Annotated in this window: 62 protein-coding genes (2 of these 62 running past the window's edge); 59 read left to right on the forward strand and 3 right to left on the reverse strand. The window is 53.8% G+C overall.

Annotated features, from left to right (window positions below; genetic code table 11):
- The 36 genes from spoIVA to MHH78_RS14285 form a co-directional block, all read left to right on the forward strand.
- On the forward strand, positions 1–1,306 hold the 3' portion of the coding sequence (gene spoIVA, locus MHH78_RS14110) for a stage IV sporulation protein A (protein WP_036727319.1). 173 nt of this gene lie to the left of the window's left edge; the window shows 1,306 of its 1,479 coding nt (coding positions 174–1,479); its start codon lies off the left edge, out of view; its stop codon occupies positions 1,304–1,306.
- Positions 1,307–1,660: 354 nt separating this feature from the next.
- A complete protein-coding gene (locus MHH78_RS14115; protein ID WP_019909963.1) occupies positions 1,661–1,933 on the forward strand; it encodes an HU family DNA-binding protein in 273 nt (90 codons plus the stop codon).
- 104 nt (positions 1,934–2,037) lie between these two features.
- The gene (gene mtrB, locus MHH78_RS14120; protein ID WP_051478165.1) at positions 2,038–2,286 is read left to right on the forward strand and encodes a trp RNA-binding attenuation protein MtrB; all 249 of its coding nucleotides are present in this window, start codon (positions 2,038–2,040) and stop codon (positions 2,284–2,286) included.
- Positions 2,287–2,393: 107 nt separating this feature from the next.
- The gene (locus MHH78_RS14125; RefSeq protein WP_341167761.1) at positions 2,394–2,933 is read left to right on the forward strand and encodes a hypothetical protein; all 540 of its coding nucleotides are present in this window, start codon (positions 2,394–2,396) and stop codon (positions 2,931–2,933) included.
- 114 nt (positions 2,934–3,047) lie between these two features.
- Positions 3,048–3,917: a heptaprenyl diphosphate synthase component 1 gene (locus MHH78_RS14130; RefSeq protein ID WP_341167762.1), complete on the forward strand. Its 870-nt coding sequence runs from the start codon at positions 3,048–3,050 to the stop codon at positions 3,915–3,917.
- 3 nt (positions 3,918–3,920) lie between these two features.
- Complete coding sequence (locus MHH78_RS14135) at positions 3,921–4,673, forward strand: demethylmenaquinone methyltransferase (protein WP_339310383.1); 753 nt, start codon at positions 3,921–3,923, stop codon at positions 4,671–4,673.
- Positions 4,666–5,541: a UbiA-like polyprenyltransferase gene (locus MHH78_RS14140; RefSeq protein WP_036727311.1), complete on the forward strand. Its 876-nt coding sequence runs from the start codon at positions 4,666–4,668 to the stop codon at positions 5,539–5,541. The genes MHH78_RS14135 and MHH78_RS14140 overlap by 8 nt, the downstream gene beginning before the upstream one ends.
- 62 nt (positions 5,542–5,603) lie before the next feature.
- Positions 5,604–6,146 (forward strand): UbiX family flavin prenyltransferase, encoded by a 543-nt coding sequence (locus MHH78_RS14145; protein WP_445668095.1) that lies wholly within the window; start codon positions 5,604–5,606, stop codon positions 6,144–6,146.
- The gene (locus MHH78_RS14150; RefSeq protein ID WP_036727307.1) at positions 6,143–7,003 is read left to right on the forward strand and encodes a menaquinone biosynthetic enzyme MqnA/MqnD family protein; all 861 of its coding nucleotides are present in this window, start codon (positions 6,143–6,145) and stop codon (positions 7,001–7,003) included. The genes MHH78_RS14145 and MHH78_RS14150 overlap by 4 nt, the downstream gene beginning before the upstream one ends.
- Entirely contained in the window at positions 7,000–7,968 is a 969-nt protein-coding gene (locus tag MHH78_RS14155) for a polyprenyl synthetase family protein (protein WP_076079176.1), read from the forward strand. Before MHH78_RS14150 ends, MHH78_RS14155 begins: the two co-directional genes overlap by 4 nt.
- A gap of 111 nt (positions 7,969–8,079) precedes the next feature.
- A complete protein-coding gene (ndk, locus tag MHH78_RS14160; RefSeq protein WP_036727303.1) occupies positions 8,080–8,523 on the forward strand; it encodes a nucleoside-diphosphate kinase in 444 nt (147 codons plus the stop codon).
- A gap of 28 nt (positions 8,524–8,551) precedes the next feature.
- Positions 8,552–9,355, forward strand: coding sequence for a CheR family methyltransferase (locus MHH78_RS14165; protein WP_340752881.1), 804 nt, complete (start codon positions 8,552–8,554; stop codon positions 9,353–9,355).
- 108 nt (positions 9,356–9,463) lie between these two features.
- Entirely contained in the window at positions 9,464–9,640 is a 177-nt protein-coding gene (locus tag MHH78_RS14170; RefSeq protein WP_179090429.1) for a hypothetical protein, read from the forward strand.
- A 183-nt stretch (positions 9,641–9,823) separates the two neighbouring features.
- The gene (aroC, locus tag MHH78_RS14175) at positions 9,824–10,993 is read left to right on the forward strand and encodes a chorismate synthase (RefSeq protein WP_341167763.1); all 1,170 of its coding nucleotides are present in this window, start codon (positions 9,824–9,826) and stop codon (positions 10,991–10,993) included.
- Position 10,994: 1 nt separating this feature from the next.
- On the forward strand, positions 10,995–12,098 hold the full coding sequence (aroB, locus tag MHH78_RS14180) for a 3-dehydroquinate synthase (RefSeq protein WP_340979732.1): 1,104 nt from the start codon (positions 10,995–10,997) through the stop codon (positions 12,096–12,098).
- Complete coding sequence (aroH, locus tag MHH78_RS14185) at positions 12,092–12,463, forward strand: chorismate mutase (protein WP_076079179.1); 372 nt, start codon at positions 12,092–12,094, stop codon at positions 12,461–12,463. Before aroB ends, aroH begins: the two co-directional genes overlap by 7 nt.
- A gap of 354 nt (positions 12,464–12,817) precedes the next feature.
- The gene (gene trpE, locus MHH78_RS14190) at positions 12,818–14,371 is read left to right on the forward strand and encodes an anthranilate synthase component I (RefSeq protein WP_341167764.1); all 1,554 of its coding nucleotides are present in this window, start codon (positions 12,818–12,820) and stop codon (positions 14,369–14,371) included.
- 78 nt (positions 14,372–14,449) lie between these two features.
- Positions 14,450–15,490 carry an anthranilate phosphoribosyltransferase gene (trpD, locus tag MHH78_RS14195; RefSeq protein WP_341167765.1) on the forward strand — a complete coding sequence of 347 codons (1,041 nt, stop codon included), beginning with the start codon at positions 14,450–14,452 and terminating at the stop codon, positions 15,488–15,490.
- Positions 15,480–16,310, forward strand: a complete 831-nt coding sequence (trpC, locus tag MHH78_RS14200) for an indole-3-glycerol phosphate synthase TrpC (RefSeq protein WP_076079181.1) — start codon at positions 15,480–15,482, stop codon at positions 16,308–16,310. Before trpD ends, trpC begins: the two co-directional genes overlap by 11 nt.
- Positions 16,303–16,983 (forward strand): phosphoribosylanthranilate isomerase, encoded by a 681-nt coding sequence (locus MHH78_RS14205; RefSeq protein ID WP_339310374.1) that lies wholly within the window; start codon positions 16,303–16,305, stop codon positions 16,981–16,983. Before trpC ends, MHH78_RS14205 begins: the two co-directional genes overlap by 8 nt.
- Positions 16,980–18,179, forward strand: a complete 1,200-nt coding sequence (gene trpB / locus MHH78_RS14210; RefSeq protein ID WP_341167766.1) for a tryptophan synthase subunit beta — start codon at positions 16,980–16,982, stop codon at positions 18,177–18,179. Before MHH78_RS14205 ends, trpB begins: the two co-directional genes overlap by 4 nt.
- Complete coding sequence (gene trpA / locus MHH78_RS14215) at positions 18,176–19,000, forward strand: tryptophan synthase subunit alpha (protein ID WP_341167767.1); 825 nt, start codon at positions 18,176–18,178, stop codon at positions 18,998–19,000. The genes trpB and trpA overlap by 4 nt, the downstream gene beginning before the upstream one ends.
- Positions 19,001–19,023: 23 nt before the next feature.
- Complete coding sequence (hisC, locus tag MHH78_RS14220) at positions 19,024–20,121, forward strand: histidinol-phosphate transaminase (protein WP_341167768.1); 1,098 nt, start codon at positions 19,024–19,026, stop codon at positions 20,119–20,121.
- 58 nt (positions 20,122–20,179) lie between these two features.
- The gene (locus MHH78_RS14225; protein ID WP_341167769.1) at positions 20,180–21,274 is read left to right on the forward strand and encodes a prephenate dehydrogenase; all 1,095 of its coding nucleotides are present in this window, start codon (positions 20,180–20,182) and stop codon (positions 21,272–21,274) included.
- 640 nt (positions 21,275–21,914) lie between these two features.
- Entirely contained in the window at positions 21,915–22,502 is a 588-nt protein-coding gene (locus MHH78_RS14230) for an RNA polymerase sigma factor (protein ID WP_036727278.1), read from the forward strand.
- Positions 22,503–22,654: 152 nt separating this feature from the next.
- Positions 22,655–23,098, forward strand: a complete 444-nt coding sequence (locus MHH78_RS14235; protein ID WP_051478164.1) for a hypothetical protein — start codon at positions 22,655–22,657, stop codon at positions 23,096–23,098.
- A gap of 149 nt (positions 23,099–23,247) precedes the next feature.
- On the forward strand, positions 23,248–23,835 hold the full coding sequence (locus MHH78_RS14240) for a histidine phosphatase family protein (protein ID WP_339310367.1): 588 nt from the start codon (positions 23,248–23,250) through the stop codon (positions 23,833–23,835).
- A gap of 90 nt (positions 23,836–23,925) precedes the next feature.
- The gene (locus MHH78_RS14245; RefSeq protein ID WP_341167770.1) at positions 23,926–25,014 is read left to right on the forward strand and encodes a hypothetical protein; all 1,089 of its coding nucleotides are present in this window, start codon (positions 23,926–23,928) and stop codon (positions 25,012–25,014) included.
- 11 nt (positions 25,015–25,025) lie between these two features.
- Positions 25,026–25,532 carry a gamma carbonic anhydrase family protein gene (locus MHH78_RS14250; protein WP_341167771.1) on the forward strand — a complete coding sequence of 169 codons (507 nt, stop codon included), beginning with the start codon at positions 25,026–25,028 and terminating at the stop codon, positions 25,530–25,532.
- An 18-nt stretch (positions 25,533–25,550) separates the two neighbouring features.
- Positions 25,551–25,730: an IDEAL domain-containing protein gene (locus tag MHH78_RS14255; protein WP_036698090.1), complete on the forward strand. Its 180-nt coding sequence runs from the start codon at positions 25,551–25,553 to the stop codon at positions 25,728–25,730.
- Between the two features lie 123 nt (positions 25,731–25,853).
- Complete coding sequence (locus MHH78_RS14260) at positions 25,854–26,279, forward strand: DUF2487 family protein (protein WP_341167772.1); 426 nt, start codon at positions 25,854–25,856, stop codon at positions 26,277–26,279.
- Positions 26,280–26,500: 221 nt separating this feature from the next.
- Positions 26,501–27,055 carry a ubiquinol-cytochrome c reductase iron-sulfur subunit gene (locus MHH78_RS14265; protein WP_036727269.1) on the forward strand — a complete coding sequence of 185 codons (555 nt, stop codon included), beginning with the start codon at positions 26,501–26,503 and terminating at the stop codon, positions 27,053–27,055.
- A gap of 5 nt (positions 27,056–27,060) precedes the next feature.
- Positions 27,061–27,732 (forward strand): menaquinol-cytochrome c reductase cytochrome b subunit, encoded by a 672-nt coding sequence (gene qcrB, locus MHH78_RS14270; protein ID WP_036727267.1) that lies wholly within the window; start codon positions 27,061–27,063, stop codon positions 27,730–27,732.
- 23 nt (positions 27,733–27,755) lie between these two features.
- A complete protein-coding gene (locus MHH78_RS14275; RefSeq protein ID WP_036727265.1) occupies positions 27,756–28,631 on the forward strand; it encodes a menaquinol-cytochrome c reductase cytochrome b/c subunit in 876 nt (291 codons plus the stop codon).
- Positions 28,632–28,752: 121 nt separating this feature from the next.
- Entirely contained in the window at positions 28,753–29,400 is a 648-nt protein-coding gene (locus MHH78_RS14280) for a DUF1405 domain-containing protein (RefSeq protein ID WP_076079192.1), read from the forward strand.
- Between the two features lie 55 nt (positions 29,401–29,455).
- The gene (locus MHH78_RS14285; protein WP_051478163.1) at positions 29,456–30,355 is read left to right on the forward strand and encodes a sporulation protein YpjB; all 900 of its coding nucleotides are present in this window, start codon (positions 29,456–29,458) and stop codon (positions 30,353–30,355) included.
- Between the two features lie 91 nt (positions 30,356–30,446).
- Here the strand turns inward: MHH78_RS14285 and MHH78_RS14290 are convergent, their stop codons facing one another.
- Positions 30,447–31,319, reverse strand: a complete 873-nt coding sequence (locus tag MHH78_RS14290) for a YitT family protein (RefSeq protein WP_200869567.1) — start codon at positions 31,317–31,319, stop codon at positions 30,447–30,449.
- Between the two features lie 167 nt (positions 31,320–31,486).
- On the opposite strand from MHH78_RS14290, the gene MHH78_RS14295 reads away from it, so the two are divergent.
- The 23 genes from MHH78_RS14295 (at position 31,487) to MHH78_RS14405 (ending at position 54,464) form a co-directional block, all read left to right on the forward strand.
- Positions 31,487–31,816, forward strand: a complete 330-nt coding sequence (locus MHH78_RS14295) for a nucleotide pyrophosphohydrolase (protein ID WP_036698080.1) — start codon at positions 31,487–31,489, stop codon at positions 31,814–31,816.
- Positions 31,817–31,875: 59 nt separating this feature from the next.
- Positions 31,876–32,397, forward strand: coding sequence for a tetratricopeptide repeat protein (locus MHH78_RS14300; protein ID WP_076079193.1), 522 nt, complete (start codon positions 31,876–31,878; stop codon positions 32,395–32,397).
- 32 nt (positions 32,398–32,429) lie between these two features.
- Entirely contained in the window at positions 32,430–33,233 is an 804-nt protein-coding gene (dapB, locus tag MHH78_RS14305; RefSeq protein WP_076079194.1) for a 4-hydroxy-tetrahydrodipicolinate reductase, read from the forward strand.
- Positions 33,234–33,250: 17 nt separating this feature from the next.
- Positions 33,251–33,676: a methylglyoxal synthase gene (gene mgsA, locus MHH78_RS14310; protein WP_076079195.1), complete on the forward strand. Its 426-nt coding sequence runs from the start codon at positions 33,251–33,253 to the stop codon at positions 33,674–33,676.
- Positions 33,673–34,377: a bacillithiol biosynthesis deacetylase BshB1 gene (bshB1, locus tag MHH78_RS14315; protein WP_076079196.1), complete on the forward strand. Its 705-nt coding sequence runs from the start codon at positions 33,673–33,675 to the stop codon at positions 34,375–34,377. The genes mgsA and bshB1 overlap by 4 nt, the downstream gene beginning before the upstream one ends.
- 91 nt (positions 34,378–34,468) lie before the next feature.
- Complete coding sequence (bshA, locus tag MHH78_RS14320) at positions 34,469–35,626, forward strand: N-acetyl-alpha-D-glucosaminyl L-malate synthase BshA (protein ID WP_036727254.1); 1,158 nt, start codon at positions 34,469–34,471, stop codon at positions 35,624–35,626.
- Between the two features lie 10 nt (positions 35,627–35,636).
- A complete protein-coding gene (locus MHH78_RS14325; RefSeq protein WP_341167773.1) occupies positions 35,637–36,920 on the forward strand; it encodes a CCA tRNA nucleotidyltransferase in 1,284 nt (427 codons plus the stop codon).
- A complete protein-coding gene (locus MHH78_RS14330) occupies positions 36,913–37,713 on the forward strand; it encodes a biotin--[acetyl-CoA-carboxylase] ligase (protein WP_341167774.1) in 801 nt (266 codons plus the stop codon). The genes MHH78_RS14325 and MHH78_RS14330 overlap by 8 nt, the downstream gene beginning before the upstream one ends.
- 712 nt (positions 37,714–38,425) lie before the next feature.
- Complete coding sequence (gene panB, locus MHH78_RS14335; protein WP_341167775.1) at positions 38,426–39,292, forward strand: 3-methyl-2-oxobutanoate hydroxymethyltransferase; 867 nt, start codon at positions 38,426–38,428, stop codon at positions 39,290–39,292.
- A 1-nt stretch (position 39,293) separates the two neighbouring features.
- Entirely contained in the window at positions 39,294–40,184 is an 891-nt protein-coding gene (panC, locus tag MHH78_RS14340; protein WP_341167776.1) for a pantoate--beta-alanine ligase, read from the forward strand.
- Entirely contained in the window at positions 40,177–40,560 is a 384-nt protein-coding gene (panD, locus tag MHH78_RS14345) for an aspartate 1-decarboxylase (protein ID WP_036727238.1), read from the forward strand. The genes panC and panD overlap by 8 nt, the downstream gene beginning before the upstream one ends.
- A gap of 114 nt (positions 40,561–40,674) precedes the next feature.
- Positions 40,675–41,313, forward strand: a complete 639-nt coding sequence (locus tag MHH78_RS14350) for a tetratricopeptide repeat protein (protein ID WP_076079201.1) — start codon at positions 40,675–40,677, stop codon at positions 41,311–41,313.
- A gap of 115 nt (positions 41,314–41,428) precedes the next feature.
- Entirely contained in the window at positions 41,429–44,290 is a 2,862-nt protein-coding gene (gene dinG, locus MHH78_RS14355; protein ID WP_341167777.1) for an ATP-dependent DNA helicase DinG, read from the forward strand.
- A 138-nt stretch (positions 44,291–44,428) separates the two neighbouring features.
- Entirely contained in the window at positions 44,429–45,079 is a 651-nt protein-coding gene (locus MHH78_RS14360; protein WP_036698060.1) for a redox-sensing transcriptional repressor Rex, read from the forward strand.
- Positions 45,069–46,370 carry an amidohydrolase gene (locus tag MHH78_RS14365; protein WP_076079202.1) on the forward strand — a complete coding sequence of 434 codons (1,302 nt, stop codon included), beginning with the start codon at positions 45,069–45,071 and terminating at the stop codon, positions 46,368–46,370. The genes MHH78_RS14360 and MHH78_RS14365 overlap by 11 nt, the downstream gene beginning before the upstream one ends.
- 29 nt (positions 46,371–46,399) lie before the next feature.
- Positions 46,400–46,921: a cell wall elongation regulator TseB-like domain-containing protein gene (locus MHH78_RS14370; RefSeq protein ID WP_341167778.1), complete on the forward strand. Its 522-nt coding sequence runs from the start codon at positions 46,400–46,402 to the stop codon at positions 46,919–46,921.
- Between the two features lie 198 nt (positions 46,922–47,119).
- On the forward strand, positions 47,120–47,881 hold the full coding sequence (locus MHH78_RS14375; protein WP_341167779.1) for an aminoglycoside adenylyltransferase domain-containing protein: 762 nt from the start codon (positions 47,120–47,122) through the stop codon (positions 47,879–47,881).
- 225 nt (positions 47,882–48,106) lie between these two features.
- Entirely contained in the window at positions 48,107–48,649 is a 543-nt protein-coding gene (locus MHH78_RS14380; protein WP_245367976.1) for a hypothetical protein, read from the forward strand.
- Positions 48,642–50,144 (forward strand): AAA family ATPase, encoded by a 1,503-nt coding sequence (locus tag MHH78_RS14385; protein ID WP_340939736.1) that lies wholly within the window; start codon positions 48,642–48,644, stop codon positions 50,142–50,144. The genes MHH78_RS14380 and MHH78_RS14385 overlap by 8 nt, the downstream gene beginning before the upstream one ends.
- A gap of 132 nt (positions 50,145–50,276) precedes the next feature.
- A complete protein-coding gene (locus tag MHH78_RS14390; RefSeq protein WP_076079207.1) occupies positions 50,277–51,149 on the forward strand; it encodes a 3-hydroxyacyl-CoA dehydrogenase family protein in 873 nt (290 codons plus the stop codon).
- A complete protein-coding gene (locus MHH78_RS14395; protein WP_076079208.1) occupies positions 51,146–52,354 on the forward strand; it encodes an acetate/propionate family kinase in 1,209 nt (402 codons plus the stop codon). Before MHH78_RS14390 ends, MHH78_RS14395 begins: the two co-directional genes overlap by 4 nt.
- Positions 52,355–52,375: 21 nt before the next feature.
- Positions 52,376–53,671, forward strand: coding sequence for an asparagine--tRNA ligase (gene asnS / locus MHH78_RS14400; RefSeq protein ID WP_341167780.1), 1,296 nt, complete (start codon positions 52,376–52,378; stop codon positions 53,669–53,671).
- 25 nt (positions 53,672–53,696) lie between these two features.
- Entirely contained in the window at positions 53,697–54,464 is a 768-nt protein-coding gene (locus MHH78_RS14405) for a DnaD domain protein (RefSeq protein WP_341167781.1), read from the forward strand.
- Between the two features lie 337 nt (positions 54,465–54,801).
- Here MHH78_RS14405 and proC read toward each other — a convergent pair whose 3' ends face one another.
- Both proC and MHH78_RS14415 read right to left on the reverse strand, forming a co-directional pair.
- The gene (gene proC, locus MHH78_RS14410) at positions 54,802–55,668 is read right to left on the reverse strand and encodes a pyrroline-5-carboxylate reductase (RefSeq protein ID WP_036727214.1); all 867 of its coding nucleotides are present in this window, start codon (positions 55,666–55,668) and stop codon (positions 54,802–54,804) included.
- Positions 55,669–55,698: 30 nt separating this feature from the next.
- Positions 55,699–56,840 carry the 3' portion of a glutamate-5-semialdehyde dehydrogenase gene (locus tag MHH78_RS14415; protein ID WP_341167782.1) on the reverse strand. The gene runs 106 nt beyond the window's last position, so only the last 1,142 of its 1,248 coding nucleotides appear in the window; its start codon lies beyond the right edge, outside the window — the gene reads right to left on this strand; it ends in the stop codon at positions 55,699–55,701.

The following is a 56,840-nucleotide window of genomic DNA, read 5'->3' on the forward strand; positions in this document are numbered from 1 at the left end:
GCTGCCGCAAAGTGCGGCAGGCAAAACTATTATGACTACCGAGCCTAAATTCGTACCCAACAATGCGGTGCAGATTAAGGTGGCCGAAGGCCTGGAGGTTAACGTCCGGCTGGTCGATTGTGTAGGCTATGCAGTGGAAGGCGCAAAAGGGTATGAGGATGAGAATGGTCCGCGGATGATCTCGACCCCATGGTTCGAGGAACCGATTCCTTTCCAGGAAGCGGCTGAAATCGGGACACGCAAGGTCATTCAGGAGCACTCGACCCTGGGTGTGGTAGTGACTACCGACGGTACGATTGCCGAGATTCCACGGAGCTCGTATGTCGATTCCGAAGAGCGCGTGATCGCAGAGCTGAAGGAGGTCGGCAAGCCGTTCGTGCTGGTCATCAACTCCACCCGGCCGCGCAGTGAGGAAGTCCAGCAGCTCCGCAGTGAGCTTGCCCTCAAATATGATATTCCGGTGATGACGCTCAGCGCTGCGAATATGACCGAGGACGATGTGACTGGTGTCCTGCGTGAAGTACTGTATGAATTCCCTGTGCATGAAGTTAATGTTAACCTGCCGAGCTGGGTGATGGTGCTGGGCGAGAATCACTGGCTGCGCAGCAGCTATGAGAATTCTGTCCGTGATACCGTGAAGGATATCCGTCGTCTGCGCGATGTGGACCGCCTGGTCTCCCAGTTTACCGAATATGATTTCATCGACCGGGCAGGCCTCAGCGGCATGAACATGGGCCAGGGGGTAGCCGAGATTGACCTCTACGCTCCCGAAGAGCTGTATGATCAGGTGCTGATGGAGGTAGTCGGGGTCGAGATTCGCGGCAAGGATCACCTGCTCCAGCTGATGCAGGACTTCTCCCACGCCAAGCGCGAATATGACCGCTTCTCGGAAGCGCTGGAAATGGTTAAGACAACGGGGTACGGCATCGCCGCACCTTCTCTGGCCGAGATGGCGCTGGATGAGCCTGAGCTGATCCGCCAAGGCTCCCGCTTCGGAGTCCGGCTGAAGGCTACGGCGCCGTCGATCCATATGATCCGGGTGGATGTCGAGTCGGAGTTCTCGCCGATTATCGGTACAGAGAAGCAGAGTGAAGAGCTGGTGCGCTACCTGATGCAGGACTTTGAGAATGACCCGATCAAAATCTGGGAATCCGATATCTTCGGCCGGTCCCTGCATTCCATAGTCCGTGAGGGCATTCAGGGCAAGATCGCGATGATGCCGGACAATGCCCGCTACAAGCTGCAGGAAACGCTGGGCCGGATTATCAACGAAGGTTCAGGCGGCCTGATCGCCATCATCCTCTAAATGAAATAGGCTTGTCCTTTGGAGCGGGAGCTTTTCCCGCTCTTTTGCTATTTCCTGGCCCATTCGCTGCTAGAGCGGAAAAGGGGAATTCTCCCTGGAAAGCTTCCGCTTTTACGGCATAACTGGTAGTAATAGACTGCGCAATTGCAGCGGAATGAAGGGAAACCTGCTACTTTCTGCTCCTTTTTTGAGGAACGCCTTGATATTATGGTTGGGCTGTATTACTATAAGTTTGTTGCGCTTCTAGAAGAGAGGTGCCAGTTTCTAGCATTAAACGGGATTATCACGTATATTTTACGTTGAAACGGAAAGAGTGTATGATACCGGAACTTTTAACCAGGGAGGTGAGAAGACATGAATAAATCAGATTTGATCAACGTAGTTACAGAAGCAACTGAACTTCCCAAAAAAGACGCTACGAAAGCGGTAGATGCTGTTTTTGAAGCGATCACAGGTGCACTGCAAAGCGGCGATAAGGTTCAGCTGGTTGGCTTCGGAAACTTTGAAGTGCGCGAACGTTCCGCACGTAAAGGCCGCAACCCGCAGACTGGTGAAGAAATCGAAATTCCTTCAAGCAAAGTACCGGCTTTCAAACCCGGTAAAGCGCTGAAAGACGGAATCAAATAAAGATTTCTACATATCTGCCCCATAGTCCTTGAATACCAACGATGCCGCCTTCCAGGGCGGCATTTGTTTTTGAGAGAGGCTCATAAACTTTGAGGAGGATTACAATGACTGAGAAGAAGAATGAAGTGAATCCTGCACCGTCCGGCAGCGACTATATCGTAGTCAAGGCCAAGGAGAACGGTGTTCAGGTCATCGGGCTGACCAGAGGGCTGGACACACGGTTTCACCATACGGAGAAGCTGGACAAAGGCGAGGTGCTCATTGCCCAATTCACCGATCACACCTCAGCAATGAAAATCCGCGGCAAGGCTGAAATCTGGAGCAAACACGGACAATTAGAGAGTGAAAGCTGAAAAGCAGGCATAGCCTGCTTTTTTTCAAAATATAACTAGATATGGGCCGCTCTGCGGTGCCGTATAATCCTGCATAGCAGCGGAAACTATGAGTAGGGAGGCATGTTATGAACCGGAGCTGGCTGATCGGAACGGCGTTGCTGCTTAGTGCAGCTACTACCCTGCTGCTGCCGCAACTGGCCGGCAACGTTATAACTGCCCAGAGTAACTATAGCGCAGTACAGACGATAGGCCAGGATGGCCTGGTACTGGAGAATGACAATCTGGTAGATGCGCTCAGTGAGATTCCCTTCAGTCTGATGATTGACAAGGCAGGCTGGGAGAACGGGGTATTGTCTATGGATCTCAAGGTGAACGGTGATGCCCACGAACCGCAGGAGCTGTACCGTAACATGGCTCTGGCTATCGGGTTCGCGATTCAGGAGACTTCGAACGTAGACCAGCTGCTGCTGCGTGTGGTGGCAGAGGATAGGTGGCTGGATACCCGCCGCCTGCTCCTTGCCGGTGATATCCGCCGCAGCGAGTGGAGCCCCCTGCTGCAGGAGGCGCTGGAGAACGCAGGCAATTCGCCTCTTCCCGATTCGCTGAAGAACGGCTTCCGCATTAGCGAAAGCGAGCTGTGGAAAAAGCAGTTCATTTATCCCTGAACCGGGTAATTGAAACTAGAAGGCTTCACCCGTGCGTGACAAAAAAACATGTGATATAATAGACAAGATTGTGAACAATGAGTTTGACAAACGTCAATGGCTTCGGAGGCTAAAATGAAACCGTACCGCATACCGCAACTGGCTAAACCCTACACCGACTACGATATGATTCAGCGGCATACGGAACTGCCGCCGTTCTCAGACGGGCGGGGTCATTTGTTATATATTTTTCTCGGCAGGGGCCGGGGGGCAGACTTCCAGCAGGCAGAGCTGTTCACCCTGGTGACCGGACTCGTCCAGCTTGGACTGGATACCCATGAGAGCATTGACCGGAATCATGAAGAGCCCGGCGGCGATATGATGCGCACCCGCCAGCTGAAGGTTCTGGCCGGTGATTATTTCAGCAGCTGGTTCTACCATCTGCTCGCGAGACACGGTCAGATTGAAATGGTTGGCACATTGAGCGCGGCTATCGCTGATTTCAATGTGATGAAGGCCAATCTTTACGGCAAGATGAGCGGAACGCTTGTCCCGGCCGAACAATACTTGAAGCACACGGTACAGCTCAATATGCGGCTGTTTCTTTCTTTTACACCGATGATTGAAGAGTCCCTTAGAGATATCTGGCAGAAGCTGCTCGCCGAATTCAGCCAGTGTGAGACAGCAGCCCTGGAATTGCGCCGGGGGGCAGCTCCGGCAAGTGCGCTGGAAGGCTATGCTTACTGGAAGGTGATGGAGTCGGCGACTGAAGAGGAACGCCAGCAGCTTAAGGGGCAGACTCTGGACCCCAAGGATTGGCAGAAGCTGAAGCTGAGATGCAAATGCGATACGCTGCTGACGGACAAGCTGCATAGCTCGCTCGCGTCCATTCAGTCGTTATTGCAGGGGATCAGGGACGAGGATCTGGCGGGTCAGCTTAGAGCTGCACTGGACCGCCTGCTTCTGCAAATGAAAATTTCCGGACAAGCTGCCGTGGAGGGTTAGAGAATGACAGTAGATAAAGTTACCGTAACAGGGGGGCAAGGCGACAAGCCGAAGGAGCAATTTGTCCATTCGGTATTTGAGAGCATTGCCGGCAAGTATGATCTGATGAATGATATTCTGAGCTTCCGGCGTCATAAGGCCTGGCGGAAGTTCACCATGCGCAAGATGGGCATGAAGCGCGGGGACTCGGCAGTAGACCTGTGCTGCGGTACCTGTGATTGGAGCATTGCCCTCGCTGATGCGAGCGAGACCGGAAATGTCATGGGACTGGACTTCAGCGCAGGCATGCTGGAGGTGGGACGGCGTAAGGTGGAAGCGCGCGGATTGCAGGACCGCATCTCCCTGATTCAGGGGAATGCGATGGAGCTGCCGTTCGGTGATAATTCCTTCGATTACGCCACTATTGGCTTTGGACTTCGTAATGTGCCTGATCCCGTACAGGTGCTGAGTGAGATGAAGCGCGTGGTGAAGCCCGGCGGTATGGTGGTCTGCCTGGAGCTGTCGAAGCCGATGAAGCAGCCGTTCAAAGGTATTTATTATTTTTATTTCCAGCGTGTGCTTCCGCTGCTCGGCAGGCTGTTCGCCAAGCGGTATGAGCAATATAAATGGCTTCCTGAATCACTGGCACTCTTCCCGGACAGGAAGCAATTAGAGGAGATCTTCCGGGATACCGGACTTACAAAAGTGGAATCGTTCCCCTTGAACGGTGGCATCGCGGCGTTACATCTTGGACTCAAGGAGAACTGTAATGTTTAAGAAAATCGGTATTTTTCTACAAATGATTAAATTCGAACACACGGTTTTTGCTTTACCTTTTGCCTTTATGGGGGCCTTGCTGGGTTCAGTAGTTATGTTTGGGGAACTGCCCTCCTGGAGCCAGATCGGATGGGTGGTTGTTGCTATGTTCGGCGCACGCAGCGCGGCTATGGGGCTTAACCGGCTGATCGACCGGATCAGTGATGCGAAGAATCCGCGGACAGCGGGCAGAGCCATTCCGGCAGGATTACTGAAGGTTGGAGAGGTGACGCTGTTCATCGCGTTCTCGTTCTTTTTGCTGTTCTGGGCAGCCTTCAAGCTCAATCCGCTGTCAGCGAAGCTGCTGCCGATTGCTGTTTTTCTACTGGTCCTCTATTCCTTCACCAAACGCTTCACCTGGGCCTGTCACCTGATTCTCGGGCTCACAATTGCCCTTGCGCCTCTCGGCGGCTGGGTTGCGGTTACAGGAACGGTGGACTTGACTGCTATGATCTTCTATTTCACGATCGTATTCTGGACAGCAGGCTTTGATATTATCTACTCCTGCCAGGATGTGGACTTCGACCGCAAGGAAGGACTGTATTCGATTCCGGTGCGCTTCGGGGTGGCCCGTGCGCTGGGGATTGCCAAGGTCTTTCATCTGCTGACAGCCCTGGGCTTCATCTCTCTCTTGTTCATCACGGAACTGAGCTGGTGGTATGTGGCCGGCATGGTGATTGCTTATATTATTCTGTTCTATGAGCACTACATTGTATCTCCGGGTGATCTAAGCAAGCTGCAGACCGCCTTCTTCACCATGAACGGTGTACTTAGCATTGTGGTCTTTTCCTTTACTCTGATTGACCTGGTGGTGCAGTTCTACAAATGACCGAACTTAAGCCTAAGAACTTCGTGGTTGGCATTACCGGTGCGAGCGGGGCGATCTACGGCATCCGGCTGACAGAGACCCTGCTGTCCCTCGGTTATACAGTACATCTGGTTGTCAGTAATGCAGGCTGGCGTGTCTTCAAGGAGGAGCTGGGTTATGCCGTAACTGACCGGGAAGGACTGCTGAATGAGCAGTTCGGCAGCTATCCCGGTTCTCTTCTGTATCACCCGGTACAGGATATAGGCGCTTCGATTGCCAGCGGCTCCTTCCGGACAGAGGGGATGATTATTATGCCCTGCTCGATGGGAACACTGTCTGCTGTAGCACATGGCAGCTCGGACAATCTGATGACACGGGCAGCGGATGTCATGCTGAAGGAGGGCCGTCCGCTCGTTCTGGTACCCCGGGAGACACCGCTGCATGCGATTCACCTGGAGAATATGCTGAAGCTGTCGCGGATGGGCGTCAAGCTGATTCCGGCAATGCCGGCGTTCTATTACGGTCCTGCCACCATGGATGATCTGGTCAATTTCATGGTGGGCAAGGTGCTCGACAGCTTCGGGATTGAGCATACTTTATTTCGCAGATGGGGGGATGAAGGGTGACAGACCTGGAACACACCGTCATCGGCAAAATCAGCTATACCAATTCATGGCCGGTCTATCATTATTTCGATCCCTCTTCTTTAAGCTTTCCTGCTGAAATGGTGAGTGAGGTGCCTGCTGTGCTTAACCGGGGCATGGCAGCAGGAGATATTCATGTTGGGGCTTTATCCTCCTTTGCTTATGCAGCGGCCAGCGACCGGCTGCTGCTGCTGCCCGGTCTGTCCGTCAGCGCGGACGGTCCGGTGAGGTCAATATTTCTTTTCTCCAAAAAGCCGTTACAGCAGCTTGGCAGCGGAACGATAGCCGTGACGAATACTTCGGCTACCTCGGTCAATCTACTGAAGATCCTGATGCACAAGGCCTTAGGCACTAGTCCGGAGTACATTAGCAGCGATCCCGATCTGAACACTATGATGCAGCAGGCGGATGCCGGCCTCCTGATCGGAGACCATGCCATCCGCGCCTCCTGGCAGGATCAGGGCTATGAAGTGACGGATCTGGGCGGGCTGTGGAAGGAATGGACGGGCCACAGTATGACCTTTGCTGTGTGGGCGGTCAACCGCAGGGCTGCAGCCCGGAATCCTGAGGCCATTGCCGAGATTGCTGAAGCCTTCGAGCGGAGCAAGAGACGCGGCCTGAATGAGCTGGGACCGGTAATTCACGAAGCCTGCTGCACAATCGGGGGCACGGCCTCCTATTGGAGAGATTACTTCCGTAATTTATGTTATGACTTTGGGGAAAGGCAGCAGGAAGGTCTGAACCTCTATTTCCGCTATGCCTATGAAATGGGCCTGCTGCCGCAGGAAGTGAAGATGGAGCTTTGGAGCCACAATCTGCTGACACGGGTGAAAGAATGAAGCGACTGCAAATATTCGGCTTGCTGAACAAAGATATGGATCAGATTGAGAAAGAGCTGTACCGCAGTGTCCAGGGGGATGATGACCTGCTGAGCGAGACCTCGCTGCATCTGCTGAGAGCTGGGGGCAAGCGGCTCCGGCCGGTATTCGTTCTGATGGGCGGCAAATTCGGGACCTATGATCTCGATAAGCTGAAGCGCGTCGCGATTCCGCTGGAGCTGATTCACAGCGCCTCACTGGTCCACGATGATGTCATTGACGATGCGGAGCTCCGGCGGGGAGAGCCTACCGTCAAGGCGAAATGGGGCGACAAGATCGCCATGTACACCGGCGACTATATTTATGCCAAGGCACTCGTGATGACTTCAGGGCTGAAAAATCCCCTGATTCATCAGATTCTCTCCAAAGCCATGGTAGAGATGTCCATCGGAGAGATGGAGCAGATCCGCGACTTCTTCAACAGCGGACAGAGCGTGCGCCATTATCTGCGGAGAATCCGCCGTAAGACAGCGCTGCTGATTGCCGTCAGCTGTCAGCTTGGCGCTCTGGCTGCAGATGCGGAGCCGGGAACTGCCAGGCTCCTCTATAATTACGGATATAACGTTGGGATGGCGTTTCAAATCCGTGATGATCTGCTCGATCTCTCCGGAACGGAGAAGCAAATTGGCAAGCCGCCCGGAAGCGATATGCGGCAGGGGAATATCACTCTGCCTGTCATCTACAGTCTGCAGGATGAGCGGCTCCGCGGCCGCCTGCTGGAAGAGCTTGAAGCGATTCGTGAAGGGAACAGAGGGGTCGGACGCGCTATTGATCTGATTCTCTCCGGCGACGGGATTTCCCGTGCGGAGGAGCTGGCTTCCCGCTATATCGCCAAGGCGCTGGATGCGCTGGAGCAGCTGCCAAGCAACCGGACCAAGCGCAATTTGCGCGATATCGCCTTTTTCGTAACAGGCCGGGCTTATTGAAAATATAAGAAATTATCTGCAAATTTACGTTCACAGATGCCGGGGTTTCTGATAATATCAGACCATAAACAGCCCATTCATTTAGAATAAGGGAAATTGGAGAGTGACTCTATGGAACAAACGTATCTGATGATCAAACCGGATGGTGTACAGCGCGGACTAATCGGACGCATCGTCGCCCGCCTGGAAGACAAGGGATTCAAGCTGGTCGCTGCCAAGCTGATTACCGTTACTGAGGAGCAGGCCAAGAAGCATTATGCGGAGCATGACGGCAAGGATTTTTTCCCGGAGCTGGTAAGCTTCATTACCTCCGGCCCTGTGTTCGCCATGGTGTGGGAAGGCGATGATGTCATCGCATTATCCCGTCTCCTGATCGGCAAAACCAAAGTCGGTGAGGCCCTGCCAGGCACCATCCGCGGGGATTATGCCAGCCATACGCCGCTTAATCTGATCCACGGATCGGACTCACCGGACAGTGCAGCACGTGAGATCGCCAATTTCTTCGCTCCGGATGAGCTGGCACAGTATCATAAAGACATCGCGGCCTGGATGTAAGCATCCGGGCAGGAGACAGGAGATTATTATGGCTGAACGTGAAGAATCCTCATTAACCCCGGACCCTGATTATACCGGATTTATTCATAATATCAAACAAAGCACAGGCATTGACCTTGCGCAGTATAAGGAAGCACAGATGAAGCGGCGGCTGACGACGCTCCGTATGAAGAACGGCTACAATACCTTTAACGAGTTCTATGCGGCAATGATGAAGGACAAGGCTCTGTTCTATGAGTTCCTGGACCGCATGACCATCAATGTCTCCGAATTCTGGCGGAATCCGAACCGCTGGGAAGTGCTGAGGGATGTGATTCTGCCGGATCTTCAGCGCTCCGGCCGCAGACTGAAGCTATGGAGTGCCGCCTGTTCAACGGGAGAAGAGCCTTATACGCTGGCGATGATTCTCTCGGACAAGAATATTCTGGCCCAGACCGGCATTCTGGCTACAGATATTGATGACGGGGCGCTGGCCAAAGCGAAGCAGGGGATCTATCTGGAGCGCTCCTTGAAGGATGTGCCCAAAGATGTGTCAGACCGGTATTTTACACCGGAAGGCCCGGTTTTCAAGGTCAGTGAAGGACTGAAGAAGAATATCGATTTCCGCAAGCAGAATCTGCTGCTGGATAAATTCGACGAAGGCTTCGATCTGATTATCTGCCGCAATGTCATGATCTACTTCACCGAAGAAGCCAAGAATAAGCTGTATCACAAATTCTCGGCCAGTCTGCGGCCCGGGGGTTATCTGTTCGTGGGCAGCACGGAGCAGATCTTCACACCGGCGCAGTATGGCTTCGAGTCGACCGAAACCTTCTTTTACCGCAAGAAATAGCCGTAGTCTGCTGGAGTCTCCCTTGGTGCAGGGTATACTTTAGGCGCTTTTCAGTGATACTGGGAAGTAGGAAGAAACCTAACGCCAAGTGAAAGGTCGTTAACCCAGATGGACAAAAGCAAGGTCATCACCGCCTACCGGCGGGGGTTCCTCACCGTCCGCGAATGCGGGCAGATTCTCGGCATCGAGGAGCTGCAGCTCCAGAGCCTGCTTACTGCGGAAGAGGGCAGAACCGGCGGCCGCCTTCCGGCACCAGGCAGCGACAGTCTGGAGACAGGCTCCTGAACGGGGGAGCACAGCAGCGCCGCTTCTACTCGAAAGAGCAGGAGCGGCGCTTGTTTTGTTCAAATATAAGCGGAGGGCCGGGCTATTGCTTTCTTGTCAAAGCGGAGAGCCTATACTATAATAAGCAAAGACATTTAACATTTTAGCGGTTTACAGTCCAAAAGTGTGAAGGGGGAACGCAGCATGAGTTTACGCTATTTAACAGCGGGGGAGACGCACGGCCCCCAGCTTACAGCCATTATTGAGGGATTGCCCAGTAATTTGACACTTGACTTTGAAGAGCTTAATTTCCAGCTGCACCGGAGACAGAAGGGCTACGGCCGCGGACGCCGGATGCAGATTGAGAAGGATACTGCCCAGATTGCCGGCGGTGTACGCCACGGCTATACTACCGGAGCTCCTGTAGCGCTCATTGTGGAGAACAAGGACTGGACACACTGGAAGAACATTATGAATATTGAGCCGATTCCGGGCAGTGACGAAGAGAAGCGCCGGGTGAACCGTCCGCGTCCCGGTCATGCGGACCTGAACGGCGGACTTAAGTATAACCATACCGATCTGCGTAACGTGCTCGAGCGCTCCAGCGCCCGTGAGACAGCAGCAAGAGTAGCTGTAGGCGCGGTTGCCCGTCAGCTGCTTGCAGCCTTCGGAGTGAAGATTGCCGGACAAGTTATCCGGATCGGAGAGATTGAAGCACCGGCTAACGATCTGCCTATCGATGAGCTGATTACCCGGACTGAAGAATCCTCTGTGCGGGTAGTGGACAAGGAGACGGAGCAGAAGATGGAGGCTTACATAGACAAGATCAAGGAAGAAGGCGACTCCATCGGCGGGATTGTGGAATGTATTGTCGAAGGTCTGCCTATTGGCCTTGGCAGTTATGTACAGTCCGACCGCAAGCTGGATGGTGCCATCGCCGGAGCCGTGATGTCGATCAATGCCTTCAAGGGCGTGGAGATCGGGATCGGCTTCGAAGCCGGGAAGCTGCGCGGCTCACAGGTCCATGACGAGATTATGTATGAAGCCTCGAAAGGGTACTTCCGGGCGAGCAACCGGCTGGGCGGGTTCGAAGGCGGAATGACCAATGGAATGCCGGTGGTCGTCAGAGGGGTAATGAAGCCGATCCCGACGCTGTACAAACCGCTGCAGAGTGTGGATATCGACACGAAGGAGCCGTTCACAGCCCAGGTGGAGCGCTCAGACGCCTGTGCCGTTCCGGCAGCTTGTGTCGTACTGGAGAGTGTAGTAGCCTGGGAGATTGCCAAGGCGTTCCTGGATAAATTCGGCGGTGACTCTCTGGAAGAGATCCGCGCGAACTACAATAATTACCTGGCTCAGCTGGAGAGCTACTAAGATGCGCAGCATTACTGTTGACTTAGGGGAACGTTCTTATCCGATTTATATCGGCAGCGGTCTGCTGCAGAGTATCGGCGAACGCTGCACCGAAGCCGGATTCGCGCAGCGCAGCCCGCTGCTGGTGGTCAGTGATACCGAAGTAGCGCCGCGTTATCTGGAGCAGGTGGAGACTTCCCTCCGCAGCAGCGGATATACGGTGGTCAGCCATGTCATTCAGGCGGGTGAAGCTTCGAAGTCACTAGCCGTCTATGAAGAAGTCATTACCACAGCGATTCAAGGCGGTCTGGACCGCAGCTCAGCCGTGCTGGCGCTTGGCGGGGGAGTCGTTGGCGATCTGGCCGGCTTCGTTGCTGCATCTTATATGCGGGGAATCGGGTTCATGCAGATTCCAACGACCATACTCGCCCATGACAGCAGTGTAGGCGGCAAGGTGGCCGTTAACCATCCGCTGGCCAAGAATATGCTGGGCGCCTTTTATCAGCCATCTATGGTGTTATATGATCTGGACACCTTAGCTACACTTCCACCCCGGCAGGTCGCTTCAGGCCTGGCTGAGGTGGTCAAGCACGGGCTGATTCTGGACCGTGAGTTCGCTTACTGGTGCCAGGGGCATGCGGACAAGCTGCTGGCACTGGACCCCGAGGCGCTGGGATATGCGCTGGAACGCGGCTGTGCCATCAAGGCGGAGGTAATCGGCGGTGATGAACGGGAGCATGGACAGCGTGCGATTCTGAATCTGGGGCATACCATCGGACATGCCATTGAAGCTGTCGGCGGCTATGGCACCTTCCTGCATGGAGAGGCGATTGCGATCGGGATGGCCGGATCTGCTCTGCTCGCAGCGAAGCTGGGCCGGGACAGACAGATCTACGAGGACACAGTGTCCATGCTCACCGCCTTGTCGCTGCCCACCCGGCTTCCTTCGCAGTACAGCGGGGAAGAGCTGATGGAAGCGATGATGCATGACAAGAAATTCAAGGAAGGCCGAATGACTTTTATCGTGCCGGAGGCCATTGGTGAAGTAAGTATCATCAGTGATGTACAGGCAAGCGATGTCTCAGAAGTCATAGCCCAGCTTAAGAAGGAGGGGAGCCCATGGTGAACCGGGGCATACGCGGTGCAACGACCGTAACCCAGAATGAAGAGACGGAAATTTTACGTGAAACGGTGATCCTGCTGAGGGAAATTGTGGAGCGCAATGATGTGATCGCAGAGGATATCTGCAGTGTGTGGATTACGATGACTGCTGATCTGGATGCAACCTTCCCGGCACGGGCGATCCGTGAGATCGAAGGCTGGGAGATGGTTCCGCTGATGTGTTCCGTGGAGATCCCTGTGAAGGGCAGCCTGCCGAATTGTATCCGCCTGATGGTGCAGGTGAACACCGACAAATCCCAGCGCGATATCCGTCATGTGTATCTGAATGAAGCCCAGCGGCTTCGCCCGGATCTCTCACAGAGCAAGTAATAAATTATAGCCCGCGGGGTTGTCAATGACTACCGTCATCATGTATAGTGAAGTTAGCCGAGTAAAGCAGAGTTTAGAATGAGTTGAGTAGAGTATAGTTGAGCTGAGTGTAGGACCTATTGCAGAGCAGACCCTTGATTGTCAGTGTTCTTTTTTGGTATACCTGTATAGCCGTAACTTATAATGAGTTGCATCTGCGCTATCCCTGTATCCATGGAGGAATCTCTAGCATTCGATTGGGTTCATGCCGGTCCGAGGCGCTAATTCACATACTGACTATCAACAAACCTCTACTCCGGTAGAGGTTTTTCTGTATTTCGGACAATATCCGTTATCCCCTAGGAGGTTACCCAAGTGACGAATCCGAGCATTGAAGAAGTGGTGTCGCTGTCGCGCGAATACAATCTGATCCCGGTCGTAACAAGATTGCTGGCTGATATGGAAACGCCGATCCGGCTGTTCCAGCGGTTTGCAGAGCAGGATCGCGCATTTTTGCTGGAGAGTGTAGAGGGCGGCATTCAATGGGCGCGTTATTCTTTTATCGGCAGTGATCCGTTCCTGATGATCTCCGGCAAAAAGGGGAAGATCCAGGTGGAGGTCGGCGGCGAGAAAAAACAGCTGTCCGGCAAACCTGTCGAGGAGCTGAAAGCGCTGCTCCGTTCCTACCGCAGTCCCAAACTGGAAGGTATGCCGCCGTTTACGGGCGGAGCCATCGGATTCTTCGGCTATGATCTGCTGCAGTATTATGAGAAGCTGTCCGCACATGCGGTAGATGACCTGAATATGGATGACATCCGCTTTATGTTCTGTGACCGCATTATCGTCTTCGATCATGTGAAGCAGCAGATCCTGCTGGTGGGTAATCTTCATATCAAGGATGGAGATACGGATTCGGATATCCGGGCGGGCTACGAGGAACTGAGCAATCGCTTAGTGAGTCTGGCAGAGGAGCTGCAAAAGGAAGGCCCGAAGGAGAACGTCAACCGCCGCAGCATTCCGCAGGATATCGAGCTTGGTGAGATTCACTCGAATCTCACCAAGGAGCAGTATATAAGTAACGTAGAGCAGGCCAAAGAATACATCCGTGCCGGAGATATCTTCCAGGTGGTGCTGTCACAGCGGATGCATATCGAGACCGAGGTCTCTCCGCTGCATGTGTACCGGATGCTGCGCATTCTGAACCCATCCCCTTATATGTATTATCTGAAAATGGATGAGGAGATCATCGTCGGCACCTCGCCGGAAGCGCTGGTCAAGGTGGACGGCGGACGGGTGGAGACCCGGCCGATTGCCGGAACCCGGCCGCGCGGAGCGAGCGCGGCAGAGGATCATCAGCTCGCCGCAGAGCTGATGGAGGACGAGAAGGAACGTGCGGAGCATCTGATGCTGGTCGACCTGGGCCGCAATGATCTCGGCCGGGTCTCGAAATTCGGCAGCGTGAAATGCAATACATTTATGGAGATCGAGAAGTACTCGCATGTCATGCATCTGGTCTCGAATGTGACCGGAACGCTGGCCGAGGATAAGGATTTCTTCGATGCCTTCCTTTCCTGCCTTCCGGCAGGTACGGTATCAGGAGCGCCGAAGCTGCGGGCGATGGAGATTATTGCCGAGCTGGAGCGGGAAGCCCGCGGCGCTTATGCCGGAGCGATCGGCTATCTCGGCTTCTCCGGGAATATGGATTCCTGCATCACGATCCGTACGATTATCTTCCGCAAAGGCCGCGCTTATGTGCAGGCCGGAGCAGGAATCGTCTGGGATTCTGTGCCGGAGAAGGAATATGAGGAGACAGTGAACAAGGCCAAGGGAATGCTGAAAGCAATCCGAATGGCGGAAGCGATGTTCCCTGCTGAAATGAAGGAGAAGCAGGTCATTAACCAGGATTATATGTATGAATATACCCCGTGAACCGGGAATTAGCAGAGACGAGATCAGAAGAGCAGAGAATGCTCCATAAAACTTAAAAATTTTAGGAGGACATGAACTATGGACGCAAGCCAGTTACTACAATCAGGAATTGCCGGTTTAATCGAGGGAAAGGATCTTACCCGTACGCAGGCCCGCGAGATTATGGGCACGATTATGGAAGGTGCAGCTTCACCCGCACAGATCGGATCGCTGTTGACCGCGCTGCGGATCAAAGGCGAGACCGTTGAAGAAATCACCGGCTTCGCAGAGGCGATGCGCGGTTTCGGAACACAGGTGCTTACCGAGCGGAGCCAGCTGCTGGATACCTGCGGCACGGGCGGCTCCGGTATTCATAAATTCAATATCTCCACAGCTTCAGCGATTATCTCTTCCGCTGCTTCTGTAAGAGTTGCGAAGCATGGCAACCGTTCGGCGTCCGGGAGAGCGGGCAGTGCAGATGTGCTGGAAGCGCTCGGCGTCAATATTCATCTGAATGCAGAGCAGGCGCGGCAATGTCTGGACAGTATCGGCATCTGCTTCCTGTTCGCTCAAATCTATCATCCGTCCATGAAGCATGCCGCTGCTCCCCGCCGTGAGCTGGGTGTACGGACGGTCTTCAATATGCTGGGCCCGCTGACCAATCCGGCCGGAGCAGACCGGCAGCTGATGGGCATTTATGACCGCAATAAGACAGAGACGGTTGCCAAGGTCCTGGGTGAGCTCGGCTCCAAGCGGGCGATGATTGTGAGCAGTCTGGACGGTCTGGATGAGATCAGCATCTCGGCACCGACGCAGGTCTCCGAGCTGAAGCAGGGCGTAGTCACCACCTACGAAATTTCACCGCAGGAGCTTGGCCTCAGCCAGCATCCGCTGGAGGATGTCATGGGCGGCGATGCTGCAGAGAATGCGGCGATTATCACTACAGTGCTGGAGGGGAATATCAATCCGTACCGTGATATCGTACTGGCGAATGCCGGGGCCTGCATCTATGTCGCCGGTCTTGCCGATACACTGAAGGAAGGCGTGGACCGTGCCAGAGAGGTTGTTGATTCAGGGGCGGCCCTGCGCAAGCTGGAACAGTTAAAAGCGATGACAAAGGAGCTTGATTATGTATCTTGACCGGATTGTTGCCACGAAAGTGAAAGAGGTAGAAGCGTTAAGCCAGCAATTCTCGCTCGCCGCGGCGGAGCGCTCCATTGCCGCATTGCCTGCTACCAGAGGCTTCCGCAGCGCTCTGACTGAACGCCGGAACCGGGAGATGGGGCTGATCGCCGAGGTGAAGAAGGCCTCGCCGTCCAAGGGGCTGATCCGGGCCGATTTTGATCCGGTGACGATTGCCCGGGGCTATGAAGCGGCAGGAGCCGATTGCCTGTCCGTGCTGACGGACAAGGATTATTTTCAGGGCAGCGGCGTGTATCTGCAGCAGGTAAGAGAGGCGGTGAAGCTTCCGCTGTTGCGCAAGGACTTCATTATCGATGAGAAGCAGATCTACGAGGCCCGCCTGCTTGGCGCGGATGCGATTCTGCTGATTGCGGCCATTCTGACCCCGCAGCAGCTCGCAGGGTTCACCGACTCCGCTGCCGCGCTTGGACTCGATATCCTGATTGAGGTCCATGACCGCACTGAACTGGAGACGGTATTGTCTACGGGTAAGGCTGAACATCCCGGCGTTCTGCTGGGCATCAATAACCGGAATCTCAAGACGTTCGAAACCTCACTCTCCGCTACGGAGGAGCTGGCAGCTTTGCTGCCAGCCGGTCTTCCGGTAATCAGCGAGAGCGGGATTACAGGGCCGGAGGATATTGCGTATCTCCGCAAGACACGGGCAACCGGTGTGCTGGTCGGAGAATACCTGATGCGCCAGCCGGATGTAGAGCAGGCGGTCCATCAGCTGCTCGGTCCGCTTCCTGCCGGGAAGGATCGCGTGCATCGTGACTGAACCCCTCGTAAAAATCTGTGGACTTCAGGGCGTTGAAGTGCTAAAATCTATGAATAGTTTGCCGCTCGATTATGTGGGTCTGGTGTTTGCGCCCAGCCGCCGGAGGGTTACTACTGATGTGGCTGCGGAGCTGATTGCAGAGCTGGGCAACTGGAAGTCTGAGCCTGCGCCCCGACCGGTGGGCGTATTCGTTAACCCCGGCCTTTCCGAGCTGGCAGAGCTGCTGAGAACTGTACCGCTGGATGTTGTGCAGCTTCATGGACAAGAGAGTCCGCAGTTCTGTGCGGAGGTCAAGGCGGCTTTTCCCCAGGTTAAGGTCTGGAAGGCCCTTTCGGTAGCCGGACGTAATCCTGAAGCAGGGGATGAGGTTCAGCCTCTGCTGGACAGCTATGCGGGCACCATTGATGCTCTGCTGCTGGACACCTATGATCCGCAGGAGCGCGGCGGTACGGGCCGTACATTTGATTGGGAGCAGATTCCCTTATACCAGCAAGCGGCGGCGAAGCATGCGCTGCCTTTATTTATAGCCGGAGGCTTGCATCCGGACAATGTGAACGAGCTGCTGGACGGCTACGCTCCTTATGGCGTGGATGTCTCCAGCGGAGTTGAGAGTAACGGCAGTAAGGACATTGCCAAAATGACAGCTTTCGTAGAAAGGGTGAAGCAATCATGATACAAGTACCGGACAAAAATGGACGTTTTGGTTCTTTTGGAGGCCGCTTCGTTCCTGAGACCTTGATGACTGCACTGATCGAGCTGGAAGAGGCTTACAATAAATTCTCGGCAGACCCGGCCTTTCAGGAGGAAATCGATTATCTGCTCAAGCAGTATTCGGGCCGCGAGACCCCGCTGTATTATGCAGAGCGGCTAAGCAAGGAGCTTGGCGAGGCCAAGATCTATCTGAAGCGGGAGGACCTCAATCATACAGGCGCCCACAAGATCAACAACGCTATCGGACAAGGCATCCTGGCCAAAATGATGGGTAAAACCAAGGTGATTGCCGAAACCGGCGCAGGCCAGCACGGAGTAGCGACAGCTACGGTAGCCGCCTTGCTCGGTATGGAATGCAAGGTGTTCATGGGTGAAGAGGATACCCGCCGCCAGGCGCTGAATGTCTTCCGCATGAAGCTGCTCGGGGCAGAGGTTATTCCGGTGACATCCGGCTCCAGAACGCTGAAGGATGCCGGGAATGAGGCGCTCCGCTACTGGGTGAGCAATGTGGAAGATACGTTCTACGTACTTGGCTCTGCGGTAGGTCCCCATCCGTATCCGATGATGGTCCGCAACTTCCAGCGGATTATCGGGGATGAGACCCGCCGCCAGATTCTGGAGGCGGAAGGGCGCCTGCCGGATTTGCTGGTTGCCGCAGTAGGCGGAGGCAGCAATGCTATCGGCATGTTCTATCCGTTCATGGAGGATGAGCAGGTGGCGATGATTGGTGTTGAAGCCGCCGGTAAAGGCGTAGACACTCCGTTCCATGCAGCAACCATGAGCAAGGGAAGCCATGGCGTGTTCCAGGGCTCGCTGAGCTATCTGCTGCAGGATGAGCATGGACAGGTCATCGAGGCCCATTCCATCTCGGCCGGACTCGATTATCCGGGCGTGGGGCCTGAGCATTCCTATCTCAAGGACATTCACCGTGCCCAGTATGTGCCGGTGACCGATGCGGAAGCGCTGGAGGCGCTGAAGCTGCTCTGCGTGACGGAAGGGATTATTCCCGCTCTGGAATCAGCTCATGCCATTGCCCATGTGGTCAAGCTTGGCAAGACGCTGACCAAGGATGATATTGTGGTGATCTGCCTGTCAGGACGCGGCGACAAAGATGTGGAATCCATTATGGCTTATACGGAAGGGGCGGAGCAGCAATGACAACCGAAACGACGAACCGGATGGACCTGACGTTTAACCGGCTGAAGGCGGAAGGCCGTACTGCCCTTATTCCGTTCTTAACCGTAGGCGATCCTGATCTTGAGACGACGCTGGATATTATTGCCGAGCTGGAGGCAGCGGGAGCGGATATTCTGGAGCTGGGCGTTCCTTACTCCGATCCGCTGGCCGACGGTCCGGTCATCCAGCGGGCGTCTGCAAGAGCGCTGCGCAGCAAGGTTCATCTGCGCACCTGCATGGAGACGGCGCTGAAGGCCCGGCAGGCAGGCAGTGAACTGCCGTTCATCCTGTTCACGTATTACAATCCGGTGATGCAGATGGGGCTGGATACGTTTTTTGCGCAGCTGAATGCCCATGAGATCAGCGGGCTGATCATCCCTGACGTGCCGGTGGAGGAATCAGAGGACCTGCGTGCACGCAGCCGTGCCGCCGGAGTGAATCTCATTCCGCTCGTGGCCCCGACCTCCAGCGAACGGATTGCCCGGATCGTATCCGGCGCCAGCGGCTTTGTCTATTGCGTATCCTCGCTCGGTGTAACCGGGGAACGCTCAAGCTTCCACAGCGGAGTAGATGAGTTCATTGCATCCGTCCGCCGGTCTACGGACCTGCCTGTTGCTGTAGGATTCGGGATCTCCACTGGAGAACAGGTATCCCGTTTTGCGAAGATCTGTGATGGTGTAGTAGTCGGTAGCGCGATTGTCCGTAAGGTGGAGGAGGTTATTCCCCTGCTGTCCCAGCCGCAGACGAGAAGCGCCGGACTGTTGCAAATTCGTGAATTTGTGGCACAATTAAGACCTAATTAATATTTGGAGAGCGAGGATCACCCATGAATCCAAAACCGAATATCGTTGACCTTCCTGTCTACAAGCCGGGGAAGCCGATTGAAGAAGTCAAGAAGGAGCTGGGCTTAAGCGAAGTCATTAAGCTGGCATCCAACGAGAACCCTTACGGGGCTGCACCAAGTGCGAAGGCCGCTATTGTAGCGGAGCTGGATAATCTCTTTTTATACCCGGACGGCTCTGCCGCAGAGCTGACAGCGACGCTGGCTAAGCATCTGGGCGTTACGGGTGAGCGTATTATTTTCGGATGCGGATCTGATGAGATTATTGCTCTGATTGCCCGTGCCTTCTTCCTGCCCGGTGACGAGACGATTATGGCCGATCAGACCTTCTCCGTATATAAGAGTAATGCGGATATCGAAGGGGCTATAACTATAGAAGTCCCGCTTAAAGACGGAACGCATGATCTGGATGCAATGCTGGCGAAGATTACAGACCGGACCAAGATCGTCTGGATCTGTAATCCCAACAATCCAACCGGTACCATTGTGCCCGAGGACGCCCTGATTTCGTTCCTGGATGCAGTACCTGCCAGCGTGATGGTAGTCCTGGATGAAGCCTATTACGAATATGTAACGGATCTCAGCTACACCGACGGCATTAAGCTGATCGACAAATACCCTAATCTGGTAGTCCTTCGTACCTTCTCCAAGATCTATGGTCTTGCGGCGCTCCGTATCGGCTATGGTGTGGCCAGCAGCCAGGTAATCTCCCTGATTAATCAGGTGCGCGAGCCGTTCAATACGACCCGCCTGGCTCAGGTGGCGGCGGTGGCAGCACTCTCCGATCAGGAATATGTGCAGCAGTGCCGTGCGCTTAACAGTGCAGGGATTGTGCAGCTTGAGGCGGAATTCGCGCGTCTAGGGCTTACGTCGTTCCCGGCTCACGGGAACTTCATTTTGGTGGATGTACGCAAGCCGGCTGCTGAAGTCTTCAATACGCTGCTGCGTCAAGGAATCATCGTCAGAACAGGCTTCCACCGGTATCCGACCTACCTGCGGGTGACCATCGGCTCCGCCGAGCAGAACACAGCCTTCGTAGCTGCCCTGGAGCAGGTGCTGAAGGAGCAGGAAGTTCGCGCATAACCGTGAGGGCTCAGCAGCTGGATTGACGATACCACAGAAGGCAGGTAGTACTAAGAAGATGACGACAAAAATAGCAATTTTCGGTGTCGGCCTGATCGGCGGCTCACTGGCCCTTTGCTTCAAAGGCAAGGAGGGTCTGACCGTTGTAGGCCATGCCCACCGCCCTGAATCTGCTGCTAAATATGTGAGCAGAGGTGTGGTTGATCAGGCTACATTATCACTTGAGGAAGCTGCACTGGATGCGGATTATATTTTTCTGTGTGTGCCGGTAGGCATGCTTGAGGACTATCTTCAGCGGTTAAGCAAGCTGCCGCTGAAGCCGGGCTGTATTATTACGGATGTCGGCAGCACCAAGGCCAGCATTGCGGAGTGTGCCCTTACACTGGATATTCCCGGTGTACATTTCATAGGAGGCCATCCTATGGCCGGATCGGAGCGTTCAGGCGTAGAGGCAGCCTCCTCCTTACTGTTTGAGAATGCGTATTACGTGCTTACACCTCCGCCTGGCGTGCCGGAAGCTGCCTACCAGGCTCTGGAGTCGCTCCTGCTGCATACGAGAGCGCAGATAGTCCGGCTTGATCCGGAGCGCCACGATGAGATTGTTGGAGCGATCAGCCATCTGCCGCATATTATTGCGGTAGCCCTGGTGAATCAGATTCATGCATACGACCATTCGGACTCGTTGTACAGCACGCTGGCTGCGGGGGGCTTCCGTGATATTACCCGCATTGCTTCGAGCGATCCGATCATCTGGCGCGATATTCTGCTGAATAACCGCTCTGTGATGCTGCAGCTGCTGAAGGATTGGAACGATGAGGTGTCCTCATTCATCCATCTGCTGGAGAGCGGGGATGGCGCAGGGATCGAGTCGGCCTTCCAGGAGGCGAATCAATTCCGCAGCCAGCTTCCTGAGCGGCGCAAGGGAATGATCACTCCGCTGTTCGATCTGCATATTGATGTTCCCGATCACCCCGGCATTATCGGCCGGATTGCTACGGAGCTGGGTGACCAGGGCATCAACCTTAGCAACGTGCAGATTATTGAGAGCCGCGAGGATGTTCCCGGGATCATGCGCTTGTCCTTCCGCCAGGAGAACGATATGGAGCGGGCCAGAATTCTGCTGCAGGAGAATGATTATACCGTATATATGTAAAAGCAGAGCCGGGGCCGGATGCCCCGGCTCTTATTTATTAATTAGAGGAAATTAAACTGCTGTCAGATGGTGCCCAGGCTGCGGCAGTAAACAAGCGGCCAGTAAATACCCAAATGTTCGTAAAAATGGACAAAAAAAAGACCGCTTACATAATAAGCGGTTACAGTTCACAATTTCTTGGAACCGTGTAGTGTTTGGATAGGAGTGGAGAGAAACCATACTGTACTTTTATTATATGTATCCGTTTACATTTTGTCAACACTTTATTTAAAGAAAATAAGACCGCTTTCATCGGACTGTCAGCGCATCTCTCAAAGTCTATTAATTTCCTCCCGTTAGAAACTATGCTATACTGGGTTAAGTATGTTTATAGATTCCTTCCAAGTATAGGTAACCGCTTGCTGAACAAGTGGAGACGGGCTGTGTTGTCCTGTAAGGAGAATGCTGCCATTCTTCTGTCTTACAAAAGGAATTGAAGGTTGGAAGCCTTAAATAACGGTAAGTTGAATATACATAGGAAGATTGGATTTTTGTGCTGCAAAAAATGAAGGTATGCCGCAACTTTTTGTTACCTGCCCGGTATAAGTAGATACGGACCGGACGGGATTACACGTGCAAGGGCGAGGAGGGCCGACTCACCATGACGGATTCCCAGTTGATCCAGCTAATCAAGCAAGGCGATACAGAATTATATTCGGAACTCATGCGACGATATCAACGCAAGATATTGGCTTTTGTGTACCACATGCTGAAGAACTCCCATATGGAGCTGATTGCCGAAGACCTCTGTTCAGAGACCTTCTACAAAGCCTTCCGGAGTCTTCATTCCTTCCGGGAAGTGGATGCTTCTTTCTCCACATGGCTGTACACTATTGCCCGCAATACAGTGCTCAGTGAGCTTCGCAAGAACCGTGCCGGGAATGTGTCGCTTGAAGAGAGCGGCTATACACCTGTGGCACCGCTTGATGTTGCCCCGGAACAGGCAGCACTGCGCAAGGAACGGATGGAGCTCGTTCGCGAAGCGATTAACAATCTCCCGGAGAAGCAGCGCTCCGCGCTGATTCTGCGTGAATATGATCAGATGGATTATCAGGAAATTGCCGTGATTCTGGATCAGAGCGTCAGCTCAGTGAAGTCACTGCTGTTCCGGGCAAGGAGCAGTGTGAAGCTCCAGCTCGAATCCTATTTCTATGAGCCTGAATTTGAAGAGCAGGCTGAGAGGGTGTAAGGCCTATGAATTGCAGGGAAGCGCAGGATTCCATTCCACACTTGTGGGACGCTCCCCCCACAGATCCCAGGCGGATTAGACTTGAGAGACATATCGCAACCTGCTCCTACTGCAGTGCCGAATGGGCGCTGTGGCAGGAGACCAGTGAGCTTATGCAGGATACAAGATTCGATGTCAGCGATGAGCGGGCAGAAGCGATTAACAGTAAGGTTATGGAGCGAATCTATCTGGAGAGCCCCTGGCTTATGCCCGGTGACGGGAAGTCTGCGGGGAGTTCTACAGTATTCCGGCATCGCTTAAGCCTCTGGATTGCCTGTTTTTTAGCGGTGTTTATCTCAAGCTTCTTATATTTCACCGTGTTCAAGACCCCCTCGAATACGACGGCGGCACAGAGCGGGATCGTCGAGACAGGTGTGGCAGGCTTAACCCTGGACTGGTCTTCTTCATATCCGGTGGAGTCTGAGGGCGGGATTATTGAGCCGCTGGTGGCCAATATGGGCCCTGCACATCCGCAGTACTGGATGGTATTGTCGACGCTGGGCGTCGGATTATCCATATTCCTGCTGGTCCGTCTGAACCGGTACCGCAGACAATGAGAACCCCCTTCCCGAGCATGGAGAAGAGGGTTTTTGATTTGAATACAAGAATGTATCTGTTTCTACTTGTTCTAAAAAAGAAGACATTTGTTTTCATTCGTGTTACATTATTAAGCAAACATAAATAGGGAAGGGAACGGTGATAGGCGATGCTGATCGGCTTAATACGCCATGGGCTGACGGATTGGAATGCAGTAGGTAAAATTCAGGGACAAAGTGATATTCCGCTGAATGATGAAGGCAGGCGGCAGGCTGAGATGCTGGGTGACCGGCTGCTGCAGGAGCCTTATCACTGGGACTATTGTATTACCAGCAGTCTGTCCCGTGCAGCAGAGACCGGCAAGATCGTAGCGGCCAAGCTGGGCATTCCTTTACTTGAGCCGGATGACCGTATCCGTGAGCGTGCCTACGGCCAGGTGGAGGGCATGACAGCCGAAGCCCGTGAAGCCAAGTGGGGCAAGGATTGGAAGCTGCTGTCTCTGGGACAGGAGAGCGATGAGGCACTTCAGGTCCGGGGGCTTGCGTTCCTGGAGGATATTACGGCCCGGTTCCCGGGTAAGAATGTCCTGGTCATCTCCCATGGAGGATTCCTTGCACAGCTCTACACCGCACTCTACAAAGACAAATATTCGGAACGGCTCGGCAATCTCTCACTCACGATTCTGGAGAAGAACGAGCAGGAATGGAATCCTTTATTGTACAACTGTACCCGTCATATTTTACAAAAACAGCATTAACCCGACCCTTCGGGTTATTTTTTTTGCGGCAAAAGGAATAAAAAGGGCTGTATTTCCCATAATGGTAGTAAAACAGTGAGGCGATGAGAGATGAATCTGGCGGATATGCTCACTTATGCAGACATTGGTCAGCTGACCGCCATTGCGGGACGCTATCAGTGTGAATGCAAACGGAATTCCAAACATGATTTGATTCAGAGTATATTGATCACCTTGGGCAGCCGGGAGTTCATGGATTCCCATATTAAGGGGAGTTCCCCGGGAGAGCTGCGGTTGCTGAATAGCCTGCTCTTCGATGAACGCAGCCACTTCAGCCTGGAGGATCTGCTGGCTGCAGCCAGGCAGGCTTCCTTCGATGCTCCGCCCGGCAAAAGCGGTGACTACCGCGAGCTGGTCAGCCGGCTTAAGAACAGCGGCTGGCTGTTCAGCGGAGCTTCCCAGCAGAGCCGGTATCTGTTCCAGGTGCCGCTGGATCTGAAGAAGCGCTTCCGTGAGCAGATGGGCCGGTATTTGCAGGAACGGATTGTTCCGGGCCCGGAGCCGGCGGTGTACAGGGGGGAGGGGGATTTGCTGGCTGGAGATCTGCTGCTGTTCCTGCGGTATGTGAAGGAGAATGAGCCTGAGCTGAACCAGGAAGGCGCGCTCTATAAGCGCAATCAGCAGGGAGTGATGAATGCGCTGCAGATTGCAGAGCCTTTACTCGGCAAGGGCGGCTGGAGGTTCGGCTACGGCAGGGCTTGTGAGCATTATCCGCCGAGATTTGCCCTGCTGTACGATTATGCCCGCCACCGCCGCTGGATCTCCGAGGAGGGCTACAGGCTGCAGCTTACAGCGGCAGGCGGGCATTTTCTGGCGGAGGGGAAATCGGAAAAGCTGATGCAGTTATTCTCCTTTTGGTTAAGACTGTATAAAGGGGCTATTCCCAATTTGCCTTCGCTGGTCTACTGGATTAGTCTAAGTGCCGGCAGATGGGTGACCACAGCCTCGCTGTCAGAAGGAATCGGCTGGCTGATCAAGCCCTTTTATTACGATGATGCCGCTTCCATTTTCGAACAGCGAATCTTGCGGATGATGCTGCATCTGGGCATGCTTAAGCTTGGTGAGGAACCCGCAGGAACAGTGGTCATGATGACACCCTGGGGATGTGAGGCGGCTGTGCCGAAGCATCTGCTCAGGTAAGGAGGAGAGAGATGCGGATTGCCTATGGGAGTTACATACCGCAGCTTGACGAGACAGTCTATGTGGCGGAAGGCGCTAAGCTAGTTGGCGATGTAAGAATAAGCAAACAATCCAGTGTCTGGTTCAACGTCGTACTTCGCGGTGACCTGGCGCCGGTGATCATCGGGGAGCGCTGCAATATCCAGGACGGTGTGGTCGGCCATGTGGCGGACGGATTGCCGCTGGTGCTGGAGGATGACATCTCGGTCGGGCATTCAGCAATCATCCACGGCTGCCGGATAGGCAAGGGCACATTAATCGGAATGGGTGCAATTGTACTGAACGGAGCAGAGATTGGTGAATATGCTTTAGTAGGAGCCGGCTCCATTGTAACCGAGAACACAATCATTCCTCCGTACACGCTCTCCTTGGGCACACCGGCCAAAGTGGTCCGTGAATTGACAGAGCAGGATCTGCTGAGGATGGCACGCACAAGTGAAAGCTATGTGAAAAAAGCATTGGAATACGGAATTTCTTAAACAGCGGAGGTGTATCGAATGGACAAAATGAAGGCTACTTATGAAGTGATGCTGGGGCTGGCTGCGGAAATGGTGTGGGATGAAGCGTTAAGAAAGCGTCGTACCGACATGTTGTACCGGAAGATCGACACGGCGCTGGCTGCTGGTGATGAGGCGGCTTTCCGGAATCTGACAGAAGAACTGAAAAGTTTGGCATAGGAAATGCGCCTGGCGCATTTCTTTTTTTTCTCAAAATTAAGGATTGCCAAGCCGTATACACTTGTTTATGATGCTTTTAAAGTTAAATGCATGCTGCGGGATGCGGCTAGAGGGGGCGAATCTATGAAATTCAGTGATTTTGACAGTAGAACCTGGGAGACCGATGGACAATACTATGATACCTGCATCATTCCGTATAGCGGACTTCAAGGCACGGAGACTCCGCCTGAGACAGTTAAGTTACTTGAACGGCAGCGTGATTTCCTGGAAATGGCCGAACAACCGTACAAAGGGCGGGTCGTGACTTATCCGGCGGTACAGTATGCAGGGCCAGGAATGACAGCACTGATGAATGAGCTTTGCCGAAAAGTCAAATCCAGCGGCTTCCAGTACGCCATCGTGATGTCTGCCAATGAGGGGCTGCGCAGGGAGGAGGTATTTGAAAGCGATTTACTCCTTTGCCTGCCTGAGATAGCGGCCGATTCCAGAGCCTCGGTAAGCGTGTATGTGCGGAGTGAAATCCAGGCCCTATGGGAGAATGGAAAATAAGTTAAATGTGACGGAAAATCAACAATTTATCAAAAAAGCACCTTAAACGCCTGTCACAATTTAGACAATATTCTTGACGGGTTTTAGACCCTAAGCTATGATTAGGATGAACTTATATGAACTGTGATATTTTTCATTGAAAACGGAATTTTTACCTAAAAAACCTATGCAACAACTCTGCAGGTGCCTTCTCACATTTTGAAAAGGGGGTTACATACAGTATGAGCAGCCTTAATGAAGAAGAAGAGTCACTTCCGCAAGAACCGCCCAGCCGAAACGAGATGTCACGCAGACAGTTTTTGACCTACACACTAGGCGGGGCTACCGCCTTTATGGGTGCCGGAGTTATCCTGCCGATGGTCCGGTTTGCTGTAGATCCGATTCTGCAGAAAAAAGGCGAGGGGGAATTCATCAAGGTAGCGGAAGCGTCCAAAATTACAGAAGAGCCCCAGGAGTTCACCTTCGAGCTTCCGCAGCAGGACGGATGGTATGCGAGTACAGCGATGCTTACGGCGTGGATCCGTAAAGACGCGAACGGAGATATTTATGCGCTTTCACCGATCTGCAAGCATCTGGGCTGCACCGTAGGCTGGAATAATAACAAGGCGCATCCTGATGAATATCATTGCCCTTGCCATGGCGCCCGCTATACGAAGCAGGGCCGGCAACTGGCCGTGGCTGCCAAGCCGCTGGACCAGTACACCACCAAGATTGACGGAGGCTGGGTATATCTCGGTGAAATCGTCCCTAATACTGTTTCGGCGAAGGAGGCGTGAACGGCGTGTTCAAAAACGTATATAACTGGATTGACGAACGTCTGGATATTACACCGATCTGGAGAGATGTTGCCGACCACGAGGTCCCCGAGCATGTCAATCCCGCACACCACTTTTCAGCCTTTGTCTACTGCTTCGGCGGACTAACCTTCTTCATCACTGTAATACAGATCCTCTCAGGAATGTTTCTGACCATGTATTATGTCCCGGATATCATTAATGCCTACGCCAGCGTGGAATATCTGCAGACCAAGGTCGCCTTCGGTAAAATCGTCCGCGGCATGCACCACTGGGGCGCGAGTCTCGTCATTGTCATGATGTTCCTTCATACGATGCGTGTGTTCTTCACCGGTTCGTATAAGGCTCCGCGCGAGATGAACTGGGTAGTGGGGATGCTGATTTTCTTTGTCATGCTGGGACTGGGACTTACCGGTTACCTGCTTCCATGGGACAATAAGGCGTACTTCGCCACCAAGGTTACGCTGGAGATCGCCAATTCGGTTCCGTTCATGGGACCGGTGCTCAAGGAGCTGATGCAAGGCGGCAGTATTGCCGGCGCCGAGACGCTGACCCGGTTCTTCGCCTTACATGTATTCTTCCTCCCGGCGGTTCTGCTTATACTGCTTGTCGGGCACTTCATTATGATCCGCAGACAAGGCATATCCGGTCCGCTGTAAAATAACGTATAGGAGGCACGGTCATGGCACACGGAGACGACTCCAAAGAGAAGGTGATATTCGTCGGGGATTCCCGGGTCCGCAGAGGAAACGGATTCATTACCCCGCCGGATTATACGGCGTATCCGGGCAAATCGGAAGCCTTTATCCCTAACTTTCTGCTCAAGGAATGGATGGTTGGCGTAGTGGTGCTGGTGGGAATCCTGGTTCTAACCATCTCGGAGCCGGCTCCGCTCGGGTTCCCTGCCAATCCGGCAGCAACGGTAATTCCGATTCCCGACTGGTATTTTCTCTTTCTCTATCAGTATTTGAAGCTTCCTTATGCATCAGGTGACTATATCGTGCTGGGAACACTGGGCGTGACAGGCGTGGCCTTCGGTGCGCTGCTGCTGGCGCCTTTCCTGGATACCGGCCCCGAGCGGCGGTTCTACCGCAGACCGATTGCGTCCTCGCTGATGTTCCTGTCTCTCGCAGCAATCGTCTATTTGACCAACACAGCCTGGACAGAATACAAGCATGAGATGGCTGAAACCGGCCAGATTCCAGAGGATGTTCAGCGCGAGGAGAAGGCGGCCGAGAACAGGGCGGCGGGCTTGCCAACCACAAGTGCCGTCAAGCCGAAGGATATTGCCATTGTGGACAAGGATGATCCGGCGATGGCACTCTATAAGCAAGCAACCTGTATAACCTGCCATGCGGTAGATATGAAGGGCTCCGGCAGTTTTCCTTCGCTTCGGGGTGTAGGCGATAAGCATGATAAGGCGGCGATTCTTACTATTATAAAAGAAGGTAAAGGTCAGATGCCGCCAATGGTGGAGACGGCTATGGGAGCAGGGCTGACCGAGCAGGATATCGATGAGCTGGCCGGCTGGCTTGCCAAACAAAAAAGCGGACAGTAAAATAACAGTAACGCAGGACCTGATCGTGTATGCGCTCAGGTCTTTGTTATGTCATAAGAGTTGTAATGAAATCAGTGTTGTATTGAAATGAAGCTGCTACAGTCGGGGGGAAGTTGTTTGTATGCCGGGTCATTGGTTTGAGAAATTATTTAGGGACCGGAGAATAATATGGCTGCTGTTTATCGTGAATCTGCTCGGAACGGTCTACGGATATATGTGGTATGGCAACCAGCTCACGTTCACGGCGCAGACTGAACCGCTCTGGCTACTGCCGTTCGTTCCTGACAGCCCTACGGCCAGTCTGTTCTTCACGGCTGCATTACTGCTGCTGCTGTATCCGCCAAGAGGGCTTGCGGGGACGCTGATACGTGAACTGATTGAAGCGCTGGCAGTCCTAACCTCTGTGAAGTACGGAATATGGGCGGTCAGCATCATTGTGGCCGGCGGTTATCAGGGAGATTCCATCACCTGGAAGGACTGGATGCTGATGATCTCCCATATCGGAATGGCTGTGGAAGCTCTGATCTATGCCCGCTTCTTCACCTTCCGGAGAATGCTGCCTGTGGCGCTTGCGTGGACATTCGCTAATGATATAGTGGATTATTCACAAGGCGTGTATCCATGGCTGCCTTCTGTGCTTGATGATGATCTTATCGCTGTTCAGTACCTCACCATGGGGCTTACACTGTTCAGTACGGCTGCTGCCTGGCTGTTCTGCGGCCGGACAAGGCGTCCGGCACTTCCGGACAGCACTGCCATGAAGCACTGAGCCTCTGTTCTAACTCTTGTCCTTCCGCCATACATTAAGGTGGGAGGGATGTCTTATGCCGCGCAGAAAAGTATTCATACTGTCAGGAATTCTGCTGTGCTGGCTGCTGGCCGGTATCAGCGGAGGCCGCGTTCAGGCTGAAGCAGGGGATGCCGCTGCAGACCAGGGAAGTACGGCTTACATAGAAGCAGCCGGAAGTGTACCCAGTGATCCCGCTGCTCTCACGGCCAGAAGCGGAGCGCAGCGGCTGGAGCAGGCTGCGGAAGCTCTATACGGCTATGTGCTTGAAGGCGATGTGCTGAAGGCCCGCCAGGAGGCAGAGGAGGTCTCGCAGATCTTCATCTCTTCGTCCTTTGAAGGGATGACCTCAGTGGAGGGGGTCAATGCACTATCCTCTGTGATCCTGGACATGAAGTCGGCACTGGCTGCGGCCCAGCCGTCCCCGGAGAGATGGGAAGCGGCAGCGGCGAAGCTGCGGCTTGCCGCTAACAGCCTGAATCACCCCCGCCAGCCCATGTGGCTGCAGTACTATAAGCTGGTCCGTGAGGATCTGAACGATATGGAGCAAAGCGCTGCCGCGAATGATCTGAAGAGCTGGACAGCGGCCCTGGCAAGACTTCAGAGCCGGTATGCGAATATCCGGCCTGCGGTGATCATCTCCCGGCCTGCTGAGGCGGTGAGCACCTTTGATTCCTGGATGTCTTACGCAGGAGGGGTGGCAGGCTCGGAGCAGCCCGTGGAACGGGCCCGCCTGCTGGAGATTGTATCCTATGGGCAGGATGCAGCAAGAGTGATGTTCGGCAAGGACCGCAGCGAGCCGGTCCTGTCTCTGCCGCTGGCTCCGCAGCAATACGGGGGCTGGGCCCTGCTGGCAGGCGCGTTCATCCTTACGGTGCTCGTGTATACGGCTTACCGTAAGTACCGCGGCCAGAAGCAGAATCTAAAACCCGTGTAGACTTGAGCGGCGGCAACAGAGGATACAAAGAGGGCGGACCCCACAAGCAGCCATTGCCGGCTTGTGGGGTCCGCCCTTATGTGTGTATAGTTCAGGTCTCCCGGAAGCCTTCGCCGTGAACGTCGTGAACCTCACTGATAATGACGAAGGCTTTAGGATCCACCGACTTCACCAGCAGGCTTAGCCGGCGGATCTCCTGTCTGGAGACCACGCAATAGACCATATGCTTCGCCTGCTTGGAATAAGCGCCGATCGCCGGGATTAAGGTAACGCCGCGATCCATTTCTACGGTGATCAGCTCGGCAATCTGCGGGGCCTCGTCGCTGATGATGGTGAAGGCTTTGGCGGCGTAGGCTCCTTCCTGGATGAAATCAATTACACGTGAGGCGATGAAGACTGCCACGAGCGTATACAGTATTTTTTCGCGGGGAATGTAGAGCAGGGAAGCCCCGATAATGATGATATCCACGGCCAGAATAATCTGTCCCATGCTCCAGCCGAACTTGCGTCCGAGTATCCGTGCCACAATATCTACACCCCCGGTGGTGCCTCCGAAGCGGAAGACAATCCCCAAGCCCAGACCCAGGGTAACCCCTGCATATAATGAAGCAAGAATAAAATCATGCTCGGTACTGAACGTCACAATCCAGCCTGCCTTAATCATCCGCTCGAATAACCAGAGGAAAAAAGACAGCGAGCCGATGCCGAGTCCGGTATAGACGATCTGATTCGCCCCCAGCACCTTCCAGCCGAGCAGAAAGAGCGGAAGGTTCAGCAGCAGTGTCGTTAAGAAGATCGGGATGTTAAAGGCGTAATTGAGCAGGATGGTAATCCCGGTAACTCCGCCCTCCATCAGCTGGTTGGGAATGATGAAATACAGGAGTCCGAATGCGTAGATGGCCGTGCCCAGCATGATGGGGGCCACTGTTTTGCTGACTGTGCTGATTTTAATGGTTGAACTCATAACATCCCTCGCCTACGCCTCTAAATGGGCAATTTATATGTAATGATCCCCCCGGAGAGCACGTAAGCTCCAGGCGTCATTGCAAAAAAGATTTGTCTTCAAAACGTCTTTACGATAACATAGGGGCAAACAGAAGGCAAGAACACACGGGGGTGAAACGACAATTTATGGATAAAAGTCTTGGTGACATTCAGCGTGAGGTGGATGCCTATATCTCACAGTTTAAAGAAGGCTACTTCAGTCCGCTGTCGATGCTGGCCCGGATGTCCGAGGAAGTCGGGGAGCTGGCGCGCGAAGTCAACCATCAATTCGGCGAGAAGCCGAAAAAAGCGGATGAAGCCGATAATTCGATTGAGCTGGAGCTGGGCGACATTCTCTTCATTACCGTTTGTTTCGCCAATTCACTCGGTATAGACTTAACTGAGGCACATAATAAGGTTATGCACAAATTCAATACGCGTGATGCCGGGCGCTGGACGCCCAAAAACACCGATTAGGCCTATGCTACATATGCTGTACCAAACGAACGGGATTTAGCCGTAAGGATGGTGAGGATATGGATCATAATGATTATGTAAAAGCGGCCTACCGCTCAATACTCCGCAGTGACTTTGCTGAGGCCATCACCTTGTTCGAGGCGGCCATTGCCGCAAGTCCCGATGATGCGGAAGTCAGATACCGCTGCTCTATTACCTATGCCCGCAGCGGCATGCTGGACAAAGCTCTTGAGCATGCTGTAGCCGCACGCAGACTGGATGGAACCAAACCGGAGTATCAGCTGCATCTTCAGCATCTGCAGGCTCTTAAGCTTGTGCAGGAAGCGAAGCGGCTGCTGGAGGATGAAGCAGCGGACAGTGTGAATCCGTATCATCCGATTACGCTGCTGAAGGAAGCAGTATCGCTTGACCCTCTCTACGGGGATGCTTATGTATGGCTGGCGATTGCGCACAGCCGGATGAATGAACATCTGCAGGCGATTGCGGTATTGAAGGAAGTCATGTCGCTGCACCCGGATGACAGCGGACTGCGTCTGCTGATGAAGGATCTGCAAAAATCGCTGCAACACTATATACAATAATAACAGAGCCAGGGAAAGCGGGGAGAATTCATTTGAGTGACAAGATCAGGATTGTTGTTTCCGGAGCCGGAGGCAGAATGGGCAAAGAGGTTGTGAAGCTGGTATTGCAGGATGATGAACTCGAGCTGGCAGCAGCGGTTGACCGCTCTGCACATGGCAGAGATGCCGGACGGCTGGTTGGCCTTGAGGATTGCGGTGTACTTGTGACTCCGGATCTAGAGACTGCGCTTGCAGATACAGAGGCGGATGTAATGGTTGATTTTACGCTTCCACACTCTGCATATAGCAATACTGCGCTGGCGGTCAAATACGGCGTCCGTCCGGTTATCGGTACCACCGGCTTCACGCCGGAGCAGATCGCCGGGCTGGACAAGCAATGCCAGGAGCAGGGAATCGGCGGACTGATTGCGCCTAACTTCTCCATCGGCGCGATTCTGCTGATGAAATTTGCTGCCCAGGCCGCAAAGTATTTCCCTCATCTCGAAATTATCGAATATCACGGAGACCAGAAGCTGGATGCTCCTTCAGGAACAGCGATTAAGACGGCAGAGATGATCTCTGAGGCGCGGCAGGAGCTCCGCCAGGGACATCCGGAGGAAGAAGAGCTGATTGAAGGCTCGCGCGGCGGGTATTATAACGGCTTCCGTATTCACAGTGTGCGTCTTCCGGGCGTTTTTGCCCAGGAGGAGGTTGTATTCGGCGGGTTCGGACAGTCGCTGAAGATCCGTCATGACTCCTATGAGCGCGCGGGTTATATGCCTGGAGTCAAGCTCGGGATTCAAAAGGTGATGGGCTATACCGGCTTGATTTACGGTTTTGAGCATTTTATAGAATAGACGGGGAGAGAAACAGAATGTTGAAAATTGCTTTTATCGCACATGACCGCAAAAAAGATGAAATCGTTAATTTCGTAACTGCTTATGAGCATGTTTTTGAAGGTCATAAATTATTCTCCACCGGGACCACGGGCCAGCGTATCATGGAAGTGACCAAGCTCTCCATTCACCGTTACATGTCGGGGCCGCTTGGCGGCGACCAGCAGATCGGCTCGATGGTGGCTACGGATGAGCTTGATTTAATTATTTTCCTGCGTGATCCGCTGATGGCCCAGCCGCATGAACCGGATATTACAGCGCTGCTACGTCTGTGTGATGTGTATGGGATTCCGGTGGCCACGAATATTGCTACAGCAGAAATTCTGGTGAAGGCTATTGACCGGGGAGATTTCGGCTGGCGTGAGCTGGTACATAAATACAAGCCGGGTGTGGACGAGTTATGAAGCTTGACATTCTGGTATTCGGCGCGCATGCAGATGATGCCGAGATCGGCATGGCAGGGACGATTGCCAAGCATACTGCTGCCGGCTTCAAGATAGGAATGTGCGATCTGACCCGGGCAGAGATGTCCTCGAACGGCACGGTGGAGCTGCGGGAACAGGAAGCACAGCAGGCTGCCGCAGTGCTGGGCGCTGCGGTGCGGAGTAATCTGGGGCTGCCTGACCGAGGCCTGTATATGACAGAGGGCCATTTGGCGGCTGTAACAGCGGAAATCCGCCGCTATGCCCCGTCTATGGTATTTGCCCCTTACTGGGAAGACCGCCATCCTGATCATATTGCCTGCAGTAAGCTGGTGGAGGAAGCGGTATTTAACGCCAAGCTGCGCAAATATATGCCGGACAAGCCCGCTATCCCCGAGCCACAATTATATTTCTACTTCATTAATGATCTAGGACGGACGGATCTAATCGTAGATGTGACTGCGCAGTATCCGCTGAAGGAGCAGGCATTGTCCTGCTACCGTTCCCAATTTGGACTCGCTCCGGGTGAAGATGCCGTTGCAACGCCATTGACGGAAGGGTATATCGAGCGAGTCCGTTCCAGAGACATGCTGCTGGGCCAGCGGAGGCTCATTCCTTATGCCGAAGGGTTCGCCGGTAAGGTACCGTATACTGTAGATCTGTTCAGTGCTGCACGCGGATAAGGCGCCACTCGACAAAGCCCGGAAAACAACTATAATTAATTCATATCGTTACTTGGAGTAATAGAGCTAAGTTAAATGAAGGGGCGGAGCTATGGAGCGGCTAAAGATAGGCATCACTTGTTATCCTTCTCTTGGCGGCTCGGGCGTGGTGGCAACTGAACTGGGCAAACTATTGGCTGAAAAAGGCCATGAGGTTCACTTTATCACACACAGCATCCCGTTTCGGCTGGGAACGTTTCAGAAAAATATCTTTTACCATGAGGTAGAGGTTAACGATTATTATGTATTCCGCTATCCGCCATATGATCTGGCGCTGGCGACCAAGATGGCGCAGGTAGCCAAAATGCAAAATCTGGACCTGTTCCATGTGCATTATGCGGTTCCGCATGCGGTATGTGCTTTTCTGGCCAAGCAGATCCTTGGTAATGATATCAAAGTGGTTACCACGCTGCATGGTACGGATATTACAGTGCTGGGCCAGGATGAATCCCTGAAGGATCTGATCCGGCTGGGCATTAACGAGAGTGATGCGGTGACCGCAGTCTCCCGTGATCTGATCAAGGAGACTCGCAAGGCGCTTGATATTACGCGTGAAATTGATCTGACTTATAATTTCGTAGATAAGCGTGTCTATTATCCCCGGGATGTAACGGATCTGCGCGGCGACTTCGCGGCCCCGGATGAGAAGATTCTGATGCATATCAGCAATTTCCGCCCGGTCAAGCGGGTGAGTGATGTGGTGGATGTGTTCGCCAAGGTGAACCGGCAGGTGCCTTCCAAGCTGCTGCTGGTCGGCGAAGGCCCTGACCTGCCGAAGATTCAAGCTAAGATCAGCGAGATGGGCCTCGACGATCATGTCCGTTTCCTGGGTAAGCAGGACGAGATTGCCCAGGTGATCTCGCTGGCGGACCTGCTGCTGCTGCCTTCTGAGAAGGAGAGCTTCGGGCTGGTCGCCCTGGAAGCGATGGCCTGCGGCGTTCCGACCATTGGCTCGCAGGCCGGTGGGATTCCGGAGCTGATTCAGCATGGCAAGACCGGATTCCTTGCGCCAGTGGGCGATACGGAATCGATGGCAGAATATGCCGTCCGGCTGCTCTCGGATGAGGCGATGGCTGAGAGTTTCCGGCGCGCATGCCTGGAGCGGTCCTGCAATGATTTCAGCAGAGATATGATCACCAATCAATATGAAGATATCTATTACCGTGTGCTCGGGCGCAAGGTATCCGGATTAGACCCGATTCTGGGGTAAGGAGTATGATATGGAATGGAGAATGGCACCACCCGGCATGGCTGAAGCCGCCGGGACTGTTGTTGCAGGTCTAATAGCAGGCGGCCATGAAGCTTATTTCGTCGGCGGCTGCCTGCGCGATGAGCTGCTGGGCCGTCCGGTGCATGATATAGACATCACTACCTCCGCACTGCCGGAGGAGGTGATGGCCCTGTTTCCGCGCTGCGTCCCTACCGGACTGGCGCATGGCACGATCACTGTGCTGCAGGAAGGCTACAGCCTGGAAGTTACGACCTACCGGACGGAGAGCGGGTATGCCGATCACCGGCGTCCGGAGCATGTCGTATTCGTCAGGGATGTGCGGGAGGATCTCCGCCGCCGTGACTTCACGATCAACGCCATCTGCTGCGGCCTTGACGGCGGGCGGATTGACCCTTTCGGGGGGGAGCGGGATCTCAAGCTCCGCGTGATCCGCTGTGTAGGCGAAGCGGAGGAACGCTTCGAGGAGGATGCGCTGCGGATGCTGCGCTGCGTACGTTTTGCTTCCGTGCTGGATTTCGCGATTGCGAAGAATACCTGGCGCGGTCTGCTGCGCCAGCGTGACAAGCTGGCGCATATTGCTGTGGAGCGGGTGCGCGCCGAGGTGGAGCGCATCCTGGAAGGCCCGCACCCGCAGCGCGGGCTGGGGCTCCTGCTGCGCAGCGGCCTGCTGCCGCGCGGCAAAGCGCCGTTCCCCTGGACCGGCCGGGACCTGGCGGCTGCCGCCGACCGCCTCGCCGGTCTCGGGAACCTGGAGAGCGCCCGCCTCCGCTGGGCGCTCCTGCTGCATGCCCTGGGATCGTCGGCGGCTTCCGCCGATGAGCTCCTGCGGGCATGGACGTTCCCGGGGGCGACGCGCACCGGCGTCGTCGCCGTGCTCCGCGTCCGCGAAGCCTGGGACGCGGCATTGTCCTCGGCGCGGCCGGAGGCATCCGGCGCCGGGGAGCGGCTGCGGCGGCGGTGGATCGCCGCCGTGCTGGGCCATGGCCAGTCAGCCGCCGAAGGGTGGCTGACGCTGCTTGAGGCGGCGGGGGCTGAAGCCGCGTCCCCTGTCACCACCAGCCTACTGCGGTCCTGGACCGCAGAGATGCCGATCCGTACGCTCGCTGAGCTGGCGGTGAGCGGCCATGAGGTGACTGCGGCGCTGGAGAAGCGTCCCGGCCCGTGGCTGGGCGTATTGCTGAACCAGCTTCTTCTGGATGTCGCGGCAGGTGACCTTGCCAATGATAACCAATTACTGCTGCAAGCAGCGCAAAGGATGGATAGAAATGAATAGCGGTCATGCGCAGCATTCCGGCGTGTTGAAACGGGAGGCGTTCGTTCCCGGCTGGGCCAAAGGCATTCAGCGGCTGGATACTGTCGGTTCCACACAGGAGCAAGCCAAAATACTCGCCGAAGGCGGCGCCCCGGAGGGAACAACGGTCATGGCCGAAGCGCAGACCGGCGGGCGCGGGCGGATGGGCCGTAAATGGCACTCCCCCCACGGCAAAGGAATCTGGATGAGCCTGGTGCTGCGTCCAGATCTGCCGCTGGCCTTGACTCCGCAGCTGACGCTGCTCGCCGGAGTGGCTGTCTGCACAGCCATCCGTGAGGTTACCGGGGTGCCGTCCGGCATCAAGTGGCCGAATGACCTGCTGGCCGGCGGCCGCAAAATCTGCGGAATCCTGCTGGAATCCTCGCTTCGCGAAGGCGGGCTGCATTATTGCATCGCCGGTATCGGCATCGCTGCGAATTTGACGGAGGAAGACTACCCGGAGGAGCTGCGCGGGATCGGTACATCGCTGCTGATCGAAGGCGGGGGCATTCCCGTAGACCGCACAAGGCTTGCGGAAGCCGTGCTGGAGGAACTCGAATATTTGTATCATGTATATCTGGAGCAAGGCTTCCAGCCCGTGAAGGAGCTGTGGGAGTCAATGTCGGTGACACTGGGGCGTCAGGTATGCCTGAATACTCCCCAAGGCCGCACCGAAGCCACTGCTGTCGGACTGAGCGATACCGGCGGGCTGCTGTTACGTAACGAATCCGGTGAGGTCGTGAGCGTACTTTCAGGCGAGATTGAAATGATCTAAGTGGCTGGAGCTGCCCCTATTAAGTCATAATAAGTAAAGTCCCATAGGATTTCATCGCTGCCTAACACTGACAATAGAGCTACAATTGGTTTAATTGTATTCGGTACACTTAAAAGCAGAGAAATTTTTGAAATGGCGGGGATAGATGTATTTTGTGTAATTAAAATATGGGAAATGCCGCCTTTTTCATAATTAGAGGGTTTTTAATGGTACATAATGCAATTAAATCCCTCCCAGCTTAAATATCCTTCACTTTAGTTGCACAAAATACAGTTAACACCATCCACTTACACCATCAGCTACTTCAAGACATGTCATATTTTAAAACATAAGAATTATCTGTTCACACGATAACTTATCCTTCTATTTCTCGCTGAAACGGTACCGTCCTTTATAAGGACGGTAAAGCTGTTTCGACTTGAGGTGTTTATTTTTGTGTTTTTTTGGTATACTGTCCTCATGAGGCGGCATCGCAAGGCGAGCTGTACTCACGCAATTGTATCTTTTAACAGGACACCTATTTACCGGATGTACCTTCATAACTGGATGTAACGGTTACGTTGGATTCTGCTCTGAGCCGTAAGGACCGAGACAGAAGGGACGATCGCGAGTGACTCTTTTTTGCCCTTCGGACCTTTTTAGCGGACCATGCTAAAAGGTTTTTTTGTTTGCGCGGATACCGCGTATTTTATGGAAAAGGGGAATGAGAGCAATGGCAGACAAACACGCACTGAATATTATCAAGATGAAAAAAATGAAAACGGACGGTGTGCCCCTGAGCATGCTGACCGCTTATGACTACCCTTCAGCCCTGCTGGCGGAAGAAGCCGGAATCGACCTGATTCTGGTCGGTGATTCCCTGGGAAATGTCGTGCTTGGTTATGACACCACGCTGCCGGTTACCATAGAGGATATGGTCTACCATACCCGGTCGGTGAAGCGCGGGGCGCCTAATACTTTTATAGTGGCTGATATGCCGTTCATGACCTACCACGGAAGTGTGGATGAGACCTTGCGCGGTGTGCGAAGACTGATGCAGGAAGGCCAGGCCCATGCGGTCAAAATGGAAGGCGGTCTTGAGATCTGCTCCGCAGTGTCGGCTGTAGTAACAGCCGGAGTTCCGGTGCTCGGCCATATCGGCCTGACCCCGCAGTCGGTCAATATGATCGGCGGCTACCGGATTCAGGGGAAGGATGCCAAGGATGCGCAGCGGCTGATGGACGAAGCGAAGGCACTGGAAGCAGCCGGGGCATTCGGTATTGTACTGGAGCTGGTCACGGAGGAAGTGGCAGAAGCCATCTCCAAGGCTGTCAGCATACCGACCATCGGCATCGGTGCCGGGCGTTACTGTGACGGACAGGTTCTGGTTTTCCATGATGTCCTGCGGTATGCCTCACCTTACCGGGAGAAAAAGTTCGTCAAAACCTACGCCGATGTAGGCACTCTAATTCGTGAAGGCATCACCAGCTACGTTCAGGAAGTGAAGGACCGCTCGTTCCCTGCGGAAGAGCATGTGTTTCGCGCGGACGAGACCGTTTTGGAATCTTTATACGGCAATGCCGGCAAAGGAGTGAAATAAAATGAGAGTGATCCGAACGATTGCTGAACTGCGCGAAGCGCTCGAATATATGCGTCAAGGGGGCCATGGCCCTGTTGGTTTTGTGCCTACCATGGGATATTTGCATGAAGGACATGCCAGCCTGCTGCGTAAGGCAGGGGAGAAGAGCGGCACGGTGGTGATGAGTATTTTTGTCAATCCGCTGCAATTTGGCCCGAATGAGGACTTTGCTTCCTATCCGCGGGATGAGCAGCGTGATCTGGCGATGGCTGAACGTGAAGGTGCGGATCTGGTGTTTATCCCCAGTGTAGAAGAGATGTATCCGCAGCCGATCCGTACAGGCGTATCGGTGTCCTCGCTTACGTCGCAGCTCTGCGGCGCTTCGCGTCCGGGACATTTTGACGGAGTAACTACTGTAGTCAGCAAGCTGTTTCATATCGTGCAGCCGGATTACGCCTTCTTCGGACTGAAGGATGCCCAGCAGGTAGCGGTTCTCCGCCGGATGGTGTCTGACCTTAACATGAACGTGGACATTATCGCCTGTCCTATTGTGCGCGAGGAAGACGGGCTGGCGCTTAGCTCCCGCAATGTCTATCTGAGCAGCGAGGAGCGCAGACAGGCGCTGGTATTGTCTCGTTCCCTGCGCGAGGTGCGCCAGGCTATGGAAGAGGGCAGCATTCGTACCGTAGATGAAGCAAGGGCTCTGCTGGTCTCGGTCATTGCTGAATCGCCGCTTGCGGTCATTGATTATGCGGAGATTCTAACCTTCCCTGATCTGGAAGAGCTGGAAGGCGGCAGCAGGCTGACGGATGCGGGCGGAGAGGTTATAATGGCTCTGGCCGTGAAGTTCGGCAGAACCCGTCTGATTGATAATAATGTATTTATTCCTAAGGAGGCACACGCTCTTGTTTAGACATATGATGAAATCCAAGATCCACCGGGCAACAGTCACTGAAGCCAATCTCAATTATGTGGGCAGCATTACCATTGATGAAGATCTGATGGAAGCCGCAGACCTGCTGGAGAACGAGAAGGTGCAGATCGTGGACAATAATAATGGTTCCCGTCTGGAGACTTATGTCATTCCAGGTCCGCGTGGCAGCGGCGTCATTTGTCTGAATGGGGCAGCGGCGCGTCTGGTACAACCTGGCGATACAGTGATTATTATATCCTACGCTGTCATGTCCTCCGAGGAGCTGGCGGCGCACAAGCCGACTGTAGTGTTCGTTGATGCGGGCAACAAGCCGGTGAAGCTGGCGGATCATGAGATTCACGCGACGATTGCCTGAATTCTGAGCTTTGAGCCATGTAATCAATGGCAGGGATGAAGCCCCCTGTACTTGCTGATAATGAAGTAAGGCAAGCTTAAGCTGACTTCATTATCAGTAAGGGTGGGATGTCCGGTGTTTCAACATTTATTTGCTGAGATGAACAAGATGCTCCAGGAGATCAAAGCCGACTATCCTACTGCGGAGGGTGCCCGCCGAAGCGATCTTTTATCCAAGTATAATATGCTCCACCGCATCAGTGATAATGTAATGGATGAATGGCTGGTCTTCGCCGAGAAGCTGAGCGAGTTCCGGGAACAGGCGGATTTCCAGGTTCAGCCGGAGGAGCTGCCGGAAGAGGAAGCGCCCGAGCTTGGGATGGATGCTTTTGTCAGAGGCCAGGGCTATTACAAGCTGCTGATGTACCGCAAATGCATTGAACAGTTCAGGGAGGTTACGGCTAAGTATCCGGACAGCCTCGCTGCCCGCCTGTATCTGGCCATGGCTTATCTGCAGGAGGGAGAAGGCGATACCGCCTGGGGACATCTGAATCACATGCTGGGCCTGATCCGTGAGGAGAAGCTGAAGGCGATGATCTATAATGCGCTGGGCTGTATCCGGGCTTCTCAGGAACGCTTCAATGAGGCCAGTGAGCTGTTCAGCCTGTCGCTGCTGCATGACCCGGATCTGCCGGAGCCGAATGTGAATCTGGAGGTATGCCGCAGACGGGGCGGGAAGCTGGAGTTTGGCCATCAGCTGGTTTCGCTTTTATAATTTATCCTCGGTTTCTTTAGGCGATGCGCCCCGTTTCCCGGGGTGTGCATCGCCTTTTTTCGTAACTTCTGTTATGCTGATAAAGAGTCTCAAGTGAAAGGGAATAGAACTTAAAATGAAATTTGCCGTGCTTGATTTTGAAACTACGGGAACCCAATCTGTGGGAGAGATCATCCAGGTTGGCCTTGCCATTATAGAAGAAGACGGGACGATCTCCCGGGTGTATGGTTCCTATGTCAAGCCCGGAGCGCCCATTCCTCCTTTTATTACGGGCCTGACCGGAATTACAGACAGCGATGTACAGGATGCGCCGGAGCTCGATGAGATGATGATGGAGCTGGTGCCGCTGCTGGATGATGTAGTCCTCGTCGGACACAATGTCGCGTTTGATTTTCATTTTTTGCAGAATGCGCTGGACCGCTGCGGCTACCTGCCGTTTCAGGGGCGGATTCTGGATACGATTGATTTTCTCAAAATATGCTTTCCCTCGCTGAGCACTTATCAGCTTGGCGCGGTAAGCAGCCACTTCGGCATTACGCATGACCGTCCCCATCAGGCGGACAGTGATGCGCTTGCCACGGCTATTGTGCTGCTCAAATGTCTGGAAGAGCTGCAGAGTCTGCCGCTCTTGACGATTCAGCGGCTGAATGAGCTGTTCGCGGACGAAGACAGTGATCTGGCCTGGTATTTCGACGGTCTGCTGCGGGAGCGGGAGATGGAGACCTTTCAGCCGGAAGGTGAGCTGAGCTTCTACCGCCAGCTTGCGCTGGCTGTGGGGGACTGGGCAGAGCTGGATTCGCCACGGGAGGAAGGAAGCGTCAATCCGCTGGAGAATATTACCTTTGAAGAATATATGGATGAGGTAACCAAGCGGCTGAAGGCTGCTCTTCCCCAGTATGAGAGCCGCGAAGCCCAGGAGCTGATGATCCATGAGGTCATTACAGCACTTGAGCAGGACAAGCATCTGCTGATTGAAGCGGGAACAGGCACCGGCAAATCGCTGGGTTATCTGCTTCCGGCCATCTACCATAGTGTGAAAAGTAATCAGAAGGTGATGGTCAGCACTCATACCATTAACCTTCAGGATCAGCTGCGGGAGCGGGATATCCCGCTCTTAACCAGCGTTGTGCCGTTCCCGTTCAAGGCCTCCATCTTTAAGGGAAGAGGGCACTATTTGTGTCTGCGCAAGTTCGAACATAGAATGAACAAAAAGGACTTTACGAGTCCAAGGGAAGAAGCGCTCACCGCTGCGCAAATGCTCGTCTGGCTGACCCAGACGACGACCGGCGATGATGAGGAGCTTAACTTAAGCGGACGGGGCGGCGATTTCTGGGAGACTGTTTCCAGTGATACCGACTCCTGCCTGGGACGCGCCTGTCCCTGGTTCCGCAAATGCTATTACCACCGGGCCAAGCATGAAGCCGGGATCTCCGATGTGGTGGTCACCAATCACTCCAAGCTGTTCGCAGATGTCAAAGCCGGGCATCAGCTTCTTCCGGCGTACGACCATCTTGTTATTGATGAAGCCCATCATCTGGAGGATATTGCCGGCAAGCATCTTGGCATGCAGATGAAATATTTCACATTCGCCCATACCCTCACCCGTCTCTATAAAGATAGCCGTAGCGGGCAGCTGCCTGCCCTCCGCCAGAGTCTGCAGTCTTCAGGCAGTGAGCAGGCCTCCGAATGGAGCGGCGTGATCGACCGGATCTATCCAGATCTGCTGACGGTGAAGGAGTCCTGGGATGCGCTTAGTGACAGGCTCTTCAGCCTGCTGCCCGAGCGCAGCGATGCCGGAGCCGGTGAAGCAGGCCAGCTGGTGGCACGCCTGCAGCCGGGCAAGAAGCCGAAGGATTGGGAGGAGCTGGCTGCCCTTGAGAATACACTGAACCTCAGTCTGAGCGATATCATCCGCAAGGGCGACAAAATGCTCAATGAGATGCGTGACACGGACAGCCAGTCCTCCTCAGACAGTCTTGTGACTGATATCGGCGGGTTATTCAAGGATCTGGCATCCATTAGAGAGCAGATCCGCTTCTTCATGAGTCTGAACGATGAGAATATCGTGTATTGGCTGGAGGGAAGCGGCAATTATAAGGGCAAGTCGCTGCAAATGTATGCTGTTCCCGTAGATGTCAGCACCCAGCTCAGGGAGCTGTTCTTCGATAAGAAGAAGAGCATTATCCTGACCTCGGCCACCTTATCCGTGGATAAATCCTTCCAGTTCATGATCGATAACCTGGGTCTTGGCGAGGCTGCCGAGCAGAGGCGTCTGATGACTGCACTGCTTCCATCGCCATTCAAGTATCGTGAGCAGGCTCTCCTGGTCATTCCCCGGGACTTCCCTAGCGTCAAGGGAAGTATAGGTGATGCCCGCTTTGTGGACACCCTCGTGCACTCCCTTGCCGAGACAGCTGTAACAACACGGGGGCGGATGCTGGTGCTGTTCACCTCCTACAAGATGCTGCGCCAGGTGTATGAACCGCTGAAGGAGGCGCTTGCCTCACAGGATATCGCGGTGCTGGGACAAGGCGTGGAAGGCGGCAGCCGGAGCAAGCTGATCCGCCGCTTCCAGGATAGCCCGGCTTCGGTCTTGCTGGGTACCAGCAGCTTCTGGGAAGGGGTGGATATCCCGGGAGAAGCATTGACCTGCCTGGCGATTGTCAGACTGCCGTTCCAGCCGCCGAATCACCCGCTGGCAGAAGCGAAGTCGGAGCTGCTTCAGGCACAGAAGAAGAATCCGTTCATGAAGCTGTCCGTGCCGCAGGCCGTCATCCGCTTCAAGCAGGGCTTCGGGCGGCTGGTCCGCACGGCGCAGGACCGGGGCATCGTAATTGTGTACGATACCAGAGTCATTGAATCGCATTACGGAAAGTACTTCCTGTACTCGCTCCCCGGTCCCAAGATGGAGCATATGCTCACCGAGCAGATGGTCCCGAGAATTGCCGAATGGCTGGATGACGGCGGGGTTTCCTAATTCATCTGCTATTGCTATTATTAATAAGTCATGATTAACCTGAAGATCCGTTCCCGCCTGCCCTGCCACTCCGGCAGGCGGCGGGGCACGGTTGCTATAATTGTACGGGTCTAACACAACTTTTAAGGAGGAGAATACATGAAATCGGATAAAATATCGGAGGCCGTCGTGCGCAGGCTACCAGTGTACCTGCGTTTCCTGAACGATCTCCAAAAACGTGAAATCTCCACAGTCTCTTCCCAGGAGCTGGGCCAGAAGCTTGATCTGAATCCCGCCCAGATCCGTAAGGATTTGGCTTATTTCGGTGATTTTGGCAGAAAAGGCATCGGCTATGATGTATCTTATCTGATTGAGAAGATCCGCCATATCCTGAAGCTTGACCAGCAAATTAATGTTGCACTGGTTGGAGCCGGTAATCTCGGTCATGCCTTGTCAAACTACAACGCTTACTTAAAGGATACGATGAAGATTACTGCCATCTTCGATGCCTACCCGCCGAAGGTGGGCCAGCAAATCAACTCGCTGGTTGTGCAGCCGATGGAGGAGCTAAGCAGTACAATCCGTTCGCAGGGCATCCGGATCGGGATTATTACCGTGCCCGACAGCGAAGCCCAGAACGTAGCTGATATTCTTGTCGATTCCGGTATCGAGGCGATTCTGAACTTCGCACCGGTTATTCTCAAGACGCCTGCCAATATCCGGATTCATGCCGCAGATTTCACCACAGATCTGCAGAGCTTGGCCTATTATTTGCATGATGGAAAGGATGAGGCTGAAGATGAGCAGTAAGATCACGATAATCAAGAATGGGCACTTCCTGGTTCCGGGCAGTGACAAGCCGGTTCTGAGCGGGTACATGACCCTGGAGAATGATTTGATTACTTACATAGGTGAAGCTGAGCCAGTAGTGGAGGATGGCGCACAGGTCGTAGACGGCAGCCGTCTGCTGTTCATGCCTGGTCTGGTCAATACCCATGGTCATACTGCAATGTCACTGCTGCGCGGATACGGCGACGATATGGTGCTTCAGTCTTGGCTGCAGGAGAAGATGTGGCCGATGGAAGAGAAATTCACTGGTGATGATGTATATTGGGGAACCTCGTTGTCCGTGCTGGAGATGCTGAAGGGCGGCACAACCACCTTCCTCGATATGTATGATCATATGGACCGGGTAGCGGAAGTGACCGAGCAGTCCGGTATTCGTGCGGTGTTGATGCGCGGCGTAATTGGGCTGTGCCCGGAAGAGGTACAGCAAGCGAAGCTCGCTGAGGCGATTGCTTTTGCCCGTAACTGGCACGGCAAGGCTGACGGCAGAATTACGACCATGCTCTCACCGCACGCCCCGTACACCTGTCCTCCAGAGTTTTTCATGAAGTTTGTGCAGGCTGCCCATGATCTGGACCTGCCAATGCACACCCATATGTCCGAGACGCGCCATGAAGTGGAACAGAACGTGGCCGACTACGGCCTGCGTCCGGTCGCACATCTGGAGAAGCTCGGAATGTTCACCCGTCCTTCGCTCATTGCCCACGGGGTTCATCTGAACGATGAAGAGATCGGGATTCTGGCCCGCCATAACGTTGGCGTGTCGCATAACCCCGGCAGTAACCTGAAGCTGGCCAGCGGGGTTGCTCGTGTTCCTGAACTGCTGAGAGCCGGGATTAAGGTCTCCCTGGGTACAGACGGCGCGGCAAGCAACAACAATCTGGATATGTTCGAAGAGATGAGGCTGGCGGCTCTGATCCACAAGGGCGTAAGCGGTGATCCTACAGCGGTACCGGCTCCTGAGGCGCTTCTGATGGCTACGGAGTACGGGGCGCAGTCTATTTTCCTAAGCGGGGTAGGCCGGCTTGCAGCAGGAATGAAGGCCGACTTCATCGCACTTGATATTGACCAGCCTCATCTGCTGCCGCATACCGATCTGCTCTCCCATGCCGTATATTCGGCAAGTGCCAAGGATGTAGAGCATGTATGGGTGAACGGCCAGCAGGTTGTGAAGCATGGACAATGCCTGACACTTGATGAAGAAGCCATCCGCCGCAAAGCACAGGAGACGTTCGAGAGCCTGCTTAAACGGTAATTCAGGGGAACGGGAAAGGAAGCAGCGTGGTGAAGAAGAAGAGGGGAAAATGGATCTGGCTGGGGATTACCGTGGTGCTGCTCCTTCTGTTCGGACTAAGCCAGTTCTATGCCTACATTATGAAGGACCAGTGGAACGAGCGGAGTGAGGCCAAGGAGCTGGCCCGGGCGCGTGCCGGACTAACAGAGGTAACCAAGGCCCAGAAATCTGTATGGAATGAGAATGAGATCTACTGGGTGCTGACCGGTAAAAATGAAGCAGGGACCGATTTGATGGTGTGGGTCCGTTTCACCTTGGAGGGCAAGCCTGCCGGAGGCGACAACGACCTGTATGCTGAGGAACTGAGCAATGGCACCTCAGAAGAGAAAATGCGCGGAATCATAGCCGCTCAGCTGCCGGACATTACGATCGAACGGCTGCTGCCCGGTGTATACAACGGGGAATATGCCTGGCAGCTATTTTACAAAAAAGACGGGCGATTCTATTATAATTTTTACCGCTTCAAGGATGGCAGTGCCATTGGTGAGGGGTACAGTCTGCCGAACCGTTAAGCGGACGGCCAGGCTTGGATTATAGGAGAAGTGGGAGATACAGTGATACTGTGCTCCCGCTTTTTTTGGTGTATCCATAAGAGTAAAGAACAGGTTAGAGCCGTTCATGGGCTTGAGAGTATATACGGGTTGCAATACCATTCATGTATATTAGATCAGCCACAGGAGACGGAATTTTAGACAGGGGGAATTGATAATATGGAAATTTTGTCCTATTTGTATCAGGCGGTGGATCTGTTCAAGGAGGAGCTGGGGGAGAATCTGTCGGGAATTTACGTGCATGGCTCACTGGCGATGGGCTGTTTTCACCCCGATACCAGCGATATCGATCTGCTGATCGTCGTACATGACAAGCTGCCCGCAGAGGTCAGTCATAGACTTGCCAGTCGTATTGTAGCTTATCATGACAGTCTGCCGAATAAGCGCGGAATTGAACTATCTATCGTCCTTAAGACATACCTGCGCAATTTTGTGTATCCTACGCCTTTTGAATTTCACTTTTCGGAAGCACATTTAGAGCGGTACAGAACTGATGAGAATTATCTGTGCGGCGGCTTTGAGGATGCTGATCTGGCGGCGCATTTTGCAGTAGTCTACCATCGCGGGTTTATCTTGTTCGGGGAGCTGATCCGCGAGGCCTTTGCGCCGGTAGACAACAGGTACTATCTGGATTCCATTATCAGGGATATCGATGATGCGCCGCAGAATATTAAGAAATCACCGGTGTATTACACACTGAATCTATGCAGGGTACTCTATTATATGCAGGAAGGTCATGTTTCTTCCAAGAAGGAAGGCGGGGAGTGGGGGCTGCAGCAGTTGCCTGAAGTCTATCACGGCTTGCTTAGACAGTGTCTGAAGGAATATAGCGGTGCGGCAGTCGCCGAAGGCTATGAACCGGGCGAATTAACTGATTTTGCGGAATATATAATGGCTGAAATCAAGCGGACTCCGAACTAAAGATTGGCCGGGCAAAAATGATAAGCGCATGAAACATCCAGAAATTAGTATCAAAAATTTTAAATATATTCACAACTTTATGTAAAATCGTATATACACCTATGATATACTACTACTTGTACTAAGACATGCTAAAGAGCATGTCAGTCTCGGAAGGGCGCTAGACACGCTGGCTGGTCTTTATTATAGAGTTATGCTCGGTCATTTTTGAGAGGAGGACGTTTCTTGAAACTGCGTCTTATGCCTGTACTGCTAACGTCTCTGCTGTCTGCTGCATTATTGTTTGGTGGCTGGTATTCCTACCGTACATTCGCGGTACAGGAGCCGCTGCAGAAGCTGGTATCATCCTACGAGGGAGTGAAGGATTCCCATATTACTATTAAACGCAATGAGGTCACTTTGAAACTGGATTTGCAGCCGGGCACGAAATTACGTGAGCTGGTGCAGTACGTATCAAGAGAAGGCAGCACTGCTATTGACGGCCGGACCCTGAAGCTGGATGTGGAACAGAAGCCGAGTGAGCTGCTGGATGAGTATTGGGATAAAGCGATGTTCTCTGTAGCGGAAGCGATGGAGAGCCGGAAGTATACATTGATACCAGCGAAGCTGGATGGACTTAAGGAGCAGGACAGCAAGTACAGCGGGGTTACAGCTACCACAGAGATTGATGACAATAATGTGTATGTAAGCCTGAGCAACGGCACTGAGAGCAAATTTATCATTCTGCCGCGTGCAGCAGCCAAGATGGGAGTGTGGAACAATGCCTAAGTACTGGAAAGAGGTTGTAGCCGGATTCGTTCCGGTCATGCTGATTTTTATGGCTTTTGTGGGGATTAATATCTTCCCTGTAATCATAGCGCTGGGTATGGTTGCCGCGCTCCTGTTCATTGCCCATGCCCGTGGTGGTCTGACAGTTAATGCAGGTGCAGATAAGAAGCGCAAGAAGAACGGCCCCTCCAAGCTGACTTTTGAAGAGATCGGCGGACAGGACAATGCCAAGCAGGAGCTGCGTGAAGCGCTGGACTTCCTGATCCGGCATGAAGAAATCAGCAAGTTCGGGATTCGCCCGCTTAAGGGAATTCTGCTTACAGGTCCTCCGGGAACAGGAAAGACGCTGATGGCTAAGGCTGCTGCGCATTATACGGGCTCCGTGTTTGTAGCTGCCTCGGGTAGTGAATTCGTTGAGATGTATGTCGGTGTGGGTGCGGGACGCGTACGCGATTTGTTCAAGGATGCCCGCACACGCGCACTCAAGGAGAATAAGCAAAGCGCCATTATTTTCATTGATGAAATCGACGTCATCGGCGGGAAGCGAGAAGGCGGACAGCAGCGTGAATATGATCAGACCCTCAATCAGCTGCTGACGGAGATGGACGGGATTTATAACAACGATACCCCGCGCATCCTGCTGGTAGCCGCAACGAACCGCAAGGAGATGCTTGATTCTGCGCTGCTTCGCCCGGGGCGTTTTGACCGCCATATTCAGGTGGATATGCCTGACAAGAAGGGCCGCAAGTCGATTCTCGACCTGCATGCCAAGAACAAGCCGCTGCATGATACCGTGGATCTGGATAAAATCGCCGAAGAAGCTTACGGCTTCTCGGGTGCGCAGCTGGAGAGCGTGATGAACGAAGCCGCGATCTACATGATGCGTGAGAATCTGACCCTGGTAGAGCAGCGTCATCTGTCGATGGCGATCGACAAGGTCATGATGGGTGAGAAGACCGACCGTGAGACCAACCATGAAGAGAAGAAGCGGGTAGCGATTCATGAGCTTGGACATGCTATTATGGCTGAGCTGCTGCGCCCCGGAAGCGTTAGCCAGGTAACACTTACCCCGCGCGGTCAGGCTCTAGGGTATGTCCGGCATAATCCGCAGACCGAGCAGTATCTGTACACGAAGGATTACCTGGAGAACCAGATCATGATTGCCCTGGGAGGAGCGGCTGCCGAAGAGATGTATTACGGCGGACGCAGTACCGGTTCCCGTGGAGACTTCGATCAGGCGCTGAATATCGTCGAGACCATGATGAAGTCAGGGCTCACCTCGCTCGGCATTGCGAATCTGCAAATGGTTACCACTGAAGAATTAATGAAGGAAAACAGTAAGATACTGGATGAACTTATGATCCGCACGAATGACCTGCTGGAGCAGCAGAGAAATATATTTGATTACTCCCTTGACATTTTAATGAAGGAAGAAGTTCTCTCCGGAGAGCAATTTCGTTGTCAATTTCGTGACAGTGTCCTTTTACCGGCATAATTCTTTATGCCGGTTATTTTTTTTTACTTTTCAGACATGCTAAGATATCATTATATGTCGGGCTACTTATTTTTTTCGACAGACAAGGTACAATACAGAAGTATAGATACCTGAAAGGATGGAGACTTTTACATGAATTTTAAAAAGATCGGTGTCATCGGCGGAGGCACAATGGGACAAGGGATTGCCGAAATGCTGGCAGCCAAGGGCCTGGATGTTATGCTGGTGGAGAAAACTGCTGAAAGACTGAACTACTCCTACGAAATGATCGAGACCAGTCTGGACAAGCAGCTGGAGAAATGGGCGATTACCCAGGCGGAGAAGAAGCTGATTCTGTCCCGTATCCAGAAGGTTACACATTTCGCTGAACTCAGCTCCTGCGATATGGTCATTGAGACCATCGTTGAAGATCTGGAGGCGAAGCAAAAGGTATTCAATCAGCTCGATCAGGTGTGTCCGAGTCACATTATTCTTGCGAGCAATACGTCAACGCTCAGCTTGACGGAGCTTGCAAGCTCTACAATGTATCCGGAACGCGTTATCGGCATGCACTTCATACATCCTGTAGGAAAGGTTGATCTGGTTGAAATCGTGCGCGGCCTGAAGACCTCGGACAGCACATTTGAAGATACCAAAGCCTTTGTCGATGAGATTGTAGAGAAAAAAGGCGTTATGATCTACGAATCCCCCGGATTTGTATCTTCGCGCCTCATTTGCCTGTTCATTAACGAGGCTATGCATGTGCTGCAGGAAGGTGTCGCTTCTCCTGAAGATATTGATGACGCTATGCGTATCGGCTACCAGTTCCAGAACGGGCCGCTTGAAATGGCAGACCGCTTCGGTCTGGATTCCGTTCTTGCCGCACTGGAGAATATGTTCCGTGAATACGGCGAACTCAAGTATCGTCCATCTACAATTCTCAAAAAGATGGTGCGTGCCGGACAACTGGGTGCAAAATCGGGCGAAGGCTTCTTCAAGTATGACAAGGATGGTGACCGTGTATGAATATCTTAGTTATTAATTCCGGCAGTTCTTCATTGAAATACCAGCTGTACAATATGACCGATGAATCTGTACTTGCCAAAGGCCTGGTAGAACGTATTGGAATGGATTCATCCATTCTGAACCATAAGCCGACCGGCAAGCAGGAAGTAACCGAAGTAAGCGAAATTCTGGAGCACAATACGGCAATCCGTAAAGTACTTGCTTGTCTGACAGACAAAGAGCATGGCGTTATCGCATCCACCGATGAGATTAATGCAGTGGGCCACCGTGTAGTGCACGGGGGGGAATTCTTCAAATCCTCCGCGCTGGTCGATGCCGATGCGAAGACCAAGATCCGCCAGCTGTTCGACCTTGCGCCGCTGCATAACCCGGCTGCGATGATGGGGATTACCGCATCCGAGAATAATATGCCCGGTGTGCCGCAGGTCGTTGTATTCGATACGGCCTTCCACCAGACGATGCCTGAGAAGGCTTATATGTATGCCATCCCGAGAGTGCTTTACAACAAATACAAAGTACGCCGTTATGGCGCGCACGGAACCTCCCATGATTTCGTCAGCAAGGCTGCTGCAGAGTATCTGGACCGTCCGCTTGGCGACCTCAAAATTATCACCTGCCACATCGGTAACGGTGCCAGCGTAACTGCAGTTAACGGCGGCATTTCTGTTGACACTTCGATGGGGATGACTCCGCTGGAAGGTCTGATGATGGGTACACGCAGTGGTGACCTTGACCCGGCTATTGTTCCTTATGTAATGAATAAGGAAGAACTGTCTGTCGGTGAAGTGAACTCCATGCTGAACAAGCACAGCGGACTTCTGGCCATCTCTGGCGTGAGCAGTGACATGCGTGATATTATTGACGGTGCGGAGAAAGGCGAGCCTAACTCAACGCTTGCTTTTGAAATGTACGAGTACCGTTTGCGTAAATATATCGGTTCTTATGCAGCTGCCATGAATGGGGTAGACGTAATTGTATTCACTGCTGGTGTAGGCGAGAATGCTTCCCTGCTGCGCGAAAAAGTACTGAACAATCTTACGTTCCTCGGAATCGAGCTGGATGCAGAAGCCAACAAGGTCCGTTCGGGTGATCCTCGGCGTATCTCTACAGCCAATTCCAAGGTACAGGTGCTCGTGGTTCCAACGAACGAAGAGCTTGTGATCGCACGCGATACCTATCGTATTGTGCAAGGAGTTAACGGCTAAATTAGAGGAGAGATAGTAGGCATGGCTAACAAAAGTGTAATCAAGAACGTGAATGAGCATGTCGGAGAGACTGTTGTCATCGGCTGTTGGGTCAACAACAAGCGCTCCAGCGGTAAAATTCAGTTCCTGCAGCTTCGGGACGGTACCGGTTATATTCAGGGTGTTGTGGTCAAATCGGAAGTGCCTGAGCAGGTCTGGGATGATGCCAAGAGCCTGACCCAGGAAAGCTCGCTGTATGTGACCGGAATCATCCGTGAGGAGCCCCGCAGCCAGTCAGGCTACGAGCTGACGGTTACGGGCATTGAAATTCTGCATCTTACCGAGAATTATCCAATCACACCTAAGGAGCATGGCGTCGATTTCCTGATGGATCACCGTCATCTCTGGCTGCGTTCCTCCAAGCAGCGGGCAGTAATGGTCATTCGTGCGGAGATTATCCGCGCGGTTCAGCAGTTCTTCAATGAGCGCGGCTTCACGAAGGTGGACCCGCCGATTCTGACACCAACGTCAGCGGAAGGCACGACCAACCTGTTCCACACCAAGTACTTCGAAGAGGATGCGTATCTTACCCAAAGCGGACAGCTGTACATGGAAGCTGCAGCCATGGCTCTGGGACGCGTCTATTCGTTCGGGCCTACCTTCCGTGCAGAGAAATCCAAGACCCGCCGCCACTTGATTGAGTTCTGGATGATTGAGCCGGAAATGGCCTTCACCGATCATGAAGAGAGCCTGTGCGTGCAGGAGGATTTCATCAGCTTTGTCGTGCAGTCCGTGCTTACGAATTGCCGCGCCGAGCTGGAAGCGGTGGGCCGCGATGTCTCGAAGCTGGAGAACATCAAAGCGCCATTCCCGCGTATCAGCTATGACGATGCGATTAAGTTCCTGAACGAAAAAGGCTATGAAATTGCCTGGGGCGATGATTTCGGGGCTCCTCATGAGACGGCGATTGCCGAGATGAGCGACAGACCGGTCTTCATTACCCACTATCCGGCTTCCTTCAAGGCTTTCTATATGAAGCCGCATCCTGATCGTCCGGAAGTGGTGCTGTGTGCGGATATGATCGCTCCTGAAGGCTACGGGGAGATCATTGGCGGTTCACAGCGTATCGATGATCCGGCGCTGCTGGAGGCCCGCTTTAAGGAACATAACCTGTCGATGGATACCTACAAATGGTACATGGATCTGCGCACCTACGGCACGGTTCCACACTCCGGCTTCGGTCTGGGGCTGGAGCGTACTGTAGCATGGATCTGCGGTCTGGACCATGTCCGTGAGACCATTGCCTTCCCTCGTACACTGTACCGTCTTTACCCTTAAAGAATAGGGAAAGGGGGGCTTAAGTATGGACGGAAAAGGTTGGAATACCTGGGGCGAGGGCGTAGCCTTCGGCCTGGAGAACGGAATGGCCGTCATTCCTTATGCACTCCTGAAATATTACCGGAAGCTGAATCTGACCGGCAGTGAATCCATGCTGCTGATTCACCTGCTCTCCTTCAGACAGGTGGAGGGGATTGATTTCCCTTCCCTGGAGGAGCTGCAGGCAGTAACCGGGCGCAGTATTCCGGTGATTGCCGGAGAGCTGCAGAAGCTTATGAAGGAAGGGTTCATCAGCATTGACGGAGATAATGACGAGCTGAGAGACATCCATTATGAGCGCTATAACTTCTCCGGCCTATACGCGAAGCTGGGAGCTTATCTGGCGGAACTCACCCGGGAGAATGCCCAGGAAAAGCCCAGCCAGAGCGGGCGGGAGCTGGGTGCCCGTGCAGTGGCTCATTACTCCGGGGCTACCGCACCGGATGGCGGCTATGGCCGCCCGGCTGTGCCGGGTGACAAGGAGTCAGAGGACGGACGCAGTCTGTTCAGCATTTTCGAGAAGGAATTCGGGCGTCCGCTGTCCCCCATGGAATGTGAATCTATTTCCGGCTGGGTGGATGAAGACCGCTATCCCGAGGAGCTGATCCTGCTCGCGCTGAAGGAGTCGGTCTTTGCAGGAAAGGTTCATTTCCGTTACATTGACCGCATTCTGCTGGAATGGGCCCGTAACCGGGTGAAGAATGCCCAGGATGTCAAAGCCTATTCCCAGAAATTCCGGGGCGGCGGCAGATGAGCGGAGCGAGTTAGAGATGCCGGTCCAGGGCAAGTCCCGGCCGGTTAAGGTGTCTCTTAAGTCATGTATGTGGCTTAAGGGGCACTTTTTTTGATTTCCTGCTTGTGAGTTGGCGGAAAGTGGGAGGGGAGCGGGGGTGAGGGGCTGAAGTGCCGCTGAATTCAGCAAAAGTAGCTTAATGAGCAAAATGAGGGGTATAAATGCACTAGATTTCGGTCGAAGCCGGCGGAATTATGCCTCACAACCAGCACACAGCACACAGCCCGCAGTCCCTTCACATGGAAGGAACTGCGGGCTGTTATGTTGTAGTAAGAATATCAATAACTAGGCCAAATAATTAGTGCAGCTCCTGCTCCAGAGCCGAACCCATCTCGCGTGAGCGTTCCGCACAGCGGTTGACGGCGGAAATGACGGTCTCGAAGAAATCGCCGCGCTCCAGTACTTCAATGGCCGCCTGGGTAGATCCGTTCGGCGAGGTTACCTTCTTGCGGAGCGCGGCAGGCTCTTCACCCGTCTGCTGCACCATCCGGGCTGCGCCAAGCACGGTCTGGACGGTCAGCTCACGGCTCTGCGCAAGCGGCAGCCCTCCGCGGATACCGGCAGCGATCATCGCTTCCATCATGTAATAGATGTAAGCCGGTCCGCTGCCGGAGATCCCTGTTAAGGTCTCCATCCGTTCTTCGTCAATGACCGCCGTCAGGCCGATCGCTTCGAAGATGTTAAGTGCTGTACGGCGGCTGTCTTCGCCAACCTCCTTGGAGAAGGCAATCCCGGTAGCACCAAGGCCGATGGAGCTAGAGGTGTTCGGCATGGTGCGGACCACAGGCTGCGGATTACCCAGTAAGCCTTGCATCGTACGGATGGTCAGCCCGGCAATGACGGAGATGACGAGCTGATCCGGCGACAGCAGCGGTCCGAGTGAACGGAGCGCTTCGGCAGCGTCTTTGGGCTTCATGGCTAGAACGATGACCGGCGCAGTGCGCAGAGCCTCGAGCTTGGACTCGGGAGCATTATAGCCGAGCACGCCGTACCGGCTGCGGAGCTCAGCCAGGCGCTCGCTGCTGCTGCGGTTCAGCATAATAATTCGGCCCGATTCCACTACATTCCGGGCGATCAATCCCCGCACAATGGCCTCAGCCATCGAGCCTGCGCCGTAAAAAACGATATTATGATTGATGAGCGGAATTGCTGGTTGCTGGCACATGGCTGGCAGTCCCCCTATAAGTTGAGTGAGTTAACCCCTGATTTGGCCGGAGCCGTGAATCATATATTTGCTTGAAGTCAATGCAGGCAGTCCCATTGGCCCGCGGGCATGGAGCTTCTGGGTGCTGATGCCGATCTCGGCACCGAAGCCGAACTCAAAGCCGTCTGTGAACCGGGTAGATGCATTGTGATATACCGCTGCAGCGTCAATCTCCTGCAGGAAGCGTGCAGCATTCGCCGCGTCTTCAGTTACAATACATTCGGAATGCTTGGTGCCGAATTCCGCGATATGTCCGAGAGCCTCTTCCAGCGTGTCAACGATACGAATATTTAGAATATAATCGTTGTATTCTGTAGCGAAGTCCTCTGGTGTGGCAGGCACAGCCCAAGGGATAAGAGCAACGGTATCCTGGCAGCCGCGCAGCTCCACACGGGCCTCGCGGAAGGCTTCGGCAAGTGCGGCGAGGTGTTCTTCGGCGTAAGCACGGTGAACCAGCAGTGTCTCCATTGAATTGCAGACCGAAGGCCGCTGGGCCTTCGCATTCACGCTAATACGCCGGGCCATTTCCGGATTGGCACTTGCATCCAGATAAGTATGGCATATGCCTGCTCCTGTTTCAATAACCGGTACGGTGGCGTTCAGAACCACATTCTGAATCAGAGAGCTTCCTCCGCGCGGGATGATGACATCCAGCAGTCCGTTCAGCTTCAGCATTTCATCCACGGAGGAACGGTTAGGATCTTCGATCAGTTGCAAGGCATCCGGCGGAAGGGCGGTACCAGCAAGTGCGCGGTGCAGCACCTCGGCAATGGCACGGTTGGAGTAGAGGGCGGAGGAGCCGCCGCGCAGCACCACGGCATTGCCGGTCTTAAGGCACAGTCCGGCAGCGTCAACGGTGACGTTGGGGCGTGCTTCATAGATAATGCCGATGACTCCAAGCGGAACCCGTACCTTCTCAATGTGCAGGCCGTTTGGCCGTTCGATCGTCTCCAGATTGTCTCCAACCGGATCAGGCAGAACGGCAATCTGCTGCAAGCCTTCGGCTATGCTGTCAATCCGTCCCGCATCCAAGGCCAGCCGGTCGAGCATCGACTCCGGTGTCCCGTTCAACCGGCCGCGCTCCAGGTCTTCGGCGTTGGCGGCAATAATGTAATCAGCTTCGGCACGCAGGG

Origin of the sequence: Paenibacillus sp. FSL H3-0333 (assembly GCF_038002805.1) — a bacterium.
GTDB classification, from domain to species: Bacteria; Bacillota; Bacilli; order Paenibacillales; family Paenibacillaceae; genus Paenibacillus_AQ; species Paenibacillus_AQ silagei.

Coding starts and splice junctions, on each gene's coding strand:
- MHH78_RS14115 (WP_019909963.1), top strand. CDS start 1,661: ATGAATAAATCAGATTTGATCAACGTAGTTACAGAAGCAACTGAACTT.
- mtrB (WP_051478165.1), top strand. CDS start 2,038: ATGACTGAGAAGAAGAATGAAGTGAATCCTGCACCGTCCGGCAGCGAC.
- MHH78_RS14125 (WP_341167761.1), top strand. CDS start 2,394: ATGAACCGGAGCTGGCTGATCGGAACGGCGTTGCTGCTTAGTGCAGCT.
- MHH78_RS14130 (WP_341167762.1), top strand. CDS start 3,048: ATGAAACCGTACCGCATACCGCAACTGGCTAAACCCTACACCGACTAC.
- MHH78_RS14135 (WP_339310383.1), top strand. CDS start 3,921: ATGACAGTAGATAAAGTTACCGTAACAGGGGGGCAAGGCGACAAGCCG.
- MHH78_RS14140 (WP_036727311.1), top strand. CDS start 4,666: ATGTTTAAGAAAATCGGTATTTTTCTACAAATGATTAAATTCGAACAC.
- MHH78_RS14155 (WP_076079176.1), top strand. CDS start 7,000: ATGAAGCGACTGCAAATATTCGGCTTGCTGAACAAAGATATGGATCAG.
- ndk (WP_036727303.1), top strand. CDS start 8,080: ATGGAACAAACGTATCTGATGATCAAACCGGATGGTGTACAGCGCGGA.
- MHH78_RS14165 (WP_340752881.1), top strand. CDS start 8,552: ATGGCTGAACGTGAAGAATCCTCATTAACCCCGGACCCTGATTATACC.
- MHH78_RS14170 (WP_179090429.1), top strand. CDS start 9,464: ATGGACAAAAGCAAGGTCATCACCGCCTACCGGCGGGGGTTCCTCACC.
- aroC (WP_341167763.1), top strand. CDS start 9,824: ATGAGTTTACGCTATTTAACAGCGGGGGAGACGCACGGCCCCCAGCTT.
- aroB (WP_340979732.1), top strand. CDS start 10,995: ATGCGCAGCATTACTGTTGACTTAGGGGAACGTTCTTATCCGATTTAT.
- aroH (WP_076079179.1), top strand. CDS start 12,092: ATGGTGAACCGGGGCATACGCGGTGCAACGACCGTAACCCAGAATGAA.
- trpD (WP_341167765.1), top strand. CDS start 14,450: ATGGACGCAAGCCAGTTACTACAATCAGGAATTGCCGGTTTAATCGAG.
- trpC (WP_076079181.1), top strand. CDS start 15,480: ATGTATCTTGACCGGATTGTTGCCACGAAAGTGAAAGAGGTAGAAGCG.
- trpB (WP_341167766.1), top strand. CDS start 16,980: ATGATACAAGTACCGGACAAAAATGGACGTTTTGGTTCTTTTGGAGGC.
- trpA (WP_341167767.1), top strand. CDS start 18,176: ATGACAACCGAAACGACGAACCGGATGGACCTGACGTTTAACCGGCTG.
- hisC (WP_341167768.1), top strand. CDS start 19,024: ATGAATCCAAAACCGAATATCGTTGACCTTCCTGTCTACAAGCCGGGG.
- MHH78_RS14225 (WP_341167769.1), top strand. CDS start 20,180: ATGACGACAAAAATAGCAATTTTCGGTGTCGGCCTGATCGGCGGCTCA.
- MHH78_RS14230 (WP_036727278.1), top strand. CDS start 21,915: ATGACGGATTCCCAGTTGATCCAGCTAATCAAGCAAGGCGATACAGAA.
- MHH78_RS14235 (WP_051478164.1), top strand. CDS start 22,655: ATGCAGGATACAAGATTCGATGTCAGCGATGAGCGGGCAGAAGCGATT.
- MHH78_RS14240 (WP_339310367.1), top strand. CDS start 23,248: ATGCTGATCGGCTTAATACGCCATGGGCTGACGGATTGGAATGCAGTA.
- MHH78_RS14245 (WP_341167770.1), top strand. CDS start 23,926: ATGAATCTGGCGGATATGCTCACTTATGCAGACATTGGTCAGCTGACC.
- MHH78_RS14250 (WP_341167771.1), top strand. CDS start 25,026: ATGCGGATTGCCTATGGGAGTTACATACCGCAGCTTGACGAGACAGTC.
- MHH78_RS14255 (WP_036698090.1), top strand. CDS start 25,551: ATGGACAAAATGAAGGCTACTTATGAAGTGATGCTGGGGCTGGCTGCG.
- MHH78_RS14260 (WP_341167772.1), top strand. CDS start 25,854: ATGAAATTCAGTGATTTTGACAGTAGAACCTGGGAGACCGATGGACAA.
- MHH78_RS14265 (WP_036727269.1), top strand. CDS start 26,501: ATGAGCAGCCTTAATGAAGAAGAAGAGTCACTTCCGCAAGAACCGCCC.
- MHH78_RS14275 (WP_036727265.1), top strand. CDS start 27,756: ATGGCACACGGAGACGACTCCAAAGAGAAGGTGATATTCGTCGGGGAT.
- MHH78_RS14280 (WP_076079192.1), top strand. CDS start 28,753: ATGCCGGGTCATTGGTTTGAGAAATTATTTAGGGACCGGAGAATAATA.
- MHH78_RS14285 (WP_051478163.1), top strand. CDS start 29,456: ATGCCGCGCAGAAAAGTATTCATACTGTCAGGAATTCTGCTGTGCTGG.
- MHH78_RS14290 (WP_200869567.1), bottom strand. CDS start 31,319: ATGAGTTCAACCATTAAAATCAGCACAGTCAGCAAAACAGTGGCCCCC.
- MHH78_RS14295 (WP_036698080.1), top strand. CDS start 31,487: ATGGATAAAAGTCTTGGTGACATTCAGCGTGAGGTGGATGCCTATATC.
- MHH78_RS14300 (WP_076079193.1), top strand. CDS start 31,876: ATGGATCATAATGATTATGTAAAAGCGGCCTACCGCTCAATACTCCGC.
- mgsA (WP_076079195.1), top strand. CDS start 33,251: ATGTTGAAAATTGCTTTTATCGCACATGACCGCAAAAAAGATGAAATC.
- bshB1 (WP_076079196.1), top strand. CDS start 33,673: ATGAAGCTTGACATTCTGGTATTCGGCGCGCATGCAGATGATGCCGAG.
- bshA (WP_036727254.1), top strand. CDS start 34,469: ATGGAGCGGCTAAAGATAGGCATCACTTGTTATCCTTCTCTTGGCGGC.
- MHH78_RS14325 (WP_341167773.1), top strand. CDS start 35,637: ATGGAATGGAGAATGGCACCACCCGGCATGGCTGAAGCCGCCGGGACT.
- MHH78_RS14330 (WP_341167774.1), top strand. CDS start 36,913: ATGAATAGCGGTCATGCGCAGCATTCCGGCGTGTTGAAACGGGAGGCG.
- panB (WP_341167775.1), top strand. CDS start 38,426: ATGGCAGACAAACACGCACTGAATATTATCAAGATGAAAAAAATGAAA.
- panC (WP_341167776.1), top strand. CDS start 39,294: ATGAGAGTGATCCGAACGATTGCTGAACTGCGCGAAGCGCTCGAATAT.
- dinG (WP_341167777.1), top strand. CDS start 41,429: ATGAAATTTGCCGTGCTTGATTTTGAAACTACGGGAACCCAATCTGTG.
- MHH78_RS14360 (WP_036698060.1), top strand. CDS start 44,429: ATGAAATCGGATAAAATATCGGAGGCCGTCGTGCGCAGGCTACCAGTG.
- MHH78_RS14365 (WP_076079202.1), top strand. CDS start 45,069: ATGAGCAGTAAGATCACGATAATCAAGAATGGGCACTTCCTGGTTCCG.
- MHH78_RS14375 (WP_341167779.1), top strand. CDS start 47,120: ATGGAAATTTTGTCCTATTTGTATCAGGCGGTGGATCTGTTCAAGGAG.
- MHH78_RS14385 (WP_340939736.1), top strand. CDS start 48,642: ATGCCTAAGTACTGGAAAGAGGTTGTAGCCGGATTCGTTCCGGTCATG.
- MHH78_RS14390 (WP_076079207.1), top strand. CDS start 50,277: ATGAATTTTAAAAAGATCGGTGTCATCGGCGGAGGCACAATGGGACAA.
- MHH78_RS14395 (WP_076079208.1), top strand. CDS start 51,146: ATGAATATCTTAGTTATTAATTCCGGCAGTTCTTCATTGAAATACCAG.
- asnS (WP_341167780.1), top strand. CDS start 52,376: ATGGCTAACAAAAGTGTAATCAAGAACGTGAATGAGCATGTCGGAGAG.
- MHH78_RS14405 (WP_341167781.1), top strand. CDS start 53,697: ATGGACGGAAAAGGTTGGAATACCTGGGGCGAGGGCGTAGCCTTCGGC.
- proC (WP_036727214.1), bottom strand. CDS start 55,668: ATGTGCCAGCAACCAGCAATTCCGCTCATCAATCATAATATCGTTTTT.